This window comes from Streptomyces sp. NPDC048636 (genome assembly GCF_040650655.1).
Classification (GTDB): Bacteria; Actinomycetota; Actinomycetes; order Streptomycetales; family Streptomycetaceae; genus Streptomyces.
Window position 1 is genome coordinate 458,058 of record NZ_JBEZHR010000003.1, and the last position, 56,401, is coordinate 514,458.

The following is a 56,401-nucleotide window of genomic DNA, read 5'->3' on the forward strand; positions in this document are numbered from 1 at the left end:
CATGACATCGAGGAGGCGGTCCGGCTCGGTGACCGGATCGCGGTCTACGGCTCCGGGCGGATCGAGCAGTTCGACACCCCGGCCTCGGTGCTGGGCGCGCCCGCCACCCCGTATGTCGCCGACTTCGTCGGGGCGGACCGCGGGCTGAAGCGGCTCTCGGTCACCCCCATCGAACCGGGCGATCTGGAACAGCCCCCGGTGGTCCACCTCGACGACCCGCTGCCCAAGGCCGCCGCCCGGCTGGCCGCGGACGGGGCGCGCTGGGCCGTGGTCCTGGACGACGCGGACCGGCTGCACGGCTGGATCCCGGCGGACGCGGCCGACGGCACCCAGGGGACGGTCCGGGACCACGCCCGCCGCATGGAGGCATGGCTTCCGGTGGGGGCGCCGCTGAAGCAGGCGTTCAGCCAGATGCTCCAGCACGACGCGGGCTGGGTCGCGGTCCTCGACGGCGAGCGCTTCCTCGGCGTCCTCACCCCGGCCCGGCTGCACGAGGCGCTGCGCCGCTCAATCGACGCGGACGCGGGCGGGATCGCCCGCGGCGATGTGGACCTCCAGACGGTGGCGGACGTCTAGGGGTCATCTCCGGCGCCCCGGGGCCGGGCGGTCACCTACCCCGCCCGGCCCCGCCTCGGCGCTCGGATTCGGTTGTCGGTCAGCGGTCGCTGAGCCGCCCGCCCAGCCACTCCAGCGCGGCCGGGACCTCACGCCGCCAGGTGTTGAAGTTGTGGCCCCCGGTCTCCAGGATCATCGACGAGATCCGGGTCGGCTCCCCACGCTGATTCAGCGCCTTCACCTTGTTCACGAACCGCATGGTGTCCGCGTAGTTCTTCTCGCCGCGCTCACTGCTGGAGACCAGCAGCGACACCGGCGGCGCGGGCTTGTGGTTCAGCCGCCACATCAGGTTGTTCTCGCGCTCCAACTGCTTGCTGCCGCCGAACAGATCCCCCGTGGTGGCGTCGATCGGCGCCCGGTACGACGGCGAGAGGCCCACCGCGGCCGAGAACGCCTCGGGGTGACGCATCGCCATCTTCAGCGCGCAGTAGCCACCGGTGGAATTTCCGACGACCCCCCAGTTACGGGCCTCCCTGCCCACCCGGTAGTGCTCGGACACCGCCTTCGGTAAATCCTTGGTGAAGAACGTCTCGGTCTGCGGGCCGTCGGGAACGTCCACGCACTCGGTGTCCCGTGGCGGTGCCACGGTCGGCCGCATCATCACCAGGATGGTCGGCTGCATCCGCCCGTTCTTGACCAACTTATGCGCGTTCTGTGGGTACTTCAGACCGTTGATCAGTGCCTCGGTGGTGCCCGGGTAGCCGGTCAGCACCAGGGCCGCGGGGAACTTCCGCTTGGCGTACTCCGGCTTGAAGTACTCCGGCGGAAGGTAGATGTACGCGGGGGAAGCGATCCGTGAGACCGGTCCCTGAATCTTCACCTTCTCGATACGTCCGGCGACCTTGGGCGCCGAGCCCCCGTCCACGTTCATCTGCCGGGTCTCGGTGACCCGCACCCGATTGCCCGGGGTGTCATGGTTCACCACCACCCCCATTTCGTCCTCGGTTCCGAACAGATCCGCCCAGGAACCGTAAAAGCCGAAAGACTGGTTGGCGAACAATCCGAAAGCCGCAAACACCGTGAGCTGAGTTGCCAGTAGCATGCCGATCCGGCCGAGCACGGCGGTCAACCCGCGCCCGGCCAGTCGCGGCCACAGCCATATCGTGACCGCGAACAGCAGCACCGCGGTGACCACAGCCGTGATCACGATGTTGTTGCTCGTGAGACCCATCACTATCTTTTCTGCCGGGCGGCCGGTCCCCCCGTGCCGCGGATGGAACCCCGCCCCCTCGAACGCCGTCTTCATGGGCGCAAATCGTGCAGATGCTGCGTCAGAGAACCAAAACCCTCTTGACCGAAGCGACGGGAATGCAAATGTCTGACAGCCAAGATGCCGAAACGTCCGGAGAGGTTCCCGGCCGGATACGGCGCATGCTCCGCGGACCGCGGCCGGAGGCGGTACCGACCGCCGTCGGCACCGCGTGCACGCTGATCGGGCTGCTGGACATCGTCTTCCCACGGCTGCGCGACACCCGGGTGCACGCGCTCGCCGAGGTCCTGCCGGGCGCGGTCAGCTCGCTGGCCGCCGCCGCGTCCATCGTGGTGGGTTTGCTGCTGCTGATGCTGGCTCACGGGCTGAAACGCCGTAAGCGCCGGGCCTGGGTCGCGGCCGTGGCGCTGCTGCCCGTCGGTGCCGCCGCCCAGCTGCTCTACCGTCACTCCATCTGCGGCGCCGTCCTCTCACTCGTCCTGCTCGGCGTACTGCTGCGCTACCGCCGGGAGTTCGCGGCGCTCCCCGACCCGCGCAGCCGCTGGCGGGCGCTGGCCAACTTCGTGGTCATGGGCGGTGTCAGCCTCGGTCTCGGACTGCTCATCGTCCGCTCGCATCCGGACACGGTGGTGGGAAAGCCGTCCTTCGGCGAGCAGCTGGAGCATGTGCTGTGGGGCTTGTTCGGCTTCGAGGGGCCGATCGGCTACCGCGAGGGCGCCGACTACACCGTCGGCTACTCCCTGGGCGCGCTCGGTCTGCTGACCGTCGCCACCACCGCGTATCTGGCCTTCCGCCCCGAGCACCCGGCCGCCCGGCTGACCGCCGACGACGAGGAGCGGCTGCGCGCCCTGCTCACCACCCACGGCGGCCGCGACTCGCTCGGCCACTTCGCGCTCCGCCGCGACAAGGGCGTGGTCTTCTCCCCCACCGGCAAGGCCGCCGTCTGCTACCGCGTGGTCTCCGGTGTGATGCTCGCCAGCGGGGACCCGGTCGGCGATGTCGAGGCATGGCCCGGCGCCATCGCCTGCTTCATGGAAGAGGCCCGCGCCCACTCCTGGACCCCCGCCGTGATGGGGTGCAGCGAGACCGGCGGCGAGGTGTGGACCCGGGAAACCGGACTGGACGCGCTGGAGCTCGGCGACGAGGCCATCGTGGACGTCGCCGACTTCACCCTCTCCGGCCGCGCCATGCGCAACGTCCGCCAGATGGTCAAGCGCATCGAACGGGCCGGTTACGAGACCCGGGTGCGCCGCGCCGCCGATCTGGAGCCCGAGGAGCTGGAGACCATCCGGCGCGCCGCCGACCACTGGCGGGGCACCGACACCGAGCGCGGCTTCTCCATGGCGCTGGGCCGGATCGGTGACCCGGCCGACAGCGACACGGTCATCGCCACCGCCCACAGGGCCGCCGAGGAGGGCACCGAGGAGGGCCCGTACGGCGACCTCAAGGCCGTACTGCACTTCGTGCCGTGGGGCCCGGACGGTATGTCCCTGGACCTGATGCGCCGCGACCGCGCCGCCGACCCGGGGATGAACGAGCTGCTGATCGTCGCCTCCCTCCAGGCCGCGCCGCAGCTGGGCGTCAAGCGCGTCTCGCTGAACTTCGCGATGTTCCGCTCGGCACTCGCGCGCGGCGAGAAGCTGGGCGCGGGGCCGGTGCTGCGCGGCTGGCGCGGGCTGCTGGTGTTCCTCTCGCGCTGGTTCCAGATCGAGTCGCTGTACAAGTTCAACGCCAAGTTCCAGCCGCGCTGGGAGCCGCGCTTCGTGGTCTTCCGCAACACCCGCGATCTGCCGCGCATCGGGCTCGCCGCGATGCAGGCCGAGGGGTTCGTCTCGCTGGCGCTCCCCCGGCTGCTGCGCCGCGGCCGCCACCAGGAGCCCCGGCCCTGCGCCCACCAGCCCGCCCGTGACCGGGAGCTGGAGCAGGCGGCCTGAAACCTTCGGTCCCCTGGGCAGTGATTCGCCCGGGGGATCCCGGTATGCCCCGTTCACCCGCGTCCCCCGTCCGCCCTGCGGCTCCGTCTAGCCTGGGGTCATGACGACGTTGCGTGGGCGGGGCCGGGTGGCCGGACTGCCGGAATGGGACCGGTGTGCGGTCATGGGCGTGGTGAACGTCACGCCTGACTCCTTCTCCGACGGCGGCCAGTGGTTCGACACCGAACTGGCCGTCAAGCGCGGCCATGAACTCATCGCCGCCGGTGCCGACCTGGTGGACGTCGGAGGCGAGTCGACCCGGCCGGGCGCCGCGCGCGTCGACGAGGCGGAGGAGCTGCGCCGGGTGATCCCGGTGGTCCGCGAGCTGGCCGCGACCGGGGCCGTGGTCAGCGTGGACACCATGCGGGCCACGGTCGCCGAGCGGGCCGTGGCGGCCGGGGCCCGGCTGGTCAACGATGTGAGCGCCGGGGGTGCGGATCCGGCCATGGTGCCCACCGTGGCCGCCGCCGGAGTGCCCTTCGTGGTGATGCACTGGCGCGGCCAGTCGATCGATATGAACAACCGGGCGGTCTACCGGGACGTCGTCGGGGAGGTCGTCGCCGAGCTGCGCACCGGTCTGGAGCGGGCGGTCGCGGGCGGTATCGACCCGGAGCGGATCGTGATCGACCCGGGCCTCGGCTTCGCCAAGGAGGCCGAGCACGACCTGACGCTGGTGGCGCATCTGTCCGCACTGCGCGAGCTGGGCCGTCCGCTGCTGGTGGCGGCCTCCCGGAAGCGGTTCCTGGGGCGGGTGCTGGCCACCGGCGACGGCGCCCCGCCGCCCGCCCGGGAGCGCGACGCCGCCACCGCCGCGGTCTCCGCCATCGCGGCGCGCGAGGGCGCCTGGGCGGTGCGGGTCCACGAGGTACGGGCGAGCGCCGACGCGGTACGGGTGGCCCGGGCCATCGAGGCGGCCGGGGACGCGGCGGGAGCGCTGTGACTTCCCTTACGGACCGGGAGCGGGTGGCCCGGGCGAACACCGCGCTGTACGAGGCCATGGAGCAGGGCGACCACGAGGCGCTGGAGCGGCTGTGGCTGGCCGCGCCGGACACCGAGGTCTCCTGTGTGCACCCCGGCTGGCCGGTGCTGCGCGGCCGGGGCGAGGTACTGCGCTCCTATGCGCTGATCATGGCGAACACCGACTACATCCAGTTCTTCCTGACCGATGTCGAGGTGTCGGTACTGGCCGACACCGCGCTGGTGACCTGCACCGAGAACATCCTCAGCGGCGCCCCGGCCGAGGAGGAGGGCGAGCTGGGCCCGCTGGTGGGACAGCTGGTGGTGGCCACCAATGTGTTCCGCCGGACGGACGACGGCTGGAAGGTGTGGTCACACCACGGTTCCCCGGTGCTTGCGGAGAGTGACGACAACGGTCCGGAGGGGCCGGAGGGACCGGACGACGACGGACGGCTGATGCCCGACTGACGGACCCCGTTCAGCCCCCGCGAGGTGCGGGTAGGGGTCTGGGACGCGGGGAAGCGGAGAGGGAGCGCCGCGACCCCGTGGGCGAGTGCCGCCGGCGCCCGCAGGTAGATTCGAGGGAGGTACCCCGGCAGACGGCTGGGGACGGGTGGTGCGTTCCGGCACGTCGGAGCGTGCCCGCGTACCGACGACCAGCAGGAGTGATTCGGGTGGATCGTGTCGCGCTGCGCGGCCTGAGGGCCCGCGGGCACCACGGGGTGTTCCCCCACGAGCGCGAAGAGGGCCAGACGTTTGTCGTGGACCTGGTGCTCGGCCTGGACACTCGGCCCGCCGCGGCCGCCGACGACCTGAGCAGAACGGTCCACTACGGGGAGATCGCGGAAGAGGTCGTGGACGTGGTGCGGGGTGAGCCGGTCGATCTGATCGAGACGCTCGCCGAGCGGATCGCGGACCGTTGCCTCAAGCACGACGTGGTGCGGGAGGTCGAGGTGGTGGTGCACAAGCCGCAGGCCCCGATCACCGTGCCCTTCGACGACGTGACCATCACCATCACCCGGAGCCGAGTATGAGCAGCAGCGACCCGACCGTGCAGCCCGTTCCCCTCTCCGTGGTGGAGCGGGTGGACGCCGCGGATGTGACGTTGAGCAACCCCAAACGGGCGGTGATCTCGCTCGGCAGCAATCTGGGCAACCGTCTGGAGACCCTCCAGGGCGCCGTCGACGCGCTGGAGGACACCCCGGGCCTGCGGGTCAAGGCCGTGTCACCGGTGTACGAGACGGATCCGTGGGGTGTCGAGCCCGGCACCCAGGCCACCTATTTCAACGCGGTGGTGCTGGTGAAGACGACGCTGCCGCCCTCCTCGCTGCTGGAGCGCGGTCACGCCATCGAGGAGGCGTTCGAGCGGGTACGGGACGAGCGCTGGGGTCCGCGCACCCTGGACGTGGACATCGTGTCCTACCAGGACGTGGTCTCCGACGACCCGGTGCTCACCCTCCCCCACCCGCGGGCGCATCAGCGGGCCTTTGTGCTGGTCCCGTGGAACGACGTGGACCCGCAGGCCGAGTTCCCGGGCCGGGGCGCGGTCTCCGGGCTGCTGACCGAGGTGGGCCGGGACGGGGTCCGGGTCCGTACGGATCTGGAACTGCGCCTGCCCGAATAGACGTTGATCTCCCGGTAGGTTCGGGAGATGTCGGCACGTACGAGTTGAGGGGCGACCGGTCGGTGGAGCAACTTCGGATCCGGGTGCTGGTCGGGCTGTTCGCCGTGGCCGGGGTGGTGTCATGGGCGGGGGCCCGGTTGTGGGACACGCTGGGCTCGCTGCCCAGCGTTCCGGTGGCCGCGCCGATCGTGCTGGCCCTGATCGCGGTGGTGCTGGCCGCGACGGCGCTGTCCCTGCGCGCCCGGCTGCGCGCCCAGCGTGAGCGGCGTCCCGGCGCCAAGGGGGTGGACCCGCTGGTGGCCGCCCGGGCGGTGGTCTTCGGCCAGGCCAGCGCACTGGTCGCGGCGCTGATCGCGGGCATGTACGGCGGTGTGGGCGTCTTTCTCGCGATGGACCAGCTCGATGTTCCGGCCCGTCGGGACCAGGCCATCTTCGCCGGGCTCTCCGTCCTCGCGGGCGCGGGCGTGGTGGTCGCCGCCTTCTTCCTGGAGCGGGTCTGCAAGCTCCCCGAGGACGACGACGAGAACAACGGCAACGGCCCCGACGCGGCCGCCCGCGCCTGAAGCCCGCCCCGGGCCGGCGCGCCAGGACGAGGCGGGCTAGGGCGTGTTTCGAAAGTCCCGCCTGCCCCGCGACGCCTGGCACGCACGCTCGCCGCGTTGTCGGGATCGTCCGAGTAGGCCCACTACGAGGACGACCCTCCGCCTTGCGATCGCACGCCCCAGACGCCGCGGGGCCCGCCCTCCGGGCGAACGGCGCTACTTTCGAAACACGCCCTAGCGCGCCAGGATGAGGCTCATCGCCTCGGCCCGTGTGGAGGCGTCCCGCAGTTGACCGCGCACGGCCGAGGTTGTCGTCTTCGCACCGGGCTTGCGTATCCCGCGAACGGACATGCACATGTGCTCGGCCTCGATGACAACGATCGCGCCCTGCGCCTCGAGGATGCGCATCAGCGAGTCCGCGATCTGTGTGGTGAGCCGCTCCTGCACCTGCGGGCGGCGGGCGAAGACATCCACCAGGCGGGCCAGCTTCGACAGTCCGGTGATCTTGCCGCTGTTCGCCGGGATGTAGCCGACATGGGCCACCCCGTGGAACGGCAGCAGATGGTGCTCGCACAGGGAGACGATCTCGATGTCCTTCACCAGGACCATCTCATCGTGTCCCAGGTCGAAGGTCGTGGTGAGGACGTCCTCCGGCTCCTGGCGCAGCCCGGCCAGGATCTCCCGGTAGGCCCGGGCCACCCGCTGCGGGGTCTCCCTGAGCCCCTCCCGCTCCGGGTCCTCGCCGACGGCGATCAGCAGCTCGCGGACCGCGTTCTCGGCGCGCTTCTCGTCGAACTCGCCGATGCGGCCCTCGCCGTCCAGCGTCACCGGGTCGGTCATGGATTGCCTCGTTCCTTACACACACAGACAAAATGCGAAATGCCGCGTCAACAGGCTAGAACCTGGCTGACGCGGCATTCATTCCGGGTCCGTCCAGGGGCCCTGGGGCCCCTGGACGCCGGGATCAGCTTTCCGAGCCGGAGCCCGACTCCTCGGAGCGCTCCGGGGTCTCCTCCGGGGCGGTGGCCTTCGCGAGGGAGGCCGCCGAGGTGGACTGGGCACCGTTGGCCGGGGCCAGCTCCTTGGGGGAGAGCACCGGCGGACGGGTGGAGGGGGTGCGCCGCGAGGATCCGGTCCACGCCGGACGGGCCGGGCGCTTGACGATCGGGGCGAAGATCTCGGCGATCTCCTCCTTGTTGAGCGTCTCCTTCTCCAGCAGCGCCAGGACGAGGTTGTCCAGGACGTCGCGGTTCTCGACGAGGATCTCCCACGCCTCGTTGTGCGCGGCCTCGATGAGCTTCTTGACCTCCTCGTCCACCAGAGCGGCGACCTCTTCCGAGTAGTCGCGCTGGTGAGCCATCTCACGGCCCAGGAACGGCTCGGAGTTGTCGGAGCCGAACTTGATCGCGCCGAGCCGCTCGGTCATGCCGTACTGGGTGACCATCGCGCGGGCCGTGGCCGTCGCCTTCTCGATGTCGTTGGAGGCGCCGGTGGTCGGGTCGTGGAAGACCAGCTCCTCGGCCGCCCGGCCGCCCATCATGTAGGCGAGCTGGTCAAGCATCTCGTTGCGCGTGGTCGAGTACTTGTCCTCTTCCGGCAGGACCATGGTGTAGCCCAGGGCCCGGCCGCGGGAGAGGATCGTGACCTTGTGCACCGGGTCGCTGTTCGGAGAGGCCGCCGCGACCAGGGCGTGACCGCCCTCGTGGTACGCGGTGATCTTCTTCTCCTTGTCGCTCATGATCCGGGTCCGCTTCTGCGGTCCGGCCACGACACGGTCGATCGCCTCGTCCAGGAAGTGGTTGTCGATCAGCTTCTTGTCGCTGCGGGCCGTCAGCAGGGCGGCCTCGTTCAGCACGTTCGACAGATCGGCACCGGTGAAGCCGGGGGTACGGCGGGCGACGGCCGACAGGTCGACGTCCGGCGTGACCGGCTTGCCCTTCTGGTGAACCTTGAGGATCTCCAGACGGCCCTGCATATCCGGACGGTCGACGGCGATCTGCCGGTCGAACCGGCCCGGGCGCAGCAGCGCCGGGTCGAGGATGTCCGGCCGGTTGGTGGCGGCGATCAGGATGACGCCGCCCTTCACATCGAAGCCGTCCATCTCGACGAGCAGCTGGTTCAGCGTCTGCTCACGCTCGTCATGACCGCCGCCCATGCCCGCACCGCGGTGCCGGCCGACGGCGTCGATCTCGTCGACGAAGACGATGGCCGGGGCATTGGTCTTGGCCTGCTCGAACAGGTCACGGACCCGGGAGGCACCCACACCCACGAACATCTCGACGAAGTCGGAGCCGGAGATCGAGTAGAACGGGACGCCCGCCTCACCCGCGACGGCGCGTGCGAGCAGCGTCTTACCCGTACCGGGCGGGCCGTAGAGCAGCACACCCTTGGGGATCTTGGCGCCCACGGCCTGGAACTTCGCGGGCTCCTGGAGGAACTCCTTGATCTCCTGGAGCTCCTCGACCGCCTCGTCGGACCCCGCCACATCGGAGAAGGTCGTCTTCGGGGTGTCCTTGGTGATCAGCTTGGCCTTGGACTTCCCGAAGTTCATCACCCGGGAGCCGCCGCCCTGCATCTGATTCATCAGGAACAGGAAGACCACGACGATCAGCACGAACGGCAGCAGCGAGAGCAGGATCCCGACGAACGGGTTCTGCTTCGACGTCGACACGTTGTACCCGTCGGGGATGCCGTTGTCCTTCTGGGCATTCGCCTGAAGAGTCCTGGCGAGGTCGACGCCCTGGTCACCGATGTAGGTGGCCTGGAGCTTGTCGCTGCCAGAGATCTTCGCGACATTGTCCTTGAGCTTGATCTTGATCTTGTGCTCGTCGCCGGTCGTCAGCTCGGCGGACTGGACCTGGTTCCGGTTGATCGCCTTGACGACCTGGCTGGTGTCCACCGACTTGTAGCCGCCGGACGAGCCGACGACCTGCATCAACACGACCACGGCGAGGACGGCCAGCACGATCCACATGACCGGCCCACGGAAGTAGCGCTTCACGTCCATCCATACGGGGCGAAGCCGCCCCGTCCCTCCTGCCACAGTGAGGCACGGCGGCCCTGGAGGGGCGCCTGTGCGTGCGGTGTATTGCGGTGTATTTGCGGTGTATGAGCTGTGTGATCCTCAGTCTCGAAAAAGACTGACCTTCGGACGGTACCCCAGCATTGTCACCCGACGCCGCCGCGGACTGTTAACAAAACCGCCTTCCCCTGCTCCAACGGCGGGAAACCGCGACAGGTTCCCGCCGGGCGCGCCGCGGCGGCGGAGTGGCTCAGCCGCCGTAGACGTGGGGTGCCAGGGTGCCGACGAAGGGCAGGTTGCGGTACTTCTCGGCGTAGTCCAGTCCGTAGCCCACGACGAACTCGTTGGGGATGTCGAAGCCGACCCACTTCACGTCGATGGCGACCTTGGCCGCCTCCGGCTTGCGCAGCAGGGTGCACACGTTCAGCGAGGCGGGCTCGCGCGAGCCGAGGTTCGACAGCAGCCAGGACAGCGTCAGACCGGAGTCGATGATGTCCTCGACGATCAGGACGTGGCGCCCCTTGATGTCGGTGTCCAGGTCCTTGAGGATCCGCACCACACCCGAGGACTGGGTGCCCGCGCCGTAGGACGACACGGCCATCCAGTCCATGGTCACGGAAGAGGACAAGGCGCGTGCCAAGTCCGCCATCACCATCACCGCGCCCTTGAGGACGCCGATGATGAGCAGATCCTTGCCCGCGTATTCCGCGTCGATCTCGGCGGCCAGCCCTGCCAGCTTCGCGTTGATCTCTTCCTCGGTGATGAGGACCGACTTCAGATCGGTGCCCATGTCCTTGTCGTCCACCCGCGCCACTCTCGTTCGACAGTCCGGCAATTCGGCGGGCGGCTCAGCCCTGCCGGATGACCAGTCTGCCACCCTCCCGGCGGACCTCGACGCGCCCGGGGAGGTTGATGGCCCGCTGGCCCCGCCAGCCGGTGATCAGCCGGTCGACCTCTTCGATGTGGCGGGCGAAGAGCGAACCGGCCGGAGCGCCCGCGGCGATGGCGGCGCGGCGCAGCACCCGGCGGCGGACGGCGGTGGGCAGACCGTGCAGCCCGACGGTGTCCAGCTCGACGGTGCCGCCGCCCCCGGCGGGCACCTCGGCGGTGGTGGTCACCACATCGGCCTCGGCGCGGGCGGCCCAGGCGTCCAGGGCGTCGGCGTCGTCACGGGAGAGCTGGGCGGTGCGGGCGAGCGCCTCGACGACCCCCTTGCCGAGCGCCTTCTCCAGGACCGGCAGCGCCTCGTGACGAACCCGGGAGCGGGTGTAGGTGGGGTCCACGTTGTGCGGGTCGTCCCAGACGGGCAGCGACTGGGCCAGACATGCCTTGCGGACGGTGTGCCGGTCGAGCTGGAGGAAGGGGCGGCGGTAGCGGCCGCCCGTACCGGAGACGCGGGCCATCCCGGAGAGCGAGCGGATACCGGAGCCGCGGGCGAGGCCGAGCAGAACCGTCTCGGCCTGATCGTCGCGGGTGTGGCCGAGCAGGATGGCCGCGGCGCCGTGGCGCTCCGCGGCGGCGTCGAGGGCGGCGTAGCGGGCGTCGCGGGCGGCGGCCTCGGGGCCTCCGTCCCGGCCGACGGCGACCGCGATGGACTCGACCGGTGCGAGGCCGAGCTCGCGCATCCGGTCGGCGACCTCGGCCGCGCGGATCTCGGAGCCGGGCTGGAGGGCGTGGTCGACGGTGATGCCGCCGGCCCGCAGCCCCAGCCGGGGGGCCTCGAAGGCCAGCGCGGAGGCGAGCGCCATGGAGTCGGCGCCGCCGGAGCAGGCGGCGAGCACAAGCGGCCCGTCGCCGGGCGCCCGCCGGGTGCGCGGGGCGGCGGTCGGGCGGGAGGAGGGCGGAGTCGGGGCCGAGGAGGCGACGAGGACGTCGTGGAGGACGCGGCGCACCGCCAGGCGTATCGCGGCGACCGCTGGATGGGGACCCATGTCCGTTTCCCATCTGTCATGTGAGGGGGTGCCTCGGGGGGGCGTATACGAGATGTCGTCACGCAGAGTATGTCGATGGTGACAGAAGCGAGCTGTTCCCCGAGCATCGCACGCCTACCCGTGGCTCACGGTCCCTCGGACGAGTGATTAAGGGGGGCATTCCGCCGCCACCCAGCGTGCCGGTCCTACGACTCCGCCCTACGGTGCACCCGCGCGACCCAATCCGCCGGTTTGTTGATCTCCGACTTGGTGGGGAGCGTATTCGGGGACGTCCAGACCCGGTTGAAACCGTCCATGCCGACCTGGTCCACCACGGCCCGTACGAACCGCTCACCGTCACGGTACTGGCGCAGCTTGGCGTCGAGCCCCAGCAGTTTGCGCAGCGCCTGGTCCAGCCGTCCGGCGCCGCTGGCACGCCGCTTCTGGAACTTCTCGCGGATCTCCGCCACGGAGGGCACCACCGCCGGGCCCACCCCGTCCATCACGTAGTCGGCGTGGCCCTCCAGCAGCGACATCACGGCGGTCAGCCGGGCCAGGATCTCCCGCTGGGCCGGGGTCTGGACGAGCTCGATGATGCTGGCCGTGCCCCCGTCCGCCGCGGCCTCCCGTTCGCTCTTGCCGCCGACGAGCGACTGGGCCGCCTCGCGCAGCCGCTCCAGCAGGGTGGCCGGGTCCACATCGGTCTCGCCCAGGAACGCCTGGATCTCGGACCCGATGTGGTCGCGCAGCCAGGGCACGGCGGTGAACTGGGTGCGGTGGGTCTCCTCGTGCAGCGCGACCCACAGCCGGAAGTCATGCGGGTGGACATCGAGCTCGCGCTCCACATGGACGATGTTGGGGGCCACCAGCAGCAGCCGCCCGCCGCCGGTGCTCCCGGGCAGCTCACGGCTGGTGGGCGCGAAGGTCTCGTACTGGCCGAGCACCCGGGAGGCGAGGAAGGACAGCAGCATCCCCAGCTCCACGCCGGTCACCTTGCCGCCGACCGTGCCCAGTACGGCTCCGCCGGGCAGCCCGCCCCGCCGGTCCTGCATCTTGCCGAGCAGCGGTTTGAGGATCTGCCGGAAACCCGCCACGTTGGCCTTGATCCAGCCCGCCCGGTCCACCACCAGCACCGGGGTGTCCGAGTCCGGGCCGCCGGGCACGGCCATTCGGGTGAACGCCCGTACGTGCTCCTCCGACGACTTGGCGTGCCGCCGCAGCTCGGCGACGACGGCCCGCGCCTCGTCCCGGCTCACCTCCGGCCCCGGGCGGACCAGCCGGGTCGCCGTCGCGACCGCGAGGTTCCAGTCGACCATCTCCACACCACCGATGCTCGTCATGGCTTCACGGTACGTGGCCCGGGTCGTATCCGGGAGGAGACGGCGGCCCGCACACGCGGTCGCCGGGTCCGCCGCCACCTCGGTCAGCGGCAGCCGCAGTTGGCCAGGGCCGACGCCATCCGGTCCAGGGCGCGCTGGGCGCCGTCGGGGTCGGTGGTGCCGTTGGTGATGAAGGTGAAGACCAGCAGCCGTCCGTCCGCGTCGACCACGGTGCCCGCGAGGGTGTTGATCCCGGTGAGGGTGCCGGTCTTGGCGCGGACCACCCCCCGGCCGACCGAGTCCTCGGCGTAGCGGGTGCGCAGGGTGCCGTTGAAACCGGCCACCGGCAGTCCGGTGAGGACCGGCCGCAGTGCGGTGTGGTCGCGGTCGGCGGAGCGCACCAGGGTCCGGGCGAGCAGGGCCGCGGAGACCCGGTCCTCACGGTCAAGACCGCTGCCGTCGGCGATATGGACACCGCCCATCGGCAGGTCCAGCTTCCGCAGCCGGTCGGTCACCGCCGTGGCCGCGCCCTTGAAGCTGGCGGGCTGCCCGGAGGCGATGGCGGTCTGCCGCGCGAGGGCCTCGCCGAGGTCGTTGTCGCTGTTGGTCAGCATCCGCTCGACGAGCGCGGACAGCGGCTGGGAGCGTACGGCCGCCACCGCCTCGGGGGTCTTCCCGGCCTCCTGGGCACGCGGTTCGCCCTTCACCTCGATCCCGCGGTCGCGCAGCAGCGACGCGAAGGAGTCGGCCGCGTCGGCGGCCGGGTCCTCGGCGCGCGGGGCCGGGCCGTGGTCGCTCTTGTCCTGCCGCCCCTCGTCGGCCATGAGCGGGGTCACCGGCGAGATGTTCTCGTTCACGCCGATCGGGTGCAGACCGGGGCCCGAGTAGAGCGAGGTGTCGTAGCCGAGCCGGACCGTCCGGGTGTCGCGCTTCTTCAGCGCGCGGGCGGTGTCGTCGGCCAGCCGCCGCAGTGAGGCGGGCTGGTCGGGTCCCTTCACGGCGCGGGCGGTGAGCGTCGGGTCACCGCCGCCGACGAGCACGATGCCGTCCTTCCCGGCCTCGACGACGGTGGTCTTGATCCGGTAGTCGGGGCCGAGGGCGGAGAGCGCGGCGGCGCCGGTGGCCACCTTGATGATGGAGGCGGGCACCGCGGCGCTGTCGGCCTTCGCCCCGTACACCTGGCGTCCGGTGGCCACGTCCATGACGGACACCGAGCGCAGATCGCCCAGGGCCGGGTCGTCCAGCAGCGGTTCGAGGGTGTCGGCGAGTCCGGCGCCGGTGGGCGGCGGCACCGCGTCCTCACCGCTGTCCGGCGTCGGTTCGGCTGTGGGGGCGCCGAGGGCGGCCAGCACCGCGGAGGCGCTGGGCGCGGGCTCGGCCCCGCCGTGACGGTCGCCACCCGTCGCCGGTCCCCCGGCGGCGCGGGCACGTTCGGCCGTACGCTGACCGGAGTCCCACGGCCCGGCCACCAGCACCGCGCCGATCGCGACCGCGAGGCCCACCGCCGCGGAGACCGCCGTCACCCGTACGGTGTGCCGCTGTTCGCATGTGGCCTGCCGCCACTGGTTCCGCACTCGGCTCCGCCCGCGGCTCAGCCACTCCCTGACCTGCCACGATCTGGCTACAGGCACGACCAACCAGCCCCTTTCGCCACCACACACCTGCGTGGGGGACACTTAATCACCAGACGTATGTGTTGATCATGGAGGAGCCACCCGTGGAGTTCGACGTCACCATCGAGATCCCGAAGGGTTCGCGGAACAAGTACGAGGTGGACCACGAGACGGGCCGCATCCGTCTCGACCGTCGACTCTTCACTTCGACCAGCTACCCCGCGGACTACGGCTTCGTCGAGAACACCCTCGGCGAGGACGGTGACCCGCTGGACGCCCTGGTCATTCTCGACGAGCCGACGTTCCCCGGCTGCCTGATCAAGTGCCGTGCCATCGGCATGTTCAGGATGACCGACGAGGCGGGCGGCGACGACAAGCTGCTCTGTGTGCCGGCCTCCGATCCGCGGGTGGAGCACCTGCGTGACATTCACCACGTTTCGGAGTTCGACCGCCTGGAGATCCAGCACTTCTTCGAGGTCTACAAGGACCTGGAGCCCGGCAAGTCGGTCGAGGGGGCCAACTGGGTGGGCCGCGCCGAGGCCGAGGCCGAGGTCGAGGCGTCCATCAAGCGACTCGAGGCGTCCGGCGGCCACTGAGCCGGAACATGAGCGGACGGGCCGGAGCACATCCGGCCCGTCCGTTTTCTTTGCGCCAGTCTTCCGCTGTGCCCCGGGGATTCCCGGGTTCTTCGGCCGGGGCGGGAGGGCTCAGAAGCCGCGGGTGCGCTTGGCCGCGCGGCGGCCGGAGGGATCGATCTCGGCGCCCGGCATCGTGAGGAAGAGCCGTGCGGCCTCGTTCCCCAGATTCACCCCTATGGCAATCGCCAGGGCCAGTGCCGCCGCTTGGGTGAGATGGGAGACCCCGCGGTCCAGATTGCCCTGTGCCAGGGCCAGCAGCCCGAAGTAGGTCGCGCTACCGGGCAGCAGCGGGCCGATCGCCGCCGTGACGTACGGCAGCGCGGAGGCGAAGCGGTAGCGGGACAGCAGCTGGCCGAAGAGGCCGACCAGTCCGGCGGCCACCGTCGTGGCGGCGACCGCGGGGACGTCGGCGGTGTCGGCGAGCGCCCCGTAGACCACCCAGGCCACCCCGCCGTTGAGCGTGGCGAACAGCACGGTGTGACGTTCCTGCTGGAGCAGGATCGAGAACGTCAGCGCCAGCAGCATCGCCGCCAGTATCTGGAGGGGCGGCCGCTCCACATGGCGCAGCGCCGCCTCGGGGTTGAGCTTGGCGCCCAGCTGGAGGCCGCCGTACAGCACCGTGAGCACCCCGCAGACGATGCCGACGATCAGATAGCCGACTTCCAGGAGCCGGGCGGCTGCGGTGATGTAATAGCCGGTCAGCCCGTCCTGGACACCCGCCACCAGGGCCCTTCCCGGGATCAGCGCGAAGAGTCCACCGGTGATCACCGCGGAGGCCTGGAGCCCGGAGCCCATGAGGCTGAGCGCGATGCCCATCGCGGCGGGCGGCATCGCCGCCGCCACGAACTGGTAGAACTCCGGCAGCCCGCGCCCGGAGGCCAGCCACGCCAGCCGGTCGCCGAGCATCGCGCCGACGGCCGCGGCGAAGAACACCGGCCACTCACCGCCGACGAGCATGCTCGCCGCTCCGGCCAGCCCGCCACCGGCCACGGTGAGCGCCCAGCCGGGGTACGGGTGGCGGTTACGGCGTATCTCGGCCAGCCGCCGGTACGCCTCCTCCAGGGTGAAGTCCTCCTGCGAGGTGATGTCGTCGACCAGCCGGAAGACCGCGGAGAGCCGGGTGTAGTCGGTGCCCCGGCGGCGCACGGTGCGGCTGGCGGTTATCGGGTCGTCCACCAGCGAGGGCTGGTAGCTGACCGACAGCAGGGTGAAGGTGACCGTCGGCTCACAGCGGTCCAGCCCGTAGGCGTGGGCCACGCCGAACATGGCCGCCTCCACGTCCTCGGCCCCCTCACCGCCCGCGAGCAGCAGCTCGCCGATACGGAGGGTGAGGTCGAGCACACGGGGTACGGCGGGCCCGGTCTCGTCCTCGTGGCGCTCGACGCGCTCGGGGACCGGGCGCTCGCTGATCGGCATCCGCAGCATCGTGCGCATGCGGTCCTGCCAGGGCACGTCCTTGGTCAGCCGGACGACGGGTATCCCGCCGGGCGGGGTGAAGGCGGGGAAGCCGCCCGTGGTCGAGTTGCCGTTCTGCGAGGGCTTGACCCCGCCGGGCGGGGCGAAGGCGGAGCCCTCCGGCTCGGCGGCGGGCTCGGCGGCGAACCCCTGGGGGACGGCGAACTCCGACGTCGGATGCTCGTCCTCGGGGGCCGGCGGCATCGGCATGCCCAGGGGCGGTGTGAAGGCGCTGTGCGCCTCGTCGGACTGCGGCTTGCCATTGCCCGCCGCGTCCGTCTCCGCGGTCCCGCCGCGCTGTACCTGCTGTCGGTCCGACCTCACGTCTCCTCGCTTCTCGCCTGCCTCCCCGTGCTTTCCCGGGCGGCTCCGCGCATATGCGACGGCGGCCACCGCTGCCCATTGTGCGGGGCGGTGACCGCCTTACGGGAGTGGGGGCGGTGCTGGGGCCGATGTGAAGCGGGGGGAAGAGAAGCGAAAAGGGGTGAACGGGGTGTGACCGGCGCGCCCGGGGGCCCTGGGGCCACGGGGTCAGCGCTTGGCGTGGCGTCCGCGCGGGGCCTGCGGGGGAGCTCCGGCGCCCGGCCGCCCGCCCGCCTCGTCGGACGCGCCCCGCTCGGCGGATCCGGCGGCCGCGCTCTTCTTGGCCTTGCTACGGGCCCGCAGGAACTCGATCGCGATCGGGATCACCGACAGCAGCACGATGCCGATCAGGATCAGCTCGATATGCGCATGGACGAAGTCGACCTTGCCGAGCGCCGCGCCGAGCAGGGTGACACCGGTGCCCCACAGCACCCCGCCGATGATGTTGAAGATGATGAAGGAGCGGTAGTTCATCCGGCTCACGCCCGCGATGATCGGCGTGAACGTCCGCACGATGGGCACGAAGCGTGCCAGCACCAGCGACTTCGGCCCGTACTTCTCGAAGAACTCGTGGGCCTTCTCCACGTTCTCCTGTTTGAAGAGCTTGGAGTCGGGGCGGCGGAACAACGCCGGGCCCACCTTGCGGCCGAAGAGATAGCCGACCTGGTCACCGACGATCGCGGCGACGGCGACGGCCGTGCACACCAGCCACAGATCCTGCTTGATCACATCGGTGGTGACCAGCAGTCCGGTCGTGAACAGCAAGGAGTCGCCCGGCAGGAAGAAGCCGATGAGCAGGCCGGACTCCGCGAAGACGATGGTGAGGACACCGAGCAGACCGAAGGTCTCGATCAGATAGTCCGGGTCCAGCCACTGGGGGCCGAGCGCGAGAGTGGTCACGGGTGACAGGCTCCTGGGTCGAGGGGTGCAGGCTCGTGCGAGGCCCGGCCGCAGGTCGGGGCGGACTGGATGCGGTGTTCTTCGCAGCGGTGCTTCTTCGCGGTGTGCCGCCCAAAGCTATCAACGCCGGGTGCGTGCCCCTGGTTCCCACCGGGCCCGGGACGGGCGCCCGGTGCGCGCCTCGGCCGGATGAGGCGCATGTCCGTATGGCGAACCCGGATGAGGCTGGATTTCGGCCACTGGCATCCTGCTGACTGTGCTCGGGATAACGGATCTTTCGACGTATCTGGCGGGACTGGCGCTGATCATCCTTCTGCCAGGGCCGAATTCGCTCTATGTGGTGTCGGTCGCGGCCCGCCGCGGCCCCCGGGTCGCCTATCGGGCGGCGGCGGGTGTGGTGTGCGGGGACGCGGTGCTGATGACGCTGTCGGCGGGTGGGGTGGCCTCGCTGCTGCATACCAGCCCGCTGGTGTTCGACGTGGTGAAGTTCGCCGGGGCGGGCTATCTGACCTGGATGGCGGTGGGCATGCTGCGCGGGGCGCGGGCGCTGTGGCGGCGCGGTCCGGGGGCCGTTCGGGCGGCGGGCGAAGACGCGGACGGGGTGGCCGGTGCGAGCGGCGCGGCGGCCGGGGGGAAGGCGGAGCGGCCGTACCGCCGGGCGCTGGTCATCAGTCTGCTGAACCCCAAGGCGATCCTCTTCTTCATCTCCTTCTTCGTGCAGTTCGTGGATCCCGACTACGCCCATCCGGCGCTGTCCTTCGTGGCGCTGGGCGCCTGGGCGCAGCTGTTCAGCGTCACCTATCTCTCGGTGCTGATCTTCGGCGGAACGTACCTCGCGGCCACGTTCCGGCGGCGGAAGCGGCTGACGGCCGGTCTGTCGGCGGGCGCGGGCGCGGCGTTCCTGGGCTTCGCGGCGAAGCTGTCGCTGAGCAGCGCGGGGTAGCGGCACCGCGGGAGTGGCGGGGGCAGCGGCACCGGAGTGGCGCGGGGTAGCGGCGCGGGATCGAGCCTTGCGCCCGATATGCCCGTATTTTCGGGAAGATGGCACTGCATCGAGGCCCCAACGTCAGGCACGGCGGAGAAGAGCGCCACGCCTTCTCCGTCAACCCCTTCTACGGCGAGGCCGACCCGGTCAGCGGCATGGCCGCCGAACCCCCGCGCTACCGCCTCCCGGACGGGCCGATGGCGCCCTCCGCCGCGTATCAGTTCGTCCATGACGAGCTGATGCTGGACGGCAACGCCCGGCTGAACCTCGCCACCTTCGTCACCACGTGGATGGAGCCGCAGGCGGGCAAGCTGATGTCCGACTGCCGCGACAAGAACATGATCGACAAGGACGAGTACCCGCGCACCGCCGAACTGGAACGGCGCTGTGTGGCGATGCTCGCCCACCTCTGGCACGCCCCCGAGCCGGACGCGGTCATGGGCTGCTCCACCACCGGTTCCAGCGAGGCGTGCATGCTCGCCGGGCTGGCCCTCAAACGGCGCTGGGCGAAGCGGAATCCGGTGCGTTATCCGGCCACCGCCAAGCCCAATCTGGTCATGGGCGGCAACGTCCAGGTGTGCTGGGACAAGTTCTGCAACTTCTGGGAGGTCGAGGCCCGGCAGGTGCCCATGGAGGGCGACCGGTTCCACCTCGACCCCCAGGCCGCCGCCGACCTCTGCGACGAGAACACCATCGGCGTCGTCACCGTGCTCGGCTCGACCTTCGACGGCTCCTACGAGCCGGTGGCCGAGGTGTGCGGGGCGCTGGACGACCTCCAGGAGCGCACCGGGCTGGATGTACCGGTCCATGTGGACGCGGCCTCCGGCGGGATGGTGGCGCCGTTCCTCGACACCGACCTGGTGTGGGACTTCCGGCTGCCGCGGGTCTCTTCCATCAACACCTCGGGCCATAAGTACGGCCTGGTCTACCCGGGGGTGGGCTGGGCGCTCTGGCGCACCGCCGAGGACCTGCCCGAGGAGCTGGTCTTCCGGGTCAACTACCTCGGCGGGGACATGCCCACCTTCGCGCTCAACTTCTCCCGGCCCGGGGCCCAGGTGGCCGCGCAGTACTACACCTTCCTGCGGCTGGGGCGGGACGGCTTCCGCGCGGTCCAGCAGAACTCCCGCGATGTGGCCTGCTCGCTGGCCGACCGGATCGCGGCGCTCGGCGACTTCACCCTGCTCACCCGCGGCGATCAGCTGCCGGTGTTCGCCTTCACCACGGCGGACGGGGTGGAGAACTTCGATGTCTTCGACGTCTCACGGCGGCTGCGGGAGTGCGGCTGGCTGGTGCCCGCGTACAGCTTCCCGCCGAACCGCGAAGACCTGTCGGTGGTACGGGTGGTGTGCCGCAACGGCTTCTCGATGGACCTCTCCGACCTGTTCATGGGCGATCTGCGCAGTGTGATGCCGGAGCTGCGGGCGCAGCCGAAACCGATGGGGCGGCCGAAGGCCGAGGCCACCGCCTTCCACCACTGAGCACTCCACGGGCCGCCTTCTGTCCGCGGCCGCGTCATGGCCGGTCGCGCGGTTCTCAGCCCGGCTGGGACGCGGTGTCGAGCAGCAGCTCGGCCCTGCGGCGCACCGCCTCCAGGGCCCCGGGTCTGCGGCCGGGCACCCGGCCGCGCAGCCCGATCAGCAGCGGGGCGAGGGCGCTGGCCCGCCCCCGGTCCCGGATGAACTGCCACTGGTGGTGCGCCCGGTCCACGGCCCCCTCCACCTCGGGGTGGCCGGCCGGTTCCCCGTTGCCCAGCCGGGCGTCCGCCACCGCGAGCCACAGCTCACAGGCGCGGGCCGGATCGTCGGCGAGCCGGGCGAGATCGGCCCGTACCTCCAGCCAGTGAATGGCCCCGGCGGAGCGGGGACCGGCCCCGCGCAGCGCCTCCTGCTCCCAGGCCGCCGCCATGGAGGCGGCCTCGCTGTGCCGTCCGGAGTGGGCGGCCTCGAAGATGGCGGCGTGCGGATCCGGCACCGGGGCGGTGACGGGAGCGGGCGGCGCCCCGCGCGGTACGGCGGCCTGGGGCACGGCGTCGCGGACGGAGACGGCCGGTATCCCCTCCGCCGGGCGCGGAGACGTTTCCCCTGAGCCGTCCAGCAGCGATGCGGGCCCTCCGCCGAGCCCCGCCTCTGCCACCGCCCGCTCGTGCAGCAGGGCGTACGGCCGTGGGGCGGCGGAACCCCCGGCGGTACCGCCCGCCGCGTCGCGCAGCACCTCGGCCAGCGCCCGGCTGTAGACCGGCGCCGCGAGCTGCCGCTTGGGCGGGGCCGGGGCCACCACCCCGTACAGCGTCAGCCCGGACCCGAGCCCGCCGGTGCCCGCCGCGGGCCCGGACAGCCCCGGCCAGGCCGTCTCGTCGGCCACCAGATCGGCCAGCACCGTGGTGCTGCCGGGCGGCCGCCGGGCGAGCTCGGCCGCCAGCCAGTGCCACGGCAGCGCCGTGTACCGCGCCGTCCGTGAGGTGGTGCGGGCCAGCGCCAGATGCGGTAAACGCTGCTTGGCGTCCAGGGTGAGCTGGCCCGCGAGGTAGATCAGCACCGGGCCCGGATGGGCGGCCGCGGTCCGCAGATGGGTCAGCACCGTCTGCGGGTCGGCGGGGTCGACGAGTTGGACGACGCTGGCACCGCCGGGCGTGCCCAGCAGCGCGGCCGGAGGCACCGCCGCGAGCTGTGGCAGCGCGGCGGCCGCGTCCATCAGCCGCTGTTTGCCCGCCGGTCCGGCCGCGATCAGCAGGGCGTATCCCGGCCCTCCGGCCCGCTCCGCCCCCATGCCCACGCTGTCGTTCCCCATACCCGCACCGTATCCGCAACCGCCCCACCGCCGGTGACGATGTGACGGAGGTGGTATCCGGGCCCGGTGCGGTGCCTCAGCCGCCGAGCCGCCGGTAACGGCCCACGGCGAGCGGGAAGAAGACCGCCGACAGCAGCAGCGGCCAGCAGACGGCGAGGAGTTGGGCGTGTTCCGCGGCCCAGGAGCCGCCCCCGGCGACCGGGGTCCCGAACAGCTCGCGGACCGCGGCGGCCGTGGCCGACATCGGGTTCCACTCCGCGACCGCGCCCAGCCACGCGGGCATGTTCTCCGGCGCGGCGAACACGTTGGAGAGGAAGCCGACCGGCCAGACCAGGATCTGCACGGCCTGGACGAGTTCGGGGCGGCCGGCCACCATGCCCAGGTGGATGCCGATCCACAGCATCGCGAACCGCAGCCAGAGCAGCAGCCCCACCGCGTACAGCGCGTCCCCAAGGCCGTCGTGCCAGCGCCAGCCCATCGCGAGGGCGACGGCGATGAGCACGCACAGGCTCATCGCGGACTGGAGCATATCCAGGACGCTGCGCCCGACCAGCACCGCTGAGGGCGCGATGGGCATGGAGCGGAAGCGGTCGATGACGCCCTTGTTGAGGTCCGTGGTGACGGCGAGCATCGTGCCCTCCAGACCGAAGGCCATGGTGAGCGCGAGCATCCCGGGCACCAGGTACTCCTTGTAGTCGCCGCCTCCCGGCACGGTCATCCCGCCGCCCAGGAAGTACGCGAACATCAGCAGCATCATCACCGGGAAGACCAGGTTGACCACCACCTGGCCGGGCCGGCGCGCCCAGTGGGCGAGACCGCGCCGGGTCATGGTCCAGGAGTCGGCGAGAGCCCGGAACAGGGTGGCCGAGGGCCTGATGACGGTGTCCGTCGCGAGGGTCATACGCCCGCCCCTTCCTTGGTGGTGACCTCCGTGGCACGGTCCGTGGCGCCGTCGGCGGTGGACTTCCCGGTGAGATGGAGGAAGACCTCGTCGAGGGTGGGGCGGCGCAACACGATGTCCTCCGCCTCGATCCCGGCCGCGTCCAGGGCCCGTACGGTCTCGGTGAGCGCGGCGACCCGGTCCTCGACCCGGGCGCCGAGCCGCCGCCGGTCGGCGTCGGTCTCGACCTCGTCCGAGCCGGTGGCCCGGCCCACGACCGGTACGGCGGCGTCGAGTTGGGAGCCGTCGCGCAGGACGACCTCGATACGGTCCCCGCCGATCCGGGCCTTGAGCTGGTCGGCGGTGCCCTCCGCGATGGACCGGCCGTGGTCCACCACGCGGATGCGGTCGGCGAGTTGGTCGGCCTCCTCCAGGTACTGGGTGGTGAGCAGCACCGTGGTGCCGCCGCCGACCAGGGAGCGGACCGCGTTCCACACCTCGGTGCGGCCGCGCGGGTCGAGACCGGTGGTCGGCTCGTCCAGGAAGAGGACCTGGGGCCGCATGATGAGGCTCGCGGCCAGGTCCAGCCGCCGCCGCATCCCCCCGCTGTACTGTCCGACGGCCTTGTGGCCGGTGTCGGTGAGACCGAACCGCTCCAGCAGCTCCGCCGCGCGGGCGCCCGCCCGGCGGGCTCCGAGGTGGTAGAGACGGCCGAACATCTCCAGGTTCTGCCGTCCGCTCAACTCCTCGTCGACCGCGGCATGCTGGCCGAGCAGCCCGATGCGGTAGCGGACCTGGTCGGCTTGGCGCCGCACGTCATATCCGGCGACCTCGGCGCGGCCGCCGTCCGGCCGCAGCAGGGTGGCCAGAATCCGTACGCAGGTGGTCTTGCCCGCGCCGTTGGGACCGAGCACGGCGTGCACGGTGCCCTTCGGAACGGTGAGGTCGAGTCCGGCGAGGGCCGGTGTGCCGCCGTAGGTCTTCCGCAGTCCTTCGACCACGATCGCGGGATCGCTGTCGGCCAAGGTCTTCCCCTCTCGGTTCGCTGTCGATACCCGATGGATTAGTCAAACTTGACTACATGGCTCGGGAAGGTACTCCCCGATCTGGGGCTAGTCAAACTTGATTAATGACGGGATCTAGCCGTCGGTGCGCTCATCCGACGGCTGCGCCGCCTCCGTCAGCACGTCCACCGAGCGCTTCCCCTCGCCCGCCATCACATACGCCCCGCCTTCGAGGCGCTCGATCAGTCCGCGGGTCCACTCGGCCCCGCTATCGGCGGAGTGCAGCCAGAATTTCATGATCTCGCCGATATGTCCCCACTCCTCGGGACCGCCCTCGGCGGGCATCCAGTGCCGGGTCACCTCGTCCCGCCACCCCTCGAGCGTCGCCACCCGCTGATTGAGCAGATCGATGGCCTCGGCCCGGGTGAGATCCACGATGAACCCCACCCCGGCCGTCAGCTCGTCCATTTTCTGGCCGTGCTCCAGCAGGGACTTCCGCAGCAGCCGGAAGTACTCCGCCTCCCCCTCCGCGGTCAGCTCGTACTCGGTGCGCGGCGGGCCGCCCGCGGTGCTGGGCGCGATGTCATGGGCGTGCATCAGCCCTTGTTTCGCCATCTGTTTGAGGGCGTGGTAGATCGATCCGGGCTTGGCGTTGGACCACTCGTGCGCGCCCCAGAACTCCAGGTCGTTGCGGACCTGGTAACCGTGCGCCCGCCCGTGCTGGCGCACCGCTCCCAGCACCAGCAGCCGGATCGCTGACATCGCCCGATCTCTCCATCCTGCCGTTGGCCCCCGCCGCCCTCCCGCTGGCGTCCAGGCTAGACGCGACGGACCGGGGGAACGGACCCGGGCGCCGCGGATCAGGAGGTGGCGGAGGGGTCGCCCGTCTCGTCGATGAGGACGAAGGCGGTCTTGCCGTCCAGGGTCTCCCGGATGATGTCCGCGTGACCGGCGTGCCGGGCGATCTCCTGGATCAGGGTCAGCAGCAGGAAGCGCATCGACCGCACGCTGCCCTCGGGGAACCACGGGGCCCGGGGCAGCGGGAAGGTGCCGTTCAGATCCGGCAGTGAGCGGATGAACTTCTCGGTGCGCACCGCCACGTCGTCCCAGAAGGCGAGCAGCCCCCCGACACTCTGGCCCTCCTCCAGTACGAAGCTGAGGTGCCAGTTCTCGTGGTTGCGCACGATGGTGTGCGGTACGCCCATGGCGTCCTCGACCCAGCCCTGCTCGACCTCGGCGACATGCTTGAGCAGCCCCGCGAGCGACAGTTCGCTCGCGGAGGGCCGCTCGTTCGCCTGCTCGGCGGTCAGACCGTGCAGGGTCCGGCGGACGGCGCCGCGCTGTGCCTCCAGGAAGCCCAGCAGGGCGCCGGCCTCGTCACCGTGGGCTTCCTGACTCACGAGAGTGGGCATGGGGTCCGCCTTCCGTCGGTATCACCGACCGGGGTGTTCCGGTCCGTTGATGTCTCCGACAGTAGAAAGCGATGCGGTCAGCTTCTGTCCTCGATCAGAAGGGGAACTGGCTCCGTCCATGCTGGATGGAGATCCACTTGGTGGTGGTGAAGTCCTCGATCATCGACTCCCCGTTGAGCCGCCCCAGACCCGAGTGCTTCTCCCCACCGAACGGCACGATCGGCTCGTCGTGCACGGTGCTGTCGTTCACATGGATCATGCCGGTGTGGATGCGCTGGGCGAACCGCACTCCGCGCTCGATATCGCCCGTATGCACCGCCCCGCTCAGCCCGTAGTCGGTGTCATTGGCGATCCGGACGGCCTCCTCGTCACCGTCGAACGGGATCAGCACCACCACCGGGCCGAAGATCTCCTGCCGGAGGATGGCCGAGCCCTCCGGCACCCCGCCCAGCACGCTCGGCTCCATCAGCGTCCCCTCGGTTTGCCCCCGCACCAGCGCGGTGGCGCCCTCGGCTATCGACTGGTCGACCAGGGAGTTGATGGCCTCGGCCTGGCCCTCGTTGATCAGCGGGCCGATATGGGTGGTCGGATCGCCGGGGTCGCCCACCTTCAGCGACCTCACCTTCGCCACGAACTTCTCGGTGAACTCCCGCTCCACCGCCCGGTCCACCAGCACCCGGTTGGCCGCCATACAGACCTGCCCCTGGTGGACGAAGCGGCTGAACACCGCCGCGTCCACCGCGTAGTCGAGGTCCGCGTCGTCCAGTACGACCAGCGCGCTGTTGCCGCCCAGCTCCAGGATCGACCGCTTGAAGCGGGAGGCGGCCACGGTGGCCACATGGCGGCCGACCTTGTCCGAGCCGGTGAAGGAGATGACCTTGGGCACCGGGTGCTCGATCAGCGCGTCACCGATCTCCGCGATATCCGTGACCACCACATTGAGCAGTCCGGCGGGCAGCCCGGCCTCCTCGAAGACCTTGGCCACCAGACCGCCCCCGCAGATCGGGGTGTTCTGATGCGGTTTGAGGACCACCGCATTGCCCAGGGCCAGCGCCGGGGCCACCGACTTCAGCGAGAGCAGGAAGGGGAAGTTGAACGGGCTGATGACGCCCACCACCCCGACCGGCAGCCGGTAGAGGCGGTTCTCCTTGCCGTCGGCCGGGGACGGGATGATCCGGCCCTCGGGACGCAGTGCCAGCTGGACCGCCTCCCGCAGGAACTCCTTGGCCAGATGGAGTTCGAAGCCCGCCTTCACATGGGTGCCACCGCACTCCGCGATGATCGTCTCGGTGAGCTCCTTCTCGCGGTCCTCGATGATCCGCAGCGCGCGCTCGAAGACCCGCCGCCGGACATAGGGGTTGGTGCCGCCCCACTCCGGCTGCGCCCGCTCGGCCGCGCGGTAGGCGAGGTCGATCTCCTCGACGGTGGCCACGGTGATGGACGCCAGCTTCTCCCCGCTGTAGGGGTTGAAATCGACGATGTCCCAGGAGCCGTTGCCGCCGCGCCACTCACCGTCGATGTACTGAAAGGCCAACTCGGAGAAGTAGGACATGCCATCCCTATCTGGAGGACGCGGCTGCCCTTCACCGACACCCGCGCACGCGTGGGGGATTCCTGATGGGATGTCATCCTACTGATGCGTCAGGCTTCGTGAAGGAGGTCTCCGAGCAGTTCCCGGCTCTCCGCCGCCGACAGACTGTCCTCGCCCAGCCGCCCCAACACCCGCTCGTACTGTGCCACTTCATCGCGCTTGTCCAGGTAGAGCGCGCTGGTGAGCTGTTCCAGATAGACCACGTCGGGCAGGTCGGACTCCGGGAAGCGCAGCAGGGTGAACGCCCCGCTCTCCGCCGCGTGGCCGCCGAAGGAGAACGGCATCACCTGCAAGGTCACATTGGGCTGCTCGGAGACGGCGATCAGATGGCGCAGCTGGGCGCGCATCACCTCGCGTCCGCCGTAAGGACGGCGCAGCGCCGCCTCGTCCAGCACCGCGTGGAAGGCCGGGGCGCGCTCGGACACCAGCAGCTTCTGCCGCTCCAGCCGCAGCGCCACCCGGCGGTCCACCTCGGCGGTGGACGCCTGGGGCTGGCCCCGGGTCACCACGGCGTGGGCGTAGCCCTCGGTCTGGAGCAGCCCGTGGATGAACTGGAGCTCATAGCAGGCGATATGAGAGGCGGCACCCTCCAGACCGACATAGGTCTGGAACCAGCCGGGCAGCACATCGCCGTAACTGTGCCACCACCCGGTGAGATTGGCCTCGCGGGCGAGCCCGAGCAGGGCACCGCGCTCCGCCTCGTCCGTGACGCCGTAGAGCGTCAGCAGATCCTCGATGTCGCGCGCCTTGAAGCTCACCCGGCCCAACTCCATGCGACTGATCTTGGATTCGGAGGCGCGGATCGAATAGCCCGCCGCCTCCCGTGTGATGCCACGGGACTCGCGCAGCCGCCTGAGCTGAGAGCCCAGGAGGATACGGCGCACCACCGATCCACTCGACTCGCTTGCGGTCATCTGCGTGACCCTCCCTGTACGGAACTCACCCTTCCGAGGCGACCCCGCGGTCCCTGGGGCTGAAGTCTGCCACTTCCCAGGTTCCACGCTGTACACATGCCGTCACTCAGCAGGGCCATGTACGCATCATTCCGCAGGAAGAAACGCGTGTAAATGTGCTCACTACCCCTCAAAAAAGCTCCGTGCACGTGCATCTGCCCTTGCATCTGCTCTGCGCATTCGGAACCATAGGGTTAGCGCACGTGCAAGCTCGTACGAGATCTGGCCAGGAGTCGTCAGGGCCACGGATGCAGTGCAGGAGTGCTCGCATGGGGAGCGAAGGTTCGACCCTGCTGGAGCCCTTGTGGCGAGGGCTCCCTCCGATCGACCCCTCCTCCGTCTCCGGAACCGTCTCCTGCCCCCTGCCCTCCCGCTTCGAAGCGGTCCGCGGCGCCCGGCAGTTCACCGGCACCACCCTGCGGCAGTGGGGTCTGCCCGAGCTGTTCGACGAAGTCGCCCTGGTCGTCTCCGAGCTGGTGACCAACGCCCTGCGGCACGGCCTGCCGAGTGGAGTACCCAGCGGCTCCGGCGGGAGCCGGGGCGAGGCCGAGACCGATCCGCGGGTACGGCTCCATCTGATGCACTGCTCCTCCCGGCTGGTGTGCGCGGTGCGCGACCTCAGCGAGAACGGGCCGGTGGCGGGTGAGCCGGACTGGGCCGAGGAATCCGGTCGCGGGCTCCATCTGGTGGAGTCCTTCACCGACGGCTGGGGCTGGCATCCGCTCGCCGGGACGCTGCGCGGGAAGGTCGTCTGGGCGCTGTTCCAGCTGCCCCGCCCCTGACGCGCGACCGGGGCCGTCAGCGCGACCGGGGCCGTCAGCGGTGGCGCGGCCCTCAGTGGTGCGCGGACTCCGGTGGTGCCGTGGTGATGCCCAGGGAGTGCAGCTGGAAGTACCGCGTCACATCGTGCATCGTGACGATCCCCTCCAGATGACCGTGGTCCACCACCAGCACCGGCATCCCGCCGCCCGGCCGGGTCCGCTCCAGCACCTCGGTCAGCAGCTCGTCCGATGTGGCCACCGTGCACCGTGACAGCGGTACGGCCACCTCGCGCACCCGCCGGGTCTCCCGCTCCCCGGCCGGCACATTCGCCAGGGCACGCAACGGCACCAGCCCGCTGGGCCGCCCGTCGAAGTCGAGCAGTGGCAGCACGGAATGGCGGGAATGCGCCGCCACCTCGTCGATGAACCGCCCCACGGTCAGCCAGTCGGCCCCGGAGACCACCGGCGCGGACATCGCGTCGCCCGTCCGCACCCCGCGCAGCGCCGTGGCGTACCCGGCCCGCTGCCGCTCCGCGTTGGCGATGATGACCATGAACAGCCCGATCAGCGCGAGCCACAGCCCGCCGCCGTTCCCGCGCAGGAAGGAGATCCAGCCGAGGGCGATCAGCAGGATCCCGAAGATCTGACCGCTGCGCCCCGCCGCCCGGTCGGCGCGCTCCCGGTCACCGGTGCGCCACCACAGCACCGCCTGCACCACCCGGCCGCCGTCCAGCGGGGCCGCGGGCAGCAGATTGAACACACCCAGCAGCAGATTGGCCCAGCCCAGCCAGACCAGCACGGCCGCGGGCACCCCCCATCCCGTCAGCGCGTTCACCCCGATCCCCGCGCCGACGGCGATCCCGCCGAGAAGCAGACTGACCAACGGGCCGCTGACGGCCACCAGCAGGGCGACCCCGGCGGTGCGCGGGCGGCCCATCTGGGTCACTCCACCCAGCGCCCACAGCGTCACATCCTCGACCGAGACGCCCTTACGGAGAGCGGCCACCGCATGGGCAGCCTCGTGCAGCAGCAGGCTGATCATCAAAAGCAGGGCGCCGACGAGGCTGGAGACGATATACACCACGGTCGTCCGGCCGGGGGTCCACGCGGGCAGCGTCTCGCGGCCGAGACCGTAGGCGAGCAGGGCGACCAGCACCGGGACGCTCCAGTGCATCCGCAGTGGCACCCCGAGGACATGTCCGACTTGGACCGAGCCCTTCATCGCCGTCGTCTCACATCAGCTGGGATCCCCCGTCGTCATTACCAGTGTCACTCAATGCCGCGGGATCGGCTCCGCGCACGCCCGGCCCGTCTCCCGCCCCGTGCCCCGGCCGTCTCCCGCTGCTCCCTGTCCCGTCCGGATGGAGCTCAGCCCAGACCGGCCGGGTCCTGTGCCAGATGGTCGAATTCGCCGTCCTTGGCACCGAGCAGCATCGCCTCGAGCTCGGCCGGGGTGTAGATGAGCGCCGGGCCGTCCGGGAAGCGGGAGTTGCGCACGGCGATGTCACCGCCGGGCAGTCTGGCGAACTCCACACATGCCCCTTGCGAATTGCTGTGCCTGCTCTTCTGCCAGACGACCCCCTGAAGGTCCGCGGCCGCCATGCCGTTGTACGGGTGGTCGCGCACAGGGCTCTCCACTGTTCATGCAGCTGACAACTGTCCGGATCATAGCCGCGTTCCTTTGCCCATGCATGAGCAAATGCATTCGCCTTTGCGCAGGTAGATGCATCTTCCGATGCACGTGCACCAGCCGTATCGGCTTGATCACCCGGCAATCGCGTCTCCTGCCCCGGAGAGAACAGAACAGTCGTCATCTCTTCTGCGCGGCCCTCCGGACATCGATCAAGACGCCGACGACGTCGCCCGGGTTGACCGCCCCCGCCGAAGTCGTGGCGAGGGGGCGTTGTCAGTACCCCCTGCCAGACTCACGGTCATGCGGTGGGCGGTGGCGGAGACGGACGACGGGGGTGTTCGTCTCTGCCCGCTGGACCCCGCGGGAGGGGCCGCCGGGCCGGTGGTGGAGGTCACGGCGGCTCAGGGCGGGATCGCCGAGGCGGTGCGGTCCCGTCCCGAGGCCGACCGCTGGGTATGGCGGTCCACCACCGAGCTCTATCCCCGGCTGCTCGCCGCCGGGGTGCGGGTCGAGCGGTGCTGGGACACCGAGGCGGCCGAGGCACTGCTCCTCGGCCACGAGGGGCGTTCGGGCGCACCGCGCTCCCTGGCCGCCGCCTGGGCCAGGCTGCGCGGGCTGCCGGTGCCGCCCGATCCGCCGGTGCGCACGGCGGAGACCCAGCCGTCGCTGTTCGAGCCCGGTCCACCGCCGCTGCCGCCGGGCACCGATCCGCTCACCGCCCTGCTCGCGGTCTACGCCCACCAGTTGACGCGTACCGAGGCGGCCGAGCACCCCGGCCGGATGCGGCTGCTGATCACCGCCGAGTCCGCGGGCACCCTGGTCGCCGCCGAGATGAACCGCGCCGGGGTGCCCTGGCGCGCCGACCGCCACCGCCAGTTGCTGGACGAGCTGCTCGGCGAGCGCTATCCGGGCGGGCTGGAGCCCCAGCGGCTGGCCGAGCTGGCCGACGAGGTCTCCCGCGCCTTCGGCGGTGCGCGGGTGCGGCCCGATCTGCCCGCCGAGGTGGTCAAGGCGTTCGCGCGGGCGGGTATCGCGCTCGGTTCGACCCGCGCCTGGGAGCTGGAGCGGATCGACCATCCCGCCGTGGAGCCGCTGCTGCGCTACAAGAAGCTCTACCGGCTGCACACCGCCCACGGCTGGGCCTGGCTCCAGTCCTGGGTGCGGGACGGCCGCTTCCGCCCCGAGTTCCTGCCCGGCGGCACCGTCTCCGGCCGCTGGACCACCCACGGCGGGGGCGCGTTGCAGATCCCCAAGGTGGTGCGGCGCGCGGTGGTGGCCGATCCGGGGTGGCGGCTGGTGGTCGCCGACGCCGACCAGATGGAACCGCGGGTGCTCGCCGCCATCTCCCGCGACCCCGGGCTGATGGAGGTCGCGGGCAGCGGTCGCGACCTGTACGCCACCCTGTCCGACCGCGCCTTCGCGGGCCGTCGCGATCTGGCCAAACTGGCGCTGCTCGGCGCGATCTACGGACAGACCTCGGGCGACGGGCTCAAGCACCTCGCCGCGCTGCGCCGCCGCTTCCCGGCGGCGGTGGCCTATGTGGACAACGCGGCCCGCGCGGGTGTGGAGGGCCGGTTGGTGCGCACGTGGCTGGGCCGCACCTGCCCGCCCGCCAGCGGCGCCGACCCCGAGGACCTCGCCGACGAGGCGGGGCTGCCACGCGACCAGGGCGAGGAGCCGTCGTACGGCAGCACGGCGAGCGCCCGCGCCCGCGGCCGGTTCACCCGTAACTTCGTGGTGCAGGGCAGCGCCGCCGACTGGGCCCTGTTGGTCCTCGCCGCGCTGCGGCAGTCCCTGGCCTCCGCCGGGCTCCGCGCCGAGCTGGTCTTCTTCCAGCACGACGAGGTCATCGTGCACTGCCCGGCGGAGGAGGCGGAGGCGGTGCGGGAGGCGATCGAGGCGGCGGGGGACGCGGCGGGCCGGATCGCCTTCGGCGAGACCCCGGTGCGCTTCTCGTTCACCGCGGCCGCGGTGGAGTGCTACGCGGACGCGAAGGACTGAGGGGCCGCCACCGGCCGACGGCCGCCGCGCGAGGGCCACCGGCAGACGGCCACCGGCAGCGGGCCGCCGCGCCGAGCGGATCCGGCGGACGGGTGAGGGGGACGGCCCTCGCCCAGGCGGCGCAGCCCCGCGGGCGCCCGCCCTGATCGTCCGCACACGATGATCACAGGGCCGCCGGGGCGGCGGCCCGCCACGCCGTCCACAGGGAGACCTCCCATGACGACCATCAGCCTCGAGCGACTGCGCCGCTGTTCCATCGCCGTGGACCTCGGCGCGGCCAGGACCCGGGTCTATCTCAAGCGCACCGGGATCATCGTGGACGAGCCGACCGTCGCCGCCGTGAACACCCGCACCGGCGGTCTGATCGCGGTCGGGACCCTCGCCGAGCGCATGTCGGGCCGTACCCCCGGCCATATCCGGGTCGTCCGCCCCGTCTCCGGCGGCACCGTCGTCGATATCGCCATGGCCCAGCGGATGCTGCGGCTGCTGCTCGGCAACAAGCTGCGCCGGGCCTGGCGCCGCCGCCCGCTGGTGAGCGCCGCCGTCTGCGTTCCGCACGACGCCGATCCGCTGGCCCAGCGCGCCGCCATGGAGACGCTCATCGGTGTCGGCGCCCGCCGGGTCGAGCTGGTCGACACCCTGATCGCCGCCGCCGTGGGCTGCGGACTCCCGGTGGAGCGGCCCGAGGCGACGATGATCATCGTGTGCGGGGCGGCCACCACCCAGGTCGCGGTGTTGTCGCTGGGCTCGATCGTCGCGGCCGAACGGGTGCCGGTGGGCGGGGACACCGTCGACCACGCCCTCGTCCAGCATCTGCGCAACGAGCACGCGCTGATGCTGCCCAGCCAGGGCGTCCGAACGCTGCACTCGGCGCTCAGCGGCGACGGCCCCGGCACACCGGACACCGAGGTGCACGGCCGGGACGTGGCCACCGGTCTCGCCCGCTCGGTGCGGGTGGACCTCGAGAGCATGCGCATCGCCCTGCGCACCCCGCTCACCGGACTGCTGGACGCCATCGGCGCCGTGCTCCGCCGCTGTCCGCCCGATCTGGTGGCCGACCTCGCCGACCGCGGGATCATGCTGGCGGGCGGCAGCGCGATGCTCCCCGGGCTGGACTCGATGCTGCGGGAGGCCACCGGAATGCCGCTGAACATCGCGGAACACCCCGGCACCTGCGCGGTGGAGGGAGTGGGCGCGATGCTGGACGGCAAGGTGCAGCCCCTCGTCCTCGACGCCATGGTGCCCTGAGCCGCGGCGCCCCTCCGGCACCCTCCCGCACCGCTCCCCCACCCTCCGTTCCCACCTGATCGGATTTTCTTCGCGACGCGTTGAGCGACCGCCCCCTCCCGTCCGTAGTGATGGGAGAAGAGGCCGAACGGCCGCCCAACCCCCCCGGGGCCCAGACCGGGAGTCGCCAGATGTTGTCCAACTCAGGTCAGGTCCTGGAGGTTCGTGTGCAGGACGATGCCGCCGTGGCCGATGAGCGCCCGTCGAGATCCCATCGCGGGACACCGGACGAGCAGCTCATGCGCGCGCTCTACCAGGAGCACGCCGGGCCGTTGCTCGCATTCGTCCTGCGTCTGGTGGCGGGCGATCGGCACCGTGCGGAGGACGTCGTCCAGGAGACCCTGGTACGCGCCTGGCGGAACGCGGACCAGCTGTCCCGGGCCACCGGTTCGATCCGCCCCTGGCTGGTCACGGTCGCGCGGCGGATCGTCATCGACGGCCACCGCAGCCGGCAGGCCCGGCCCCAGGAGGTCGACCCCTCCCCGTTGGAACTCATGCCGGCGGAGGACGAGATCGACAGGGCGCTACGGCTGATGACGCTGTCCGACGCGATGCACGACCTCAGTGACGCCCACCGTGAGGTCCTGGTCGAGACGTATTTCAAGGGCCGGACGGTCAACGAGGCGGCGGAGACGCTTGGCATACCCAGCGGGACGGTTCGATCCCGGGTCTTCTACGCGCTGCGCTCCATGAAGCTCGCGCTTGAGGAGAGAGGAGTGACGGCATGACAGCGCAGGCGCACCACGCGGGACATGACGCCGTTGGGGCGTATGTGCTCGGCGTGCTCGACGAGGTGGAGGCCACCGCCTTCGAGGTCCATCTGGCCGGTTGTGACCAGTGCGGACGGCAGCTCGACGAGCTGACCGGGCTGGAACCGCTGCTGGCCGATCTGGCCGCGGACATCCCGGGGATCCACAGCAGCCCCGGCCGGACCGCACTGACGGGTCACACCCCGCACGTGTTCTCCGCCACCCCCAACGCCATCGACACTCTCACCGCGCGTCCCGGCCCGGCCCTGCTGAGCCGTATGGTCGCGCGGGTCGCCGCGGCCCGCGGCAAGCGACGGCGGCGCGGTCTCTACCTGGTGGCCGCGGCGGTCGCGATGATCGTCGGCGGACCGGTCGGCACCATCGCGCTCACCTCGGACTCCGGTGAGGACGCCAAGGTCACGGCCAGCCCCAGCCCGAGCGTCGCGTTCGCCAAGATGCCGGTCAAGGTGCACGGCACCGACCCGGTCACCAAGGTGAACGCCTCGGTCGCCCTCGAGGACAAGATGTGGGGCACCGACGCCGTCCTGCGGCTGAAGAACGTCAAGGGCCCCTTCGACTGCGCCCTGATCGCGGTCTCCAAGGATGGTCATGAGCAGGTCATGATGAACTGGTCCGTGCCGGAGTGGGGCTACGGGATGAAGGACAGCCCCAAGAAGGTCGCCAGAGCGCCGCTCTGGGCCCATGGCGGAGCCGCCCTGAAACGTGCCGACATCGAGCGCTTCGAGGTCCGCACCACCGAGGGCAAGCGCCTGGTCTCCATGAACGCGTAGCCATGACGCCGTAGCCGTGGAAGTGGCCGTGGCCGCGGAACTCGCGCCACCCGGATTGCCGAACGTGCCGTGCGACGCTGTGAGCGGGATGTTACACAGAGTGTGATATGTCGTCTTTCGCGTCCCCGGGGGGTCCGGATCCGAGGAGGCACCTGTGGCTGACCCGGACACCCATCAGCAACGCATGTTCGCCCAGTACGTGCTGCCCGAGATCGAAGTGCTGCTGCGCGTGGCGATGTCTCTGACCGCCCAGCGCGCCGACGCCGAAGATCTCGTGCAGGACACGTTACTACGGGCGTACCGAGCGGTCGGGCGTTTTGACGGGAGACATCCACGGGCCTGGCTGCTGACGATCATGCGGCATGCGGAGGTGAGCCGGAGCCGCCAGCGTCGGCCCCGGCTGCTCGACGACCCCGACACCGAGCTGGAGCGGCTGACCCCGTCCCTCGACGCGACACCCGAGGAGCTGGTGGTCGACACGGCCTTCGACGAGGCCGTGGACGCCGCGTTCACGGCGCTTCCGCTCCGTGACCAGCAGGTGGTGCGACTGGTGCATGTGGACGGGCTGTCCTACGCGGAGGCCGCACAGGTGCTGGACGTGCCGAAGGGCACGGTGATGAGCAGACTGCACCGGGCGCGTAAGCGGATCCGCAACCAGTTGCTGGCCACGGGACTGGAATCACAGCGAGGTGGGGCATGAGCAGATTGACGTGGTGGCGGAACACCGATCGGCGGCGGACCAGGCGGTGTCCGGTGGACGCGGCGATGCTCCAGTCGTATCTGGACGGCGAGCTGGACGCCGGGGACGCGGGCCGGGTGCGCTCCCATGTGGCCGAGTGCCACGCCTGCGCCCGTGAGCTCTCCGTCTACCAGCGGATCAGTCGCGCCTTGGCCGCGCGGGCGGCGGCGGGCACGGACGCAGCGACGCTCGGGCGGCTCCGGGAGTTCGCCGACTCCCTCGCGGAGCGGGAGCGCCAGGAGCCGAGGCCGGCGCGGGGCGCGGAGCGCGACGCGGGGCAGAGCGCAGCGCACAAGGCCGGAGGCTGACCACCCCCACGGCGTCCTCCGGCCGTGCCCCGGCCCCAAGGCCCGGCCCCCGGCCCGCGCCCGAGACCTGATCCGGCGCCGGGGCCAGGGCCGGGCCGGTGGCGGAGCGGGCGTCGGCCCGCCAGGCGGCCCGCTCCTTCGCGGTGCCGCGCAGCAGCGCCACCGTGGTCAGTACCGTCCCGGCGACCAGCGCGACATCGGCGAGGTTGAACACCGGACCGTGCGCGACCACCGTGATCCAGTCGATGACGGCCCCGCGCAGCGGACCCGGCGGCCGCAGCGCCCGGTCCGCGCCGTTCCCGATGGCGCCACCGGCGATCAGCCCCAGCCCCAGCGCGGCGCCCCGGCTGCGGGCCCGCAGCCCCGCACCGGCCGCGGCCAGCGTGGCCGCCGCGCCCGCGAGGGTGATCAGGGTGATCAGCACCGGGCGGCCGTGCCCCAGTCCGAAGGCCACCCCGGCGTTGTGCACCACCAGGGCGCGGAACGGCCCGAAGGCGGCCTGCGGCCCGAAACTGCCGCCCCACGCGGCCAGTGCCAGCGCCTTGGTCACCTGGTCGGCCGCGATCACCGTGAGGACGGTGACCGGGAAGAGGATCCGGCCGGTGGGCGGACGGGGCTGTGTCATGGGAAGGAAACCCGTCCGGCGGACGCCCCGCTTCCCTTTCCCACCGTTTTCGCCTACGGGGCACTCACGACATCTGGTGAGGTTGAAAGCACCCAGAGCGACGTACCGGGACAAGATGGAGGGCCCGCAGGCGGTGCCTGCGGGCCCTCGCTGCCCTATCGCCGTGATGGCGTAGTACCAGCCGGGGTCACTCCGACTTGTTCCCCTTCTTCGCCTCCAGCAGAGGCGTCTGGTACTTGGACAGCATCTTCATCTTGTTCTTGTCGACCGTCTTCCAGTCGTTGTTCAGGACACCACCGGTGTCACCCGAGTTCGGGTTCCAGGACCAGTAGGTGTAGCTGATCTGGTTCTTCTTCAGGTAGTCCATCAGAGCGTTCTGCCAGACGGCTTCCTTGGCCTTACCGGCGGTCTTCTTACCACCGAACTCACCGAGCAGCAGCGGACCGATGTTCTGCTTCTTGATGTAGGCCCAGTGCTTCTCCCAGATGCCAGGCATGTTCTTGGGGAAGTTCTTGTCCATGAACCAGCCCTGCATGTAGACGCCCGGACCGTAGTCGTGCGCCGAGTAGACGACCTTGTTCTTCTCCTTGAGCTTCACCGGGTGCTTCTTCACACCCTGGAGGTCGCCACCCCACCAGAACTGCTCGTTCTTGTGGCGGTCGGTGCCCTCGACGAAGACCAGCCAGTCCTTGTTCACCTTGTGAATGGCGTCACCGGCCTTCTGGGCCGCCAGGCGCCAGTCGGTCTTCGGGTTGCCGTCACCCCACGTGGCCTGGCCACGCGGCTCATTGTGGAGGTCGGCGCCGATCACCCGGTCGTTGCCCTTGTAGCGCTTGGCCAGGTTGACCCAGTCGGAGAGCCACTTCTTCTCGCTCAGGCTCTGCGAGTACCAGAGCTCACTCTGGCCCTGCGCGTCCGGACGGTGCTGGTCCAGGATCACCCGGATACCACGGTCGGTGGCAGCCTTGACGATCTTGTCCATGATGCCCTGGGGCTTGAGGCCCTTCAGGTCGGGGTTCAGCTTGTAGTTGACACCGGTCACCTTGGCCTTGGCGTCGAACATGTCGTTCGCGTACGGCAGACGCAGGGTGTTGAAGCCCTTGTCGGCCATCTGGTCCAGCATGGACTCGTAGCCACGCGACCACAGACCGTGCGGCGCACCGGTACCGGTCTCGAAACCGAACCAGTTCACACCGGTCAGGACGACCTTCTTGCCGTCGGCGTCCACCATGTCGCCCTTACGGGTGGACAGCGGACCCTCGGAGTCGGCGCCGGCGACCTTGTTCGAGGCCGCGGAGGAGCCGGACGACGAGTCGTCGTTGTTCATGGCGAAAGCGGTGACGGTGCCACCCACGGCAGCGACAGCGACGACGGCCGTCGCGATGCCCATACCCAGACGGTTCGGACGCGTGATGCGCGACGCCTTGGTGGTCTCATCGGTGGTCGGGACGTTGTTCTGATCCATGGGGGAATTCATTCGCTGATACTCCTGAGGAATTCGGGTATTGCGGTCTTGAGGATGCTGGTTACTTTTGTCGGAGATTCCAGACATTCCATTTGGGGGTCGGAGACGGCGGTCAGCCGGACAATCCGAGCGCTCGGTAGGAGTTCGCCGATCAGGCGGTCCAGCCGTTGCGCTTGCCAACTCAGCTCGTCCACGTCGATCAGCACCAGATCCGGTCGCATATGTCGGGCCAGAGAAATCGCTTCACGGGCCGACCCAGCAATGCCGGATAGCTCCAGTCCGGGCTCCTCGACCACAAGGTCTGCGAGAGCACTCAGTACTACGGAGTGGTGCTCCACGACGAGAACTCTTTGCATCGATGGAGCTCCTTCGGTTTTGTCCTTTCGCTTCACGACATTAGGGAATGAACGGGGGTCGAATCACCGTACGCACGAATGAAATCTGGCTACTTCAATTGCAGGAATTGAGCGCACGCCAAACGGCCGAATTCCGCCTACCTCAGTTGAGGTAGAGGAATTCGGCCGTTTCGTATGGGTTATGTCCGATTTGTGGGGGTGGTTCAGGGCGCACGGGGGCCAGGGAGGGGCCCGAGGGGCGGTGTGGAGGTGCCCTGGAGAGGTCCGGGAGAGCCCCGGGAGAAGGGCGTGAAGAAGCCCGGCCGCTGCGCGGGCCGGGCTTGTTGTCGCAGGTCAGCGACGGGTCAATCGGTCAAGCGGTACGCATAGCCGGGGACGAACATGCCCGCGCCCGCGATACAGCCGTCCGCCTGGCCCGGATGCTTGACCCAGAGGAAGGCGTCGACGCCGGGCAGCCCGGTGTCGGTGGTGGGCGCCGGGCCCAGCTTGCGCCCCGGGGGATCGCAGAAGCGGTGGTGGCGGGTGGGCCCGGCCCCGTTGCGGCTGGTGTCGACCACGATCCCCTGCTGGGGACGGCCCAGGTCCTGGAGGACGGACCGGCCGTAGCGCACCTCGTCACGGGTTTCGTTGAAGTTGGAGACGTTGAGGGCTATGCCGTCCCCGTACCGGTCGGCACCGGCGTGCCGCAGCCGCTCGGCCATGGTCCGGGCGGGCTGCCAGCCCGAGTTCCCGGCGTCGTAGTAGACGCGGGCCCGCGGCGCCCGCCGCTCCAGCACCCTGCCCGCGTAGGACAGCGCCTGGAACCGCTCCGCGCGCTGCTTCCGCTTGAGACAGCCCATATGCGCGAGGGCGTCCGGTTCGAGGATCACCAGGGCGGGGGCGTCGCCGATCCCCCTGGTGAAGGCGTCCATCCAGCGTCCGTAGGCCTCCGCGTCCCCGATACCGCCGGAGCTCAGCTGCTCACAGTCGCGCAGCGGGATGGAGTAGGGGACGAGGACCGGCAGCCGCCGCTCGGCCGCGGCGCGCTGGACCAGTCCGCGGACCCGCTCCTCGACCAGGGACTCATTGGTCTCGGTGTACCAGGCCGCCTGGGGCTGGGCGGCTATGTCCCGGCGGATGGACGCCGCCCGCCGGTCCCGCGGATGGTCACGCACCCACTCCGCGGCCGGGTTGTGCGGGTCGGTGTAGAAGCGGGCCGTCGCCGGGAAGAAGGGCTTGGCCACCGGGAGTGAGCGCTGATGCGCGCCGTCCGGGGCGGTGGACCGGGGTGTGAGCAGCGACTGCATGATGGCCGCGGCCATCGCCGCCTCCACCACCAGGACCATCACCGCGAGCTGCACCAGACCCCGGACCGTCCACCTGGCCTTGCGCCGACGGGTCGCCGGACGCTCTCCGCCGGCCCGGCCGCGTATCGTCACGGGCATCGCTCGGCCCGCCGGTCAGCCGTGGTGGCTGTTGTTGTGCGGGGGCCTGCGGCGGCTGATCAGCACCACCGCCAGAATCGCGAGCACCACCAGCACTCCTGCCACCACCCCTATCGTGACCAGGGCGGATTCATCTCCCGTCGCCTTCTCGGCGGAGGCGGGCTTGGTCCGCGGACGCTGCCCGGCGGCGGAGAGATCGGTGGAGGCGGGCGGCGCGGCCCGGTCCGCGAGCGCCTTGGCCGGGGCGATCCGCCCGAAGCCGTAGCGCGGATCGTGGCCCGCCGAACCCTTGCGGTCGGCGGTGTCGATCAGCTTCTGGACCACCTGCCGGGAGTTCCAGCGGGGGTGCTCCGCGCGCAGCAGGGCGGCTCCGGCCGCGACCCAGGGGGCCGCGTACCCGGTGCCGTCACCGGTCCAGTAGTTGTTGTTACGGGCCGTGGTCAGGATGGCCACACCGGGCGCGGCCAGCGTCAGCTTCCCGCCGCGGTGGGAGGAGGTCCACACCGCGCCCTTCTTGTCGGTGGCCACCACGGCGACCACCCCGGGCAGTGAGGCGGGGTAGGTGGCACGGTTGCCGTCCTTGCCGTTGTCGCCCGCACCGGCCACCACGATGGCGTCCTGGGCGAGCGCGTACTTCACCGCGGACCGCAGGGCCGGGGTCGGACGCTTGAAGGAGACGGCCACGTCGATGACCCGCACACCGCGGCTCGCGGCGTGCCGGATGGCCTTCGCGGTGGCGTCGGCCTGGGGCTTTCCATCGCGGTAGACGCCCAGCGGCATCAGCTGGGCCTTGGGGGCGAGGCCGTACACCCCGTCGCCGCGGTAGTTGCGGCCGGTACCGACGATGATCCCGGCCATATGGGTGCTCGACTGCTCCACCCGGCCTTCCTCACGGGTGCCGAAGCCTCCGGACCCGCCCGCGAAATCCTTTCCGCGCACGATACGGCCGCGCAGATCAGGATGGGTGGCGTCTACACCGGTGCCGATGACCGCGACGGTCACTCCGGCACCCTTGCTGATTTTCCAGGCGCGCTCCGCCTTGAGCGCGGTCAGCGCCCATTCGGAATCGTGCAGCCCTCCGGAATCGGATTCACTTGCCGCGGCCGGCATGGCCATAGCGAGCGTCATCAGGACGATGACCGCTCCGGCCCGGCCGGCGAATCGATGGCGTGACATCACGTGACCTGACATTACGTCACCTACTCTCGTCGCACGGGACGCAAGGCCGTCGGGCCCATTTCATCTTGGCCATCCCCCGGGGGTACTGACACCCGCGGGAGAGGGAAGAGCCGGTCCCTTCTTTGGGGGACCGCCCCGGGAGCCGCGTCGGCCCCTCTCCCCAATACGGGGGAGGAGAGGGGTCCGCCGAAGGTGTACCACCCGCTCCCCCGACCGCGGGTACTACCTCCTTTTCGGGTGACGCACTCTGGGACTCACTGGCCGAAAGAGCCTCCTGTCGAGGGAGTCGCGATGCAGCGTTTCCGAACGTTCAGCGAGCACACCAGCGAGCCGGACGAACGGGCGGAGGTCACCGTCCGGAGGCGGACTGGAATGTTCTCGCGAACCCTCTCGGTGCGGAACCCGCCGGTGGGCCTGTCCGGCCTCGCCGTGCGTTTCGCGGTCGTCGGCGGGGGCGGTGTCCTGGTGAACACCGTGGTCCTCTATGTGCTCTATCACTGGACCGGCCTTCCGCTGCTGGCGGCGTCGTCGATCGCGGTGGAGCTGGCGGTGGTGCACAACTATCTGCTGAACGACCGATGGACCTTCGCGGCCCGCTCCCGGTCCGCCAGACGATTCGTCAAATTCAACATATCCGTGCTGGGTGGACTCGCGGTCAACGTGCTCATCGTCTGGTCGCTGGTCCGCGCGGGAATGCATCTCCTGCTGGCGAATTGGATCGGCATCGGCGCCGCATTCGCGGTCAATTTCGCCACCAGTACCGGCTGGGTCTGGGGGAGGCGGAGCCGATGATAGTCGCGATCATCTATTTCGTGCTGGTGTCGGTCTCGATACTGCTCACCGTGCAGTCTGCGCACGTCCTCTATCTCATGCTCTACACCTGGGACCGGGCGGACGCCGAACGGAGGGCCCGGGCGCCGGATTCCTTCCTGCCGCCCAACCTCTCCTTCAGCGTCCTGCTGCCCGCCCGGCACGAGGAGGACGTCATCCAGAGCACCATCGAGCGCGTGGTGCGGGCCGAGTATCCGGCCGAGCTGCTGGAGGTCTTCGTGATCTGCTCGCAGGACGACACCGGCACGGTGAAGAAGGCCGAGGAGAAGATCGAGGAGCTGAGCCGCGAGGGGCTGCACAACGTGCGCGTCGTGGTCTTCGGCGACAAGCCGATCAACAAGCCGCACGGGCTCAACGCGGCCCTGCCGCACACCACCAAGGATGTGGTGACGATCTTCGACGCGGAAGACGACATCCATCCGAAGATCTTCAGCCTGGTCAATACGGTGATGGTCCAGGAGCAGGTCAGGGTGGTCCAGGCCGGGGTCCAGCTGATGAACTACCAGTCCAGCTGGTACTCGACGCTGAACGTCCTGGAGTACTTCTTCTGGTTCAAGAGCCGGCTGCACTACCACGCGCACTTCGGCTCCATCCCGCTCGGCGGCAACACCGTCTTCTTCGCCCGTGAGCTGCTGCTGCGGCTCGGCGGCTGGGACGACAGCAACCTCACCGAGGACGCCGATATGGGGCTGCGCATCTCCGCCATGGGCGAGAAGGTCCGTGTGGTCTACGACGACCGGTATGTGACCAAGGAGGAGACCCCGCCGACCCTCGGCCACTTCGTCCGGCAGCGCACCCGCTGGTGCCAGGGGTTCATGCAGACCTTGAAGAAGGGCACCTGGAAGGAGATGCCCACGCGCAAACAGCGCTGGCTCGCCTTCTACGTCCTGGCCTTCCCCCGCGGACAGGCGCTGCTGGGTCTGTATCTGCCGCTGTCGCTGGGGATGATCCTGATCCTCAAGGTGCCGGTCCTGATCGCGCTGTTCTCGTATCTGCCCGTGCTGTTGCTGGCCGCGCACTTCCTGGTCCAGGTGGTCGGGCTCTACGAGTTCACCGGAGCGCATGGTCTCGAAGCCTCGCCGAAGGCCGTCGTACGGATGGCCATCGCCTGGTTCCCCTTCCAGATGGTGCTGGCCTACGCCGCGCTGCGCGCCATGCGGCGGGAGATGCTCGGCCGCCACGACTGGGAGAAGACGCAGCACGTGGGCGCCCACCGGGCGCCGACCGAGGAGGCGGAGTCGCGTGTCGGATAACACCAGGCCCCCGCAGCCGGTCGCGGTCGGCGACGCTCCGGCGCGCCCCGCGCGGCGCCGCCGCCCCCGCTTCTCCGTGGAGCGCGGCTGGTTCCCCCCGCTGGGCTACAAGGGCAAGGTCGCCCTGGTCGCCTCGCTGCTGACCGGCTTGCTCACCCACGGCTACCACCTGTTCCGCTACCCCCTCTACCTCACCGACGAGGGCATCTACATGCAGCGGGCGTGGTCGGTGGTGCGGGAGACCAGCCTGTCCCCGTACACCTACGACTACGACCACGCCCCGCTGGGCTGGATCACGCTGGCCGGGTGGGTCCTCCCGCTGCCCAAGCAGTTCGAGACCTTCGGGAACGCGATCAACACCGGACGGTTTCTGATGCTGCTGGTGCATGTGATCAGCGTCTATCTGCTGTTCGAGGTCGCCCGGCGGCTGTCCGGCAGTGTGCTGGCCGCCACCGTCACCGCGTTCCTCTTCAACGTCTCGCCGATCGCGGTCTACTTCCAGCGGCAGGTCCTGCTGGACAACTTGATGATCCTCTGGCTGCTGCTGAGCCTGTTCATGCTGCTCCGCCGGCATGTCACGATCAGATCGGTGTTCGGCGGCGGACTGGCCCTGGGGGTCGCCCTGATCACCAAGGAGAACGCGATCTTCTTTGTGCCGACCTTCATGTATCTGCTCTACCGGAGGGTCAAAGGGTCGCCCAGCCATCGGTTCACCAGCACCCTCTGGCCGTTCGCCGCGCTGAGCCCGATCGGCGCCTATGTGACCTACGCACTGCTCAAGAACGAGCTGCTGCCGAGCGGTTTCGACTTCGATCTGAACAATCCACCCGCGGACCATGTCTCGCTGCTCTACACCCTGTGGTGGCAGCTCAACCGCAACCAGGGCACGCTCTTCAGCCACGCCGGGCTGCTCCAGACCAGCTGGCTGGTCCGGGACAAGTTCCTGCTGATCGCCGGGGTGTGCGCGATGGTGATCTGTCTCTGGGTGGGCGTGCGGGACCGCAGGCGCAACCTGGGCTTTCTGGTGGCCGGGACGCTGGCCTTCGGATACGCCTTCTACCTGGTGCGCGGCAGCGTGGTGCTGGACTTCTACGTCACCCCGCTGATCCCGATGTTCGCGCTCAACATCGGCATGGTCACGGACCGGCTGCTCAAAGGTTCGTTCGCCAATCGGTTCATGCGCGGCGCCCACTCCATGACCCGGGTCGCCGTACCGTCGTTCGTCGCCATTCTGCTGCTGGCGTCACCGGCCTCCGGATATCTCGTCCACACCAATACCGAGGGCCGTACGCAAATCGCCGACCAGTATCAGTCCAAGATCAACCTCACCGGAATGCAGCATGCTCAGATCGCCTGGGTGCGCGAGCATGTGCCGCCGAACTCGCGCATCATCATGGACGACGACCTGTGGGGCGAATTGCATGACGTACGTCCGTTCTATCCGTATGCGCATTCGCACTGGAACGCCTCGTCCGACCCGGATGTCCGCGACAAGCTTTTCAAGAAGAAATGGCAGAACGTGGACTACATCATCATGTCGAACAAGATGCGAAAATCCATGATGACGAACAATGCCGACGGCCGAGAGAACTGGATTCTCCAGGCGCTGCGCAATTCCAGTCGCGTCTGGTCGGAAACCCAGGGCAACATCAAGCTCGAAATCTACCGTGTGCAGTAGCCATGGGAAGAGGAGGTGAAGGCCATGCCTGAGTACGACGACGACTGGGATGTTCCGGAGGACGAGGACAGGGATGTTCCCGAGAACGAGGACGACACCCCTCGCCGGAACAGGAACAAGGACAAGAAGAAAATCTCCTGGAAGACGGTCCTGCTCGCGCTCGTGGTCTTCGCGATCGTCGGATCGCTCGTCCAGGTCATCGCGCGCGGCGGCTTCGGAGGCGCCCTGAACACCACCGGCAACGGCAGTGGCGGCACCGCGAAGAAGGAGCAGACCGAGCAGGAGCAGGAGGTGCGGCCGCCGAAGGCACCCAAGACCATCCGGCTGGGCAACCAGCGCATACCGCAGTCCTCCGGCCCGATCATCGTGATCAACCCGGGCCTGGTGACACCGGGCAGCAAGGCCGCGGTCGAGGGCGGCGGCTTCGACAAGAAGGCCACGGTGGACATCCTGCTGAAGGCCCGGAAGTCGGCCACCAAGGGCCGTGCCATCGGCAGCGTCAAGACCGACCGCTACGGCTCGATCTACGCCCGCTTCACCCTGCCGGAGTCGGCCGGCAACCGGCCCACCACCCTCGTCGCCCAGCAGCGCGGCAGCTCCAAGAGCGCCGAGGCCCAGGTGGTCACCGGTGGCGCCGTCGGCACCGCCAGGATCAACAAGATGGTGGGGCGGCCGGGCGATGTGGTGTCGGTCAGCGCCCATGGCTTCCGTCCCGGTGAGGCGATCGACGTGTTCTGGGGCCGGACCACCGGCACCCCGGTGACCACGCTGCGCACCGACAGCGGCGGCGGTGTGGGCCGTGCGGACATCAAGGTGGGCGTGGCCCCGACCGGCTCCAGCACCCTGGTCCTGGTGGGCAAGCGCAGCAAGACCACGGCCACCGCGCCGTTCCAGATGCTGGCGATGTACCCCTCGATCAAGTCCTCGCCGTACGCGCTCAAGGCCGGTCAGCGGCTGACGCTGTCCGCCAAGAAGTTCGCGCCCGGTGAGCGGGTGCTGGTCTACATCAACTCCACCGGCGGCCTCCCCGCGTTCACCGCCCAGGCGAACGAGATGGGGCAGATCCGCGATGTGGCGTTCAATGTGCCGTTCGGCCTCAAGGGACGCCAGACCCTGATGGCGATCGGCGACCAGAGCCGGGCCGTGGTCCGGTCGGGCTTCACGGTGCTGCCGTACTCCCCGTCCGCCGAGCCCAGCGCCTTCGGCGGCAGGGCGGGCACCACGCTCAGCTTCTACGTCGCGGGCTTCGCCCCGGGCGAAACGGTGAACGCGTACGCCGGATCGGCCGCCAACAGCCAGCGGAAGATCGGGACCTTCCAGGTCGACAGCCGCGGCAAGGCATCGGCGGTGGGTTCGTACAAGATCACCCCGGCGGACGAGAGTGGTGTGTCCTTCCAGCTCATCGGCCAGAAGAGCGGCGGTGTGGCGAAGGCCAGCATCAATATGTCGTCCGGCCAGGGGCGCTAGGGACAAGAACGACGCCCGAACGAGAACGTGGGCCGGGGCTGACCGGCCGGTGGGGGGCGAGGCCCACGTTCGGGAAAGCGGTCGTGCGAGGGCCGCGGGACGGCTCGTCGACGGGCCGAGAGTGCCGTAGATGTACCATGCGTCCTGGAGTGTCCTATGAGTGTTATTTTCGGCCCGAACTCGCGAAGAGTCCTGCAATTCCTGACCCATATCGAGGACCTCTCACCGGAGGAAATCGACCGGGTGGCCGATCTGTGGAAGCAGACCTCCAGCCAGACCCGCGCCGAGGGCTGGGCGGAGGTCCACCGCACCACGACCGATGTGGAGCGGTACCGGATCCTCGTGGCCGCCTCGGTGGCCCGCCGGGCCGCCCTGGACGCGGCGCAGCACCACCACCGGCACGACTGGGCCTTCTGGGCCGCGGTGTGGGACGCGGCGGCGGCCGTCGCCGTCTGCGACCGCATCGGAAGCCACTACAACGTGCTGGTCGCGCCACTGGCCGCGGTCATGCCGTCACTGGCGCACTGCCGCCGCGATGAACTCGAGCCCCGTGAGCTCCAGGGTGCCGTCCTCAAGGGAGGTGGGTAGCGATGGGCGACAACCAGATCGACGTTGTGGTGGCCGATGACGACCCGGCCGTCCGGGAGGCACTGGCCGACCTCATCGACTCCCACCCCGAGCTGGAACTCGTCGGGCTGGCCATCAACCACGAACAGGCCGTGCGCGCGGCGGTCGAGCACCGTCCCAAAGTCGTGATCATGGACGTCCATATGCCCAAGGGCGACGCCCCGGGCAGCGTCCGCGCCATCCGCGACCAGGTCCCCGGCGCCCGGGTGGTGGCGCTGTCCGCCCACGGCGACCGCGAGACCGTGCTCAACATGCTCGCCGTCGGGGCCAGCGGCTACCTGGTCAAGGGCACTCCGGCGGAGGAGATCCTCGAGGCGATCACCCGGGCCGCGCGCGACCAGTTCAGCATGTCCGCCGAGCTGCTCACCGACTGCGCCGAGCCGATGCGCCGAGCCGACCGCGCCTCCTGGCGCTTCGAGGACCTGGTCGGCAGCCGTCTGGAGGAGTCCTACCTCGAACTGCTCGGCCACGCCCCCTGCGGCGTCCTGGTCCTCGGCTCCCGCGGCCGGATCGAGTACGCCAACGCCCATGTCCGGCACATGTTCGGCTACAGCTCGGCCGAGATGCGCGACAAGCGGCTGCGGGATCTGGTCCCCGAGCGCTTCCGGGCCGCCTCCGAGCAGCTGATCGGCCGGGTCGTCACGGCGCCGTCGGCGATGTCCGGCCGCCGCCGGGACGGCGGCGAGTTCCCCGCCCAGTTCAGCGGGGGCCATCTCCAGGGCAAGCGGCCCCGGTGCGTCGTCTTCGTCTCCGACCTCAGCCAGCTGCGGGCCGCCGAGAGCCGGTTCCGCCAGCTCATCGAGTCCTCCCCGGACGCGATGGTGATCGTGGACGCCGCCGGGCGGATCCAGGCCGCCAACCACCGCACCGAAACCCTCTTCGGCTACGACCGGGACCATCTGATCGGCCGGGCCGTCGAGGCCCTCCTCCCCGACCAGCCGCTCACCATCTCGCTGCGCGAATGGGACGACACCGTGGAGCAGCCGGTCGGCCACAGCATGGAGCTCGTGGGCCGCCGCAGCGACGCCAAGCAGTTCCCCGCCGACATCAGCATCAGCCCGCTGCGCACCGAGGAGGGGCTGCTGACCGTCCTCACCATCCGGGACATCACCGAGGTGCAGCGCGCCCAGTTCGTCCTGGAGCGCAGCCTGGAGCTGCTGGAGGTCACCGACCGCGACCGGCAGGCGCTGCTCAGCCATCTGGTGCACGCCCAGGAGGCCGAGCGCGGGCGGATCGCCGCCGATATCCACGACGACACCATCCAGGTGATCACCGCGGCCAGCCTCCGGCTCCAGCAGCTGCGGCGGCGGCTGCGCGATCCCGAGGAGCAGCGGGTGATGGAGAAGCTGGACGAGACCCTCAAACTCTCGCTCAGCCGACTGCGCCAGCTGATCTTCGATCTGCGCCCCTCGAGCCTGGAGCACGGCTGTCTGGCCGGGGCGCTGCGCGGACTGCTGGAGCAGATACGCACCGAGACCGGCGTCACCTACCGGCTGGAGGACCGGCTCACGGTCAAGCCGCCTCCGGAGACCATGGCGCTGATCTACCGGACCGCACAGGAAGCCCTGATGAACGTGCGCAAGCACGCGCGGGCGAAGACCGTCCACGTACAGCTGCTCGGGCTCGACGAAGGCTGTCTGGTGCGGATCGTCGACGACGGCGAGGGCTACAACCCGCTGGAGGTGGAGTCCCGCCCCGGCCATCTCGGCCTCTCCCTGATCCAGGAGCGGGCCCAGATCGCCGGTGGCTGGTGCCGTATCGAGAGCGCGCCGGGGACGGGCACCACGGTGGAGTTCTGGGTGCCGCTCGGTGAGGCGCGGCCGCCCTCCCTCGACCCGCTGGGTCCCCCGGAAGGGGACGTACAGCCGTGACCGCACCCGCGGAGCTGACCAAGGTGCTGATCGTCGAGGACCACCGGGTGGTGGCCGAGGGGCTGTGGGCCCTGCTGGCCGAGTACGCGGACCTGACGGTGGTCGGCTGGGCCGACTCGGTCGCCGAGACCGTACCCATGGCCAAGGAGCTGGGGCCGGATGTGGCGCTGGTCGACTTCCGGCTGCCCGACGGCACCGGCGCCGACGCGGCCGCCAGCATCCGGGCACACGACGCGTCGACCGCCATCGTGATCCTCAGCGCCGACGCCAGCGATTCGGCGCTGCTGGCCGCGGTGGAGGCGGGCGCCTGCGGCTATCTGCTGAAGTCGGCGAGCGGTGACGAGATCGCCGGGGCCATCCGCTCGGCCGCCGAGGGCGAGACCCTCATCCCGGCCAGCACCCTGGTGGAGGTGCTGGCCCGGCACCGCGAGACCACCCGGTCCTCCGCCGAGCAGACCGGGCGGCTGGAGTCCCTGACCAAGCGCGAGCAGGAGATCCTCACGCTGATGAGCCAGGGCCTGGACAACCGGGCCGTCGCGGAGCACCTGAGCATCAGCTACGCCACCGTGCGCACCCATGTGCGCAAGATCCTGGAGAAGCTGGAGGCGCGCTCCCAGCTGGAGGCGGTGGCCAGGGCGGCCGAGTTCGGTTTCAAGCCCGCACAGCCCGACCGGCCCGACCGGCCCGACCCCTCCGGCTGACGCTCTCCGGGGGCCGTCGGGCCCCCTGTGCCCGGCCGATCGGCCCCGGCGCGCCTCCACCGGATGGGGCGGTGCACCAGGGGGGCCGGATGGGGGACAAACTCCCTCTTCAGGTGGAATTCAGGACACACCGAGCCGGGTTTCCTCCTCATGCGAGTCCTTATGCGGATCCGACAGCCGCCGGGCCCGGGCCCCCTTCCCCGTCCGCCCCGACGATCACGGCCGCCCCGGCGACCGGGACCGTCCCGTCCCCCGGGCAGGTGAGCCAAGTGGCGCTTCGCGTTCTCATCGCCGACGACCATGCGGTGGTCCGCCAGGGCCTGCGCATGATCCTCGGGCTCGACGACGACATCAAGGTGGTCGGTGAGACGACCAACGGCCGGGAGGCCGTACGACTGGCCCGGGAGCTCTGCCCCGACGTCGTCCTGATGGACCTGCTGATGCCCGTGATGGACGGGGTCTCGGCCACCGCGGAGATCCGCCAGGACCTCCCCGAGGTCGAGGTGGTGGCGCTGACCAGCTCGCTCGACGACGCCATGGTCATGGGCGCGGTACGGGCCGGGGCCATCGGCTTCCTGCTGAAGAACGCCGAGGCCGACGACCTCAGAAGCGCGGTCAAGGCCGCGGCCGTGGGCCAGATCCATGTCTCCCCCGCCGCGATCTCCCGGCTGATGGGCCAGGTCAGGGACCCCAGCGGGCCGGAGCAGCTCACCGAGCGGGAGACCGAGGTGCTGACCATGCTCGCCCGCGGCAAGGCCAACAAGGAGATCGCCCGCGATCTGCGGATCGGCCAGCAGACGGTGAAGACCTACGTCAGCCACATCCTGACCAAGCTGGGCGTACACAGCCGGACCCAGGCCGCCGTCTACGCGGTGCAGTCGGGGCTGGTCCCGGCCGGTGAGATCACCCCGCCCGAGGAGCTGGAAACGACGACGACGAGGGAGCAGTGGTGGTCGGCGTGAGCGGCGGAGACGGGAGACGGATCGGACGGCGGCGCCGGGCGGGTGCGGCGCTCGCCGAGATCAACGAACACCTCCTGGCGGGCGAGAGCGGCGACGCGGTGCTACGGCTGGTCGCCCGCGGGCTGCGGGAGGCGCTGGGCGCCGATATGGCCCGGGTGATGGTGCTGGAGCCCGGCGATGTGCTCGCGGTGCGCGTCACCGACGGCGTCCCGGCCGTCACCCCGCGCGGCCCGCTCACCCCCGGCGGCTCCGCCCCCGCCCGCCAGGCCATCCGCGCCGGACGCTCCACCCTGTCCGGCGGTGAGCGGCGGCCGCCGCACTTCCGCCGGATCCCCCATGACAGGGCCCTGACCTCGGTACTGGACGCGCCGCTGGTGGTGCGCGGCCAGCCGGTGGGGGTCATCGAGCTGGCCAGCGGCACCGGTGGACGACGGCTGACCCACGCCGACGTACGGACCGTCGAGCGGTTCGCGCCGGCCGCCGGGCACGCCGTCGCCCGGATCCGCCACCGCGACCACCTGCGGCGGCTGGCCTCCGCCGCCGCCGGACACGGCACGGTACGGCGCACCCTGGACACCCTGGCCGCGGGCGCCGTGGCCCGTACCGGCGCCGCCAGCTGCACCGTCTACCTGCTGGAGCCGGGCCCCGGCGCGACGCTGCGGATGGCGGGCGGCGGCCACGGCCACACCCCGCCCTCCCGCAGGCCCGCCCTGGAGGCCATCGCCGGATCCGCGCCGGTGATCCACGGCGGCAGCGGCGGCCCGGCCGGTGACGGCCCCGCCCGGGGCGCGGTGGCCGCGTGGCCGCTGCTGCGCGAGGGGACCCCGATCGGGGCGATGTGCTGCCACTTCCCCGCGGGCCGCGACCCCGCCGACGCCGATCTCACCGTCCTGGAAGTGATCGCCGGACACGCGGTGTGCGCGGTGGAGCGGGACCGGCTGTGCGCGGCCGCCCATGAGCGGGCGGTGCACCAGGAGCGGCAGCGGATCTCCCGCGAACTGCACGACTCGGTCTCCCAGGCGCTGTACGGCATCGCGCTCGGCGCCCGTACCGCCCGGGAAATGCTGGAGCGTGACCTCACGGCACCGGCCGGACCGGCCGAACTCGCCCCGCTCTCCGAGCCGATCGAGTACATCCGGCGGCTCGCGGACGTCGCCATCGCCGAGACCCGGACGCTGCTGTGCGCGCTGCGGCCCGAGTCGCTGGAGGCCGAGGGGCTGGTCGCCGCGCTCACCCTCCATGTGGAGGCGCTGCGGGACCGCTACGGCATCGCGGCCGAGGCCCGGCTCGGGGACGAACCGGAGACCTCGCCGGAGGCCAAGCACGCGCTGTTCCGGATCGCCCAGGAGTCGCTGCACAACGTCGCCAAACACTCCCGTGCCCGGAACGTCACCCTCCATCTGCTCAGTGGTCCTGGCACCGTGACGCTGACGGTCGCCGACGACGGTGTCGGCTTCGACTGCCAGGGCTCCTTCCCCGGCCATCTGGGGCTGCTCTCCATGCGGGAGCGGGCCCGCGAGGTCGGCGGCACCCTGAACGTGGACAGCCGCCCGGGCCAGGGCAGCCGGATCCGGGCCACCATTCCGACCTCCGCGTGAGCCCGCGTTTCTGACGGCATATGAGACATTTCTGTCCATGCAGCAGACCGTGCGGGACCGCACGCCGGACGCCGGGCTCGGCGCCGGGCACGCGGCGGTCGAGGAGGGCCTGTTGAGGGCCACCCGGAGCGACGTACCGTTCATCACCGAGGCCGCGCGGCGGCTGCTGCGCTCACCCGCGCGGCGGCTGCTGCGCTCACGCGCACCGCGGTTCCGGCCGCACCTGGTGCTGCTGGCCGCGCGGTTCGGCGATCCGGACGCGCCAGGGGTGGTGCCCGCGGCCGTCGTCGTCGAACTGACCCACCGGGCGACCCACTACCACGACGAGGTGCGGGACGAGGCGGGCGTACGCCGCCGGGGACCCGGCGGCACCGTGCACCCCGCCACGGACGCCCACTGGGACAACACGGTGGCCGTCCTCACCGGCGACGTCCTCTTCGCCCGGGCCTCCCACCTGCTGGCGGGACTGGGTCCACAGGCCGTACGGCTCCAGGCCGAGGCGTTCAAACAGCTGGTCACGGGGCAGATCCTGGAGACCACCGGACCGCCGGAAGGCCACGATCCGGTCGCCCATCACCTGGAGGTGCTGACCGCCCGGTGCGGTGCGCTCACCGCCGTCTCCGGACGGCTCGGCGCGATCACCGCCGGTGCCGATCCGGCGGTCGCCGACGCCCTCGCCCCCTGCGGCGAACGGCTCGGCGTCGCCCGCCGGCTGTCCGCCGAGGCGGAGGCCCTGGTCCCGGGGCACCGCCCCACAATGCCGCTTCTGCTGCTGCGCTCACGGGGCGGCTCACAGGGCGCGGCCGACGCGGACCAGGAGCTGTACGCGCTGCTCACGGCCGGTCCCGCCGAACGCGACCGGAACGCGGCGGCGCTGGCCCGGCTACGGTCCCACCCGGTACTGGCCGAGACCCGCCGCGAGGCCACCCGCCAGGCAGCCGCGGCCCACGCGGCCCTGTCCCCACTCCCCGACGGCCCGGCGAAGACCGCGCTGGAAGAGCTCTGCCAGTCGGTGACCCCCCGATCCACCCCCCACGGCCCCTGACCGGCGGCGCCCGCCCCGGCCTGCCCGGAACGCCGTCACGACGGCTGGTCGCCGCGCAGCAGCGCCTCGCCGAAGCGGCGGAGCCGGGAGAGCGCGGCGGGGTCCAGCGGCTGACGGCGCCGCACCAGCGCCCGCCTGATCTCGCGCTGCCCGCCCGCCGTACCGCATCGGCACCCCGTACCGACGCTCGCGGATCGGACCCTTCGTCGCCTTCGCCTCACAGCGAGGAAACCCGCCGGACGCGAACCAGAATTCCACCCCGCGCGCCGAACGGCAGGATCCGGACCGCTACGGCTCCCACGCGTTCTGGCTGATCACCAGCATCGACTGGAGCTGCACCCCGGCGGCGTAGGCGCGGGCCGGGTCCGGTGGGGCCGCGCACAGCCGGTCCCACAGCGCGTCCAGCCACCCCTGCGCGCCCTCGTCGGTCAGCGCCGCGACCGCGAGAGGCGCGGCGAAGGCGGGCGAGAAGCCCTCCCCGTAGCGTGTGCCGTCCAGGTGGTAGCCGCAGCCGATCCGGTCCGGATCGCCGCCGGTCGCCGTCCGCGCCCACCGGCTGATCCGGCGCGCCGCCTCCCCCGACCGGGGATCGCCGCCGAGCGCCGCGTCGGCGCCGAGGCGCCAGGGGTCGCGGCAGGCGTTCCAGTGGTAGTCGCCGTCGTGCGGGCCCTCCAGGACCTGGGACGGCGCGGGGCGGGGGCGGCCGGTGAGGGTGTCGACGACGAAGTCGGGGAGCAGTCCGGTATCCGGGGCGTGGTACCGCTGGAGCGCGCCGATCAGTGTGAGCTGTGCGTCCAGCGCCTCGTCCCAGAACGGATCACCGGTGGCCGCCCGGAACGCCCTGAGGTGGCCGGGCATCACGTCGGACGTCCGGGAGACACCGTCCCAGTCGCCCGAGGACCAGTCACCCAGCTTCATCAGCCGCGTGGCCGGGTGCACCTCGCTCTCCTTCACGGCGTGGACGCGCCGCAGCGCGAGGCCGGTGTAGTCGCCGCCCCACTGGCGTCCGGCGAGCAGTAACCCGTAGGCGATGTCGAGGTCGCCGTCGGTCGCGGAGTCCGTGCCGCCGACGTCCCGTCCTTCGCCGTCCTGCTGGGCGGCGTGCAGCTCCGGGTCGTTGACGGACGGATGGGCGCGCACATGGCGGAGGATGCCGTCGAACACGGTCCTGGCCTCGGGGTCGGCGCCCGCCATCAGCGCGGTGATGACCAGGCCGTAGCCCTGCGCCTCGGCGACGTACGGATGGGCGGCGTCGGGGGTGTACACCGCGTACCGCCCCTCCTCGCCGCCGATCCCGCGCCGGACGAAGCACGCCTTCCACCGCAGGTAGTGGTCGAGCACCCGGCGGTCGGCCACCGCCGGATCGCCGGAGGGGCGCAGGGTGCCCGGTGGATAGGGATGGGCGTGGCAGCCGTAGGGGACGGCCGCCGCGCCACCCTCCCCCGCCGTCATCGCAGTCGGCGCCTGCGGGTCCGGCGCGACCACCTCAGCGCCGAGAAGACGACGTCCGCCACGAACAGCAGCACGCCGATGACCAGCAGATAGCCCAGCCCCTGCACCGTCGTGCCGATGATCCCGAGCGCGATGGCCACGATCACGAGGAACAGGAACAGAGCCACGGCGCGACGTCTCCTCGATTCAGCCGGGTCAGCGGCGGGCGAGCCGCCGTTCACCGGCGGCGGCCTGGTAGGGCTTGCCGTAGTACTGGAAGATCGTCCCCTCCTGCTCCGCGGGCAGGATGTCATCCGTCCCGATCGACGGGGCCTTCCTCACCAGCGACCGGTCGTACGAGACCTTGACGTACCCCGGACCGACGATCGCGTCGTCGACGGGGACGAACACCAGCCGGTGACGGGTGGGCATACCGGTGCGGACGGTGGCCATGGACGGTTCGTCGTTGGTCGTGGCCACGTAGATCGCCTCGAGCGAACCGATCTTCCGGCCCTGCTCGTCGACGACGGCGCGGTCGCGCCACTCACGGATATCGGCTGGCTGGATCATCACTCATCACCCTCTGACCTCTGTGCTTCAAGGCTGCCTCGCCTTTCCGCACACCGCCACGCCATCCACCCACAGGAGGTACGGCAGGTACGCCGTGGGGCCCGGCCGGAGATTCCGGCCGGGCCCCACGACATTCCCACCACATAACCGACAGTGGCTCTGGTGCTGCCGCGCTCGGCAGCCGCTCGGTGGCTATTCGGCGAGCATCCCCCGGCGCAGGCGGGTCAGCGACTTCGTCAGCAGTCGTGACACATGCATCTGGGAGACACCCAGCTCGGCGCCGATCTCCGACTGCGTCATCTCCTCCCCGAACCGCATCTGGAGGATCCGCCGGTCCCGCTCCCCGAGCTGCTCCACCAGCGGCTTCAGGGCATGGAGGTTCTCCACGACCTCCATGGCGGGATCGAGTTCACCGATCCGGTCCGCGAAGGTGGTCACCCGGGTGGTGCCGTTCTCATGGTCGGCCGGGGCGTCCAGCGAGGTGGTCAGATAGCCGTTGCTGGCCACCAGTCCGTCGAGGACCTCCTCCTCGCTGAGGCTCAGGTGCTCGGCCAGCTCGCTGGTGGTCGGGGACCGGTCCAGCCGCTGGAAGAGCTCCTCGTTCGCCTTGGCCAGGTCGATCCGCAGCTCCTGGAGCCGGCGGGGCACATGCACCGCCCAGCTGGTGTCCCGGAAGAACCGCTTGATCTCCCCCACGATGTAGGGGACCGCGAAGGTGGTGAACTCCACCTCACGCGTCAGGTCGAACCGGTCGATCGCCTTGATCAGGCCGATCGTGCCGACCTGGACGACGTCCTCCATCTCCACCGAGCGGTTGCGGAACCGCCGGGCGGCATACCGGACCAGTGACAGATTCAGCTCAATCAGGGTGTTCCGCACATATTGGTATTCGTGCGTCCCCTCCTCGAGCTGCGTCAGCCGGTCCAGGAAAGTTTTCGTCAGCGCCCTGGCGTCCTTCGGCGCGACCTTCGACGGATCCGTCACCGAGGGAAGGCCAGCGAGCTCAACTCCGCTGTCCTGCTCAGCTTCGGCTGCCGTCACATCTGACGAGACCACGGGTGCCGTGCCGTTCACGTCGCACTCCCTGTATCGGCTGCATGCATAGGCTGATTGGAAACGCGTGTACCCACCCTCTACACGTTCATGCCTAAAAATCTCGGCGACTCGCCCACGGCCGGGATCCCGGGGGCCGGATCAACCCCTCTGGCGCGGGGCGCGGTCAGTGCCCCGCCTTGCCGAAATGGGCGGATATATCCGGCTTTCGGACGGCTTCGAGCGGGCTCGACCGTCAGGCCC

At 70.6% G+C, this 56,401-nt stretch carries 53 protein-coding genes and 1 pseudogene (1 of these 54 running past the window's edge); 27 read left to right on the plus strand and 27 right to left on the minus strand.

Annotation, left to right across the window (positions count from 1 at the left end; genetic code table 11):
• Positions 1 to 576 carry the 3' portion of a betaine/proline/choline family ABC transporter ATP-binding protein gene (locus AB0C66_RS12475; RefSeq protein WP_362436334.1) on the plus strand. 582 nt of this gene lie to the left of the window's left edge, so 576 of the gene's 1,158 nt are visible here — the last part of the coding sequence; its start codon lies off the left edge, out of view; it ends in the stop codon at positions 574 to 576.
• 79 nt (positions 577 to 655) lie between these two features.
• Here the strand turns inward: AB0C66_RS12475 and AB0C66_RS12480 are convergent, their stop codons facing one another.
• Positions 656 to 1,786 (minus strand): alpha/beta hydrolase-fold protein, encoded by a 1,131-nt coding sequence (locus tag AB0C66_RS12480; RefSeq protein ID WP_362436336.1) that lies wholly within the window; start codon positions 1,784 to 1,786, stop codon positions 656 to 658.
• Positions 1,787 to 1,929: 143 nt separating this feature from the next.
• Between AB0C66_RS12480 and AB0C66_RS12485 the strand changes: the two genes are divergently transcribed.
• The 6 genes from AB0C66_RS12485 to AB0C66_RS12510 all read left to right on the plus strand — a co-directional run bounded on the left by AB0C66_RS12485 (position 1,930) and on the right by AB0C66_RS12510 (position 6,942).
• A complete protein-coding gene (locus AB0C66_RS12485) occupies positions 1,930 to 3,759 on the plus strand; it encodes a phosphatidylglycerol lysyltransferase domain-containing protein (RefSeq protein WP_362436338.1) in 1,830 nt (609 codons plus the stop codon).
• Between the two features lie 100 nt (positions 3,760 to 3,859).
• Complete coding sequence (folP, locus tag AB0C66_RS12490; RefSeq protein ID WP_362436340.1) at positions 3,860 to 4,738, plus strand: dihydropteroate synthase; 879 nt, start codon at positions 3,860 to 3,862, stop codon at positions 4,736 to 4,738.
• Positions 4,735 to 5,223: a nuclear transport factor 2 family protein gene (locus AB0C66_RS12495; protein ID WP_362436342.1), complete on the plus strand. Its 489-nt coding sequence runs from the start codon at positions 4,735 to 4,737 to the stop codon at positions 5,221 to 5,223. Before folP ends, AB0C66_RS12495 begins: the two co-directional genes overlap by 4 nt.
• Positions 5,224 to 5,429: 206 nt before the next feature.
• Positions 5,430 to 5,789, plus strand: coding sequence for a dihydroneopterin aldolase (gene folB / locus AB0C66_RS12500; RefSeq protein ID WP_362436344.1), 360 nt, complete (start codon positions 5,430 to 5,432; stop codon positions 5,787 to 5,789).
• Complete coding sequence (folK, locus tag AB0C66_RS12505; protein ID WP_362436346.1) at positions 5,786 to 6,379, plus strand: 2-amino-4-hydroxy-6-hydroxymethyldihydropteridine diphosphokinase; 594 nt, start codon at positions 5,786 to 5,788, stop codon at positions 6,377 to 6,379. The genes folB and folK overlap by 4 nt, the downstream gene beginning before the upstream one ends.
• A 62-nt stretch (positions 6,380 to 6,441) precedes the next feature.
• Positions 6,442 to 6,942 carry a DUF3180 domain-containing protein gene (locus AB0C66_RS12510; RefSeq protein WP_362436348.1) on the plus strand — a complete coding sequence of 167 codons (501 nt, stop codon included), beginning with the start codon at positions 6,442 to 6,444 and terminating at the stop codon, positions 6,940 to 6,942.
• 213 nt (positions 6,943 to 7,155) lie between these two features.
• Here AB0C66_RS12510 and folE read toward each other — a convergent pair whose 3' ends face one another.
• The 6 genes from folE to dacB form a co-directional block, all read right to left on the minus strand.
• A complete protein-coding gene (gene folE / locus AB0C66_RS12515; protein ID WP_362436350.1) occupies positions 7,156 to 7,761 on the minus strand; it encodes a GTP cyclohydrolase I FolE in 606 nt (201 codons plus the stop codon).
• Between the two features lie 124 nt (positions 7,762 to 7,885).
• The gene (ftsH, locus tag AB0C66_RS12520; RefSeq protein ID WP_362436352.1) at positions 7,886 to 9,928 is read right to left on the minus strand and encodes an ATP-dependent zinc metalloprotease FtsH; all 2,043 of its coding nucleotides are present in this window, start codon (positions 9,926 to 9,928) and stop codon (positions 7,886 to 7,888) included.
• 265 nt (positions 9,929 to 10,193) lie between these two features.
• Positions 10,194 to 10,733 (minus strand): hypoxanthine phosphoribosyltransferase, encoded by a 540-nt coding sequence (gene hpt / locus AB0C66_RS12525; RefSeq protein WP_362436675.1) that lies wholly within the window; start codon positions 10,731 to 10,733, stop codon positions 10,194 to 10,196.
• A gap of 58 nt (positions 10,734 to 10,791) precedes the next feature.
• Positions 10,792 to 11,874: a tRNA lysidine(34) synthetase TilS gene (tilS, locus tag AB0C66_RS12530; RefSeq protein WP_362436354.1), complete on the minus strand. Its 1,083-nt coding sequence runs from the start codon at positions 11,872 to 11,874 to the stop codon at positions 10,792 to 10,794.
• Between the two features lie 185 nt (positions 11,875 to 12,059).
• Positions 12,060 to 13,193: a zinc-dependent metalloprotease gene (locus AB0C66_RS12535; protein WP_362436356.1), complete on the minus strand. Its 1,134-nt coding sequence runs from the start codon at positions 13,191 to 13,193 to the stop codon at positions 12,060 to 12,062.
• 83 nt (positions 13,194 to 13,276) lie between these two features.
• Positions 13,277 to 14,803 (minus strand): D-alanyl-D-alanine carboxypeptidase/D-alanyl-D-alanine-endopeptidase, encoded by a 1,527-nt coding sequence (gene dacB, locus AB0C66_RS12540; protein ID WP_362436358.1) that lies wholly within the window; start codon positions 14,801 to 14,803, stop codon positions 13,277 to 13,279.
• Between the two features lie 86 nt (positions 14,804 to 14,889).
• On the opposite strand from dacB, the gene AB0C66_RS12545 reads away from it, so the two are divergent.
• Entirely contained in the window at positions 14,890 to 15,381 is a 492-nt protein-coding gene (locus AB0C66_RS12545; RefSeq protein ID WP_009716864.1) for an inorganic diphosphatase, read from the plus strand.
• Positions 15,382 to 15,492: 111 nt separating this feature from the next.
• Here the strand turns inward: AB0C66_RS12545 and AB0C66_RS12550 are convergent, their stop codons facing one another.
• On the minus strand, positions 15,493 to 17,202 hold the full coding sequence (locus tag AB0C66_RS12550) for a threonine/serine exporter family protein (protein ID WP_362436360.1): 1,710 nt from the start codon (positions 17,200 to 17,202) through the stop codon (positions 15,493 to 15,495).
• A 207-nt stretch (positions 17,203 to 17,409) separates the two neighbouring features.
• Positions 17,410 to 18,141, minus strand: a complete 732-nt coding sequence (locus AB0C66_RS12555; protein WP_362436362.1) for a VTT domain-containing protein — start codon at positions 18,139 to 18,141, stop codon at positions 17,410 to 17,412.
• A gap of 256 nt (positions 18,142 to 18,397) precedes the next feature.
• On the opposite strand from AB0C66_RS12555, the gene leuE reads away from it, so the two are divergent.
• Together leuE and AB0C66_RS12565 are read left to right on the plus strand one after the other, a co-directional pair.
• A complete protein-coding gene (leuE, locus tag AB0C66_RS12560; protein ID WP_362436364.1) occupies positions 18,398 to 19,084 on the plus strand; it encodes a leucine efflux protein LeuE in 687 nt (228 codons plus the stop codon).
• A 98-nt stretch (positions 19,085 to 19,182) separates the two neighbouring features.
• Positions 19,183 to 20,604, plus strand: coding sequence for a glutamate decarboxylase (locus AB0C66_RS12565; RefSeq protein WP_362436366.1), 1,422 nt, complete (start codon positions 19,183 to 19,185; stop codon positions 20,602 to 20,604).
• A 55-nt stretch (positions 20,605 to 20,659) separates the two neighbouring features.
• Here the strand turns inward: AB0C66_RS12565 and AB0C66_RS12570 are convergent, their stop codons facing one another.
• The 7 genes from AB0C66_RS12570 to AB0C66_RS12600 all read right to left on the minus strand — a co-directional run bounded on the left by AB0C66_RS12570 (position 20,660) and on the right by AB0C66_RS12600 (position 27,714).
• On the minus strand, positions 20,660 to 21,913 hold the full coding sequence (locus AB0C66_RS12570) for a hypothetical protein (RefSeq protein WP_362436368.1): 1,254 nt from the start codon (positions 21,911 to 21,913) through the stop codon (positions 20,660 to 20,662).
• A 76-nt stretch (positions 21,914 to 21,989) separates the two neighbouring features.
• A complete protein-coding gene (locus tag AB0C66_RS12575; protein ID WP_362436370.1) occupies positions 21,990 to 22,814 on the minus strand; it encodes an ABC transporter permease in 825 nt (274 codons plus the stop codon).
• The gene (locus AB0C66_RS12580) at positions 22,811 to 23,818 is read right to left on the minus strand and encodes an ATP-binding cassette domain-containing protein (protein WP_362436372.1); all 1,008 of its coding nucleotides are present in this window, start codon (positions 23,816 to 23,818) and stop codon (positions 22,811 to 22,813) included. The genes AB0C66_RS12575 and AB0C66_RS12580 overlap by 4 nt, the downstream gene beginning before the upstream one ends.
• 114 nt (positions 23,819 to 23,932) lie before the next feature.
• Entirely contained in the window at positions 23,933 to 24,559 is a 627-nt protein-coding gene (locus AB0C66_RS12585) for a PadR family transcriptional regulator (protein WP_362436374.1), read from the minus strand.
• Positions 24,560 to 24,657: 98 nt separating this feature from the next.
• Positions 24,658 to 25,209 (minus strand): DinB family protein, encoded by a 552-nt coding sequence (locus AB0C66_RS12590; protein ID WP_362436376.1) that lies wholly within the window; start codon positions 25,207 to 25,209, stop codon positions 24,658 to 24,660.
• Between the two features lie 94 nt (positions 25,210 to 25,303).
• A complete protein-coding gene (locus AB0C66_RS12595; protein ID WP_362436378.1) occupies positions 25,304 to 26,761 on the minus strand; it encodes an aldehyde dehydrogenase family protein in 1,458 nt (485 codons plus the stop codon).
• Between the two features lie 89 nt (positions 26,762 to 26,850).
• Positions 26,851 to 27,714 carry a helix-turn-helix transcriptional regulator gene (locus tag AB0C66_RS12600; protein ID WP_362436380.1) on the minus strand — a complete coding sequence of 288 codons (864 nt, stop codon included), beginning with the start codon at positions 27,712 to 27,714 and terminating at the stop codon, positions 26,851 to 26,853.
• Between the two features lie 308 nt (positions 27,715 to 28,022).
• Between AB0C66_RS12600 and AB0C66_RS12605 the strand changes: the two genes are divergently transcribed.
• The gene (locus AB0C66_RS12605) at positions 28,023 to 28,535 is read left to right on the plus strand and encodes an ATP-binding protein (RefSeq protein WP_362436382.1); all 513 of its coding nucleotides are present in this window, start codon (positions 28,023 to 28,025) and stop codon (positions 28,533 to 28,535) included.
• A gap of 52 nt (positions 28,536 to 28,587) precedes the next feature.
• On the opposite strand, the gene AB0C66_RS12610 is transcribed toward AB0C66_RS12605, so the two are convergent.
• Positions 28,588 to 29,736, minus strand: coding sequence for a site-2 protease family protein (locus AB0C66_RS12610; RefSeq protein ID WP_362436384.1), 1,149 nt, complete (start codon positions 29,734 to 29,736; stop codon positions 28,588 to 28,590).
• A 146-nt stretch (positions 29,737 to 29,882) separates the two neighbouring features.
• Positions 29,883 to 30,116: a DUF397 domain-containing protein gene (locus AB0C66_RS12615; protein ID WP_362436678.1), complete on the minus strand. Its 234-nt coding sequence runs from the start codon at positions 30,114 to 30,116 to the stop codon at positions 29,883 to 29,885.
• Between the two features lie 331 nt (positions 30,117 to 30,447).
• On the opposite strand from AB0C66_RS12615, the gene AB0C66_RS12620 reads away from it, so the two are divergent.
• From AB0C66_RS12620 to AB0C66_RS12645, 6 genes and pseudogenes are all read left to right on the plus strand, one after another.
• Positions 30,448 to 32,148 carry a bifunctional 3'-5' exonuclease/DNA polymerase gene (locus AB0C66_RS12620; protein ID WP_362436386.1) on the plus strand — a complete coding sequence of 567 codons (1,701 nt, stop codon included), beginning with the start codon at positions 30,448 to 30,450 and terminating at the stop codon, positions 32,146 to 32,148.
• Between the two features lie 216 nt (positions 32,149 to 32,364).
• Entirely contained in the window at positions 32,365 to 33,396 is a 1,032-nt protein-coding gene (locus tag AB0C66_RS12625; protein ID WP_362436388.1) for a rod shape-determining protein, read from the plus strand.
• Between the two features lie 170 nt (positions 33,397 to 33,566).
• Entirely contained in the window at positions 33,567 to 34,163 is a 597-nt protein-coding gene (locus tag AB0C66_RS12630; protein ID WP_176182135.1) for a sigma-70 family RNA polymerase sigma factor, read from the plus strand.
• A complete protein-coding gene (locus tag AB0C66_RS12635; RefSeq protein WP_362436390.1) occupies positions 34,160 to 34,975 on the plus strand; it encodes a zf-HC2 domain-containing protein in 816 nt (271 codons plus the stop codon). Before AB0C66_RS12630 ends, AB0C66_RS12635 begins: the two co-directional genes overlap by 4 nt.
• Before the next feature lie 154 nt (positions 34,976 to 35,129).
• On the plus strand, positions 35,130 to 35,675 hold the full coding sequence (locus tag AB0C66_RS12640) for an RNA polymerase sigma factor (RefSeq protein WP_362436392.1): 546 nt from the start codon (positions 35,130 to 35,132) through the stop codon (positions 35,673 to 35,675).
• 65 nt (positions 35,676 to 35,740) lie between these two features.
• Positions 35,741 to 35,815: pseudogene (locus AB0C66_RS12645) on the plus strand (zf-HC2 domain-containing protein); the annotation flags it as partial.
• 37 nt (positions 35,816 to 35,852) lie between these two features.
• Here the strand turns inward: AB0C66_RS12645 and AB0C66_RS12650 are convergent.
• From AB0C66_RS12650 to AB0C66_RS12670, 5 genes are all read right to left on the minus strand, one after another.
• Positions 35,853 to 36,647: a signal peptidase II gene (locus AB0C66_RS12650; RefSeq protein ID WP_362436394.1), complete on the minus strand. Its 795-nt coding sequence runs from the start codon at positions 36,645 to 36,647 to the stop codon at positions 35,853 to 35,855.
• Between the two features lie 187 nt (positions 36,648 to 36,834).
• Complete coding sequence (locus tag AB0C66_RS12655) at positions 36,835 to 38,112, minus strand: glycoside hydrolase family 5 protein (RefSeq protein ID WP_362436396.1); 1,278 nt, start codon at positions 38,110 to 38,112, stop codon at positions 36,835 to 36,837.
• Positions 38,113 to 38,120: 8 nt separating this feature from the next.
• Positions 38,121 to 38,450, minus strand: a complete 330-nt coding sequence (locus tag AB0C66_RS12660; protein ID WP_362436398.1) for a DNA-binding response regulator — start codon at positions 38,448 to 38,450, stop codon at positions 38,121 to 38,123.
• A gap of 362 nt (positions 38,451 to 38,812) precedes the next feature.
• On the minus strand, positions 38,813 to 39,808 hold the full coding sequence (locus AB0C66_RS12665; protein ID WP_362436400.1) for a glycoside hydrolase family 6 protein: 996 nt from the start codon (positions 39,806 to 39,808) through the stop codon (positions 38,813 to 38,815).
• A 99-nt stretch (positions 39,809 to 39,907) separates the two neighbouring features.
• Entirely contained in the window at positions 39,908 to 41,068 is a 1,161-nt protein-coding gene (locus AB0C66_RS12670; RefSeq protein WP_362436402.1) for a S8 family serine peptidase, read from the minus strand.
• Positions 41,069 to 41,362: 294 nt separating this feature from the next.
• On the opposite strand from AB0C66_RS12670, the gene AB0C66_RS12675 reads away from it, so the two are divergent.
• The 10 genes from AB0C66_RS12675 to AB0C66_RS12720 all read left to right on the plus strand — a co-directional run bounded on the left by AB0C66_RS12675 (position 41,363) and on the right by AB0C66_RS12720 (position 53,104).
• Entirely contained in the window at positions 41,363 to 41,863 is a 501-nt protein-coding gene (locus AB0C66_RS12675; protein WP_362436404.1) for a GtrA family protein, read from the plus strand.
• Positions 41,860 to 43,155: a glycosyltransferase gene (locus AB0C66_RS12680; RefSeq protein WP_362436406.1), complete on the plus strand. Its 1,296-nt coding sequence runs from the start codon at positions 41,860 to 41,862 to the stop codon at positions 43,153 to 43,155. The genes AB0C66_RS12675 and AB0C66_RS12680 overlap by 4 nt, the downstream gene beginning before the upstream one ends.
• On the plus strand, positions 43,145 to 44,833 hold the full coding sequence (locus AB0C66_RS12685) for a glycosyltransferase family 39 protein (protein ID WP_362436408.1): 1,689 nt from the start codon (positions 43,145 to 43,147) through the stop codon (positions 44,831 to 44,833). Before AB0C66_RS12680 ends, AB0C66_RS12685 begins: the two co-directional genes overlap by 11 nt.
• A 24-nt stretch (positions 44,834 to 44,857) precedes the next feature.
• On the plus strand, positions 44,858 to 46,300 hold the full coding sequence (locus tag AB0C66_RS12690) for a hypothetical protein (protein ID WP_362436410.1): 1,443 nt from the start codon (positions 44,858 to 44,860) through the stop codon (positions 46,298 to 46,300).
• Between the two features lie 156 nt (positions 46,301 to 46,456).
• Positions 46,457 to 46,888 carry a hypothetical protein gene (locus tag AB0C66_RS12695; protein WP_362436412.1) on the plus strand — a complete coding sequence of 144 codons (432 nt, stop codon included), beginning with the start codon at positions 46,457 to 46,459 and terminating at the stop codon, positions 46,886 to 46,888.
• Positions 46,889 to 46,890: 2 nt separating this feature from the next.
• Positions 46,891 to 48,798, plus strand: coding sequence for a PAS domain S-box protein (locus tag AB0C66_RS12700; RefSeq protein WP_362436414.1), 1,908 nt, complete (start codon positions 46,891 to 46,893; stop codon positions 48,796 to 48,798).
• Entirely contained in the window at positions 48,795 to 49,499 is a 705-nt protein-coding gene (locus AB0C66_RS12705) for a response regulator transcription factor (protein ID WP_362436416.1), read from the plus strand. The genes AB0C66_RS12700 and AB0C66_RS12705 overlap by 4 nt, the downstream gene beginning before the upstream one ends.
• 269 nt (positions 49,500 to 49,768) lie before the next feature.
• Positions 49,769 to 50,461, plus strand: a complete 693-nt coding sequence (locus AB0C66_RS12710) for a response regulator transcription factor (RefSeq protein ID WP_362436418.1) — start codon at positions 49,769 to 49,771, stop codon at positions 50,459 to 50,461.
• Positions 50,458 to 52,059, plus strand: coding sequence for a GAF domain-containing sensor histidine kinase (locus AB0C66_RS12715; protein ID WP_362436420.1), 1,602 nt, complete (start codon positions 50,458 to 50,460; stop codon positions 52,057 to 52,059). The genes AB0C66_RS12710 and AB0C66_RS12715 overlap by 4 nt, the downstream gene beginning before the upstream one ends.
• 37 nt (positions 52,060 to 52,096) lie before the next feature.
• Positions 52,097 to 53,104, plus strand: a complete 1,008-nt coding sequence (locus AB0C66_RS12720; RefSeq protein ID WP_362436422.1) for a polyprenyl synthetase family protein — start codon at positions 52,097 to 52,099, stop codon at positions 53,102 to 53,104.
• A 288-nt stretch (positions 53,105 to 53,392) separates the two neighbouring features.
• Here AB0C66_RS12720 and AB0C66_RS12725 read toward each other — a convergent pair whose 3' ends face one another.
• From AB0C66_RS12725 to AB0C66_RS12740, 4 genes are all read right to left on the minus strand, one after another.
• A complete protein-coding gene (locus tag AB0C66_RS12725; RefSeq protein WP_362436424.1) occupies positions 53,393 to 54,556 on the minus strand; it encodes a glycosyl hydrolase family 8 in 1,164 nt (387 codons plus the stop codon).
• Positions 54,553 to 54,723 carry a hypothetical protein gene (locus AB0C66_RS12730; protein ID WP_362436425.1) on the minus strand — a complete coding sequence of 57 codons (171 nt, stop codon included), beginning with the start codon at positions 54,721 to 54,723 and terminating at the stop codon, positions 54,553 to 54,555. Before AB0C66_RS12730 ends, AB0C66_RS12725 begins: the two co-directional genes overlap by 4 nt.
• Before the next feature lie 28 nt (positions 54,724 to 54,751).
• A complete protein-coding gene (locus AB0C66_RS12735; RefSeq protein ID WP_362436426.1) occupies positions 54,752 to 55,105 on the minus strand; it encodes a PRC-barrel domain-containing protein in 354 nt (117 codons plus the stop codon).
• A 192-nt stretch (positions 55,106 to 55,297) separates the two neighbouring features.
• Positions 55,298 to 56,089 (minus strand): RNA polymerase sigma factor SigF, encoded by a 792-nt coding sequence (locus AB0C66_RS12740; protein WP_362436680.1) that lies wholly within the window; start codon positions 56,087 to 56,089, stop codon positions 55,298 to 55,300.
• Positions 56,090 to 56,401 lie beyond the last annotated feature (312 nt).

Bases quoted from the DNA above. Each gene is read 5' to 3' on its own strand.
- AB0C66_RS12480 (WP_362436336.1), bottom strand. From the start codon at position 1,786: ATGGGTCTCACGAGCAACAACATCGTGATCACGGCTGTGGTCACCGCG.
- AB0C66_RS12485 (WP_362436338.1), top strand. From the start codon at position 1,930: ATGTCTGACAGCCAAGATGCCGAAACGTCCGGAGAGGTTCCCGGCCGG.
- folP (WP_362436340.1), top strand. From the start codon at position 3,860: ATGACGACGTTGCGTGGGCGGGGCCGGGTGGCCGGACTGCCGGAATGG.
- folK (WP_362436346.1), top strand. From the start codon at position 5,786: ATGAGCAGCAGCGACCCGACCGTGCAGCCCGTTCCCCTCTCCGTGGTG.
- folE (WP_362436350.1), bottom strand. From the start codon at position 7,761: ATGACCGACCCGGTGACGCTGGACGGCGAGGGCCGCATCGGCGAGTTC.
- ftsH (WP_362436352.1), bottom strand. From the start codon at position 9,928: ATGGACGTGAAGCGCTACTTCCGTGGGCCGGTCATGTGGATCGTGCTG.
- hpt (WP_362436675.1), bottom strand. From the start codon at position 10,733: ATGGGCACCGATCTGAAGTCGGTCCTCATCACCGAGGAAGAGATCAAC.
- tilS (WP_362436354.1), bottom strand. From the start codon at position 11,874: ATGGGTCCCCATCCAGCGGTCGCCGCGATACGCCTGGCGGTGCGCCGC.
- AB0C66_RS12535 (WP_362436356.1), bottom strand. From the start codon at position 13,193: ATGACGAGCATCGGTGGTGTGGAGATGGTCGACTGGAACCTCGCGGTC.
- AB0C66_RS12565 (WP_362436366.1), top strand. From the start codon at position 19,183: ATGGCACTGCATCGAGGCCCCAACGTCAGGCACGGCGGAGAAGAGCGC.
- AB0C66_RS12570 (WP_362436368.1), bottom strand. From the start codon at position 21,913: ATGGGGAACGACAGCGTGGGCATGGGGGCGGAGCGGGCCGGAGGGCCG.
- AB0C66_RS12575 (WP_362436370.1), bottom strand. From the start codon at position 22,814: ATGACCCTCGCGACGGACACCGTCATCAGGCCCTCGGCCACCCTGTTC.
- AB0C66_RS12585 (WP_362436374.1), bottom strand. From the start codon at position 24,559: ATGTCAGCGATCCGGCTGCTGGTGCTGGGAGCGGTGCGCCAGCACGGG.
- AB0C66_RS12590 (WP_362436376.1), bottom strand. From the start codon at position 25,209: ATGCCCACTCTCGTGAGTCAGGAAGCCCACGGTGACGAGGCCGGCGCC.
- AB0C66_RS12595 (WP_362436378.1), bottom strand. From the start codon at position 26,761: ATGTCCTACTTCTCCGAGTTGGCCTTTCAGTACATCGACGGTGAGTGG.
- AB0C66_RS12600 (WP_362436380.1), bottom strand. From the start codon at position 27,714: ATGACCGCAAGCGAGTCGAGTGGATCGGTGGTGCGCCGTATCCTCCTG.
- AB0C66_RS12605 (WP_362436382.1), top strand. From the start codon at position 28,023: ATGGGGAGCGAAGGTTCGACCCTGCTGGAGCCCTTGTGGCGAGGGCTC.
- AB0C66_RS12610 (WP_362436384.1), bottom strand. From the start codon at position 29,736: ATGAAGGGCTCGGTCCAAGTCGGACATGTCCTCGGGGTGCCACTGCGG.
- AB0C66_RS12615 (WP_362436678.1), bottom strand. From the start codon at position 30,116: ATGGCGGCCGCGGACCTTCAGGGGGTCGTCTGGCAGAAGAGCAGGCAC.
- AB0C66_RS12620 (WP_362436386.1), top strand. From the start codon at position 30,448: ATGCGGTGGGCGGTGGCGGAGACGGACGACGGGGGTGTTCGTCTCTGC.
- AB0C66_RS12625 (WP_362436388.1), top strand. From the start codon at position 32,365: ATGACGACCATCAGCCTCGAGCGACTGCGCCGCTGTTCCATCGCCGTG.
- AB0C66_RS12630 (WP_176182135.1), top strand. From the start codon at position 33,567: ATGTTGTCCAACTCAGGTCAGGTCCTGGAGGTTCGTGTGCAGGACGAT.
- AB0C66_RS12635 (WP_362436390.1), top strand. From the start codon at position 34,160: ATGACAGCGCAGGCGCACCACGCGGGACATGACGCCGTTGGGGCGTAT.
- AB0C66_RS12650 (WP_362436394.1), bottom strand. From the start codon at position 36,647: ATGACACAGCCCCGTCCGCCCACCGGCCGGATCCTCTTCCCGGTCACC.
- AB0C66_RS12655 (WP_362436396.1), bottom strand. From the start codon at position 38,112: ATGGATCAGAACAACGTCCCGACCACCGATGAGACCACCAAGGCGTCG.
- AB0C66_RS12670 (WP_362436402.1), bottom strand. From the start codon at position 41,068: ATGTCACGCCATCGATTCGCCGGCCGGGCCGGAGCGGTCATCGTCCTG.
- AB0C66_RS12675 (WP_362436404.1), top strand. From the start codon at position 41,363: ATGCAGCGTTTCCGAACGTTCAGCGAGCACACCAGCGAGCCGGACGAA.
- AB0C66_RS12680 (WP_362436406.1), top strand. From the start codon at position 41,860: ATGATAGTCGCGATCATCTATTTCGTGCTGGTGTCGGTCTCGATACTG.
- AB0C66_RS12690 (WP_362436410.1), top strand. From the start codon at position 44,858: ATGCCTGAGTACGACGACGACTGGGATGTTCCGGAGGACGAGGACAGG.
- AB0C66_RS12695 (WP_362436412.1), top strand. From the start codon at position 46,457: ATGAGTGTTATTTTCGGCCCGAACTCGCGAAGAGTCCTGCAATTCCTG.
- AB0C66_RS12700 (WP_362436414.1), top strand. From the start codon at position 46,891: ATGGGCGACAACCAGATCGACGTTGTGGTGGCCGATGACGACCCGGCC.
- AB0C66_RS12720 (WP_362436422.1), top strand. From the start codon at position 52,097: ATGCAGCAGACCGTGCGGGACCGCACGCCGGACGCCGGGCTCGGCGCC.
- AB0C66_RS12725 (WP_362436424.1), bottom strand. From the start codon at position 54,556: ATGACGGCGGGGGAGGGTGGCGCGGCGGCCGTCCCCTACGGCTGCCAC.
- AB0C66_RS12735 (WP_362436426.1), bottom strand. From the start codon at position 55,105: ATGATCCAGCCAGCCGATATCCGTGAGTGGCGCGACCGCGCCGTCGTC.